General features: G+C 58.3%; 44 protein-coding genes, 1 tRNA gene and 1 pseudogene (1 of these 46 running past the window's edge). 18 read left to right on the forward strand and 28 right to left on the reverse strand.

Features of this window, described 5'->3' with window-relative positions; all coding sequences use genetic code 11:
• The 7 genes and pseudogenes from HQL98_09280 to serC all read right to left on the reverse strand — a co-directional run.
• On the reverse strand, positions 1-358 hold a 358-nt coding region (locus tag HQL98_09280), incomplete at its 3' end, for a transposase (GenBank protein MBF0272241.1).
• A gap of 209 nt (positions 359-567) precedes the next feature.
• A pseudogene (locus tag HQL98_09285) lies at positions 568-1,203 on the reverse strand (hypothetical protein).
• 529 nt (positions 1,204-1,732) lie between these two features.
• Positions 1,733-1,882 carry a hypothetical protein gene (locus HQL98_09290; GenBank protein MBF0272242.1) on the reverse strand — a complete coding sequence of 50 codons (150 nt, stop codon included), beginning with the start codon at positions 1,880-1,882 and terminating at the stop codon, positions 1,733-1,735.
• A gap of 222 nt (positions 1,883-2,104) precedes the next feature.
• Positions 2,105-3,322, reverse strand: coding sequence for a DUF790 family protein (locus HQL98_09295; GenBank protein MBF0272243.1), 1,218 nt, complete (start codon positions 3,320-3,322; stop codon positions 2,105-2,107).
• Positions 3,316-4,698: a DEAD/DEAH box helicase family protein gene (locus HQL98_09300; GenBank protein ID MBF0272244.1), complete on the reverse strand. Its 1,383-nt coding sequence runs from the start codon at positions 4,696-4,698 to the stop codon at positions 3,316-3,318. The genes HQL98_09295 and HQL98_09300 overlap by 7 nt, the downstream gene beginning before the upstream one ends.
• A gap of 10 nt (positions 4,699-4,708) precedes the next feature.
• Entirely contained in the window at positions 4,709-5,284 is a 576-nt protein-coding gene (locus HQL98_09305; GenBank protein ID MBF0272245.1) for a VanZ family protein, read from the reverse strand.
• A 130-nt stretch (positions 5,285-5,414) separates the two neighbouring features.
• Entirely contained in the window at positions 5,415-6,503 is a 1,089-nt protein-coding gene (gene serC / locus HQL98_09310) for a 3-phosphoserine/phosphohydroxythreonine transaminase (protein MBF0272246.1), read from the reverse strand.
• 234 nt (positions 6,504-6,737) lie between these two features.
• Here serC and HQL98_09315 point away from each other — a divergent pair, with 234 nt between their 5' ends.
• Positions 6,738-7,838 carry a fused response regulator/phosphatase gene (locus HQL98_09315; protein ID MBF0272247.1) on the forward strand — a complete coding sequence of 367 codons (1,101 nt, stop codon included), beginning with the start codon at positions 6,738-6,740 and terminating at the stop codon, positions 7,836-7,838.
• A 116-nt stretch (positions 7,839-7,954) separates the two neighbouring features.
• Here HQL98_09315 and HQL98_09320 read toward each other — a convergent pair whose 3' ends face one another.
• Positions 7,955-8,386, reverse strand: a complete 432-nt coding sequence (locus tag HQL98_09320) for a cyclic nucleotide-binding domain-containing protein (GenBank protein MBF0272248.1) — start codon at positions 8,384-8,386, stop codon at positions 7,955-7,957.
• A 344-nt stretch (positions 8,387-8,730) separates the two neighbouring features.
• A tRNA-Arg gene (locus HQL98_09325) sits at positions 8,731-8,808 on the reverse strand.
• Between the two features lie 135 nt (positions 8,809-8,943).
• Here HQL98_09325 and HQL98_09330 point away from each other — a divergent pair.
• Positions 8,944-11,436 (forward strand): FtsX-like permease family protein, encoded by a 2,493-nt coding sequence (locus tag HQL98_09330; GenBank protein ID MBF0272249.1) that lies wholly within the window; start codon positions 8,944-8,946, stop codon positions 11,434-11,436.
• Between the two features lie 21 nt (positions 11,437-11,457).
• Here the strand turns inward: HQL98_09330 and HQL98_09335 are convergent, their stop codons facing one another.
• Entirely contained in the window at positions 11,458-11,931 is a 474-nt protein-coding gene (locus tag HQL98_09335; GenBank protein ID MBF0272250.1) for a chemotaxis protein CheD, read from the reverse strand.
• 3 nt (positions 11,932-11,934) lie between these two features.
• Positions 11,935-12,837, reverse strand: coding sequence for a HAMP domain-containing histidine kinase (locus HQL98_09340; GenBank protein MBF0272251.1), 903 nt, complete (start codon positions 12,835-12,837; stop codon positions 11,935-11,937).
• Positions 12,838-12,985: 148 nt separating this feature from the next.
• On the opposite strand from HQL98_09340, the gene HQL98_09345 reads away from it, so the two are divergent.
• The gene (locus HQL98_09345) at positions 12,986-13,513 is read left to right on the forward strand and encodes a putative molybdenum carrier protein (GenBank protein ID MBF0272252.1); all 528 of its coding nucleotides are present in this window, start codon (positions 12,986-12,988) and stop codon (positions 13,511-13,513) included.
• Here HQL98_09345 and HQL98_09350 read toward each other — a convergent pair.
• The 7 genes from HQL98_09350 to efp all read right to left on the reverse strand — a co-directional run bounded on the left by HQL98_09350 (position 13,494) and on the right by efp (position 21,738).
• The gene (locus tag HQL98_09350) at positions 13,494-13,793 is read right to left on the reverse strand and encodes a YciI family protein (GenBank protein ID MBF0272253.1); all 300 of its coding nucleotides are present in this window, start codon (positions 13,791-13,793) and stop codon (positions 13,494-13,496) included. The two genes, HQL98_09345 and HQL98_09350, sit on opposite strands and share 20 nt — an antisense overlap.
• A gap of 47 nt (positions 13,794-13,840) precedes the next feature.
• Complete coding sequence (locus HQL98_09355; GenBank protein MBF0272254.1) at positions 13,841-14,179, reverse strand: hypothetical protein; 339 nt, start codon at positions 14,177-14,179, stop codon at positions 13,841-13,843.
• A gap of 183 nt (positions 14,180-14,362) precedes the next feature.
• The gene (locus HQL98_09360; GenBank protein MBF0272255.1) at positions 14,363-15,265 is read right to left on the reverse strand and encodes an RNA polymerase factor sigma-32; all 903 of its coding nucleotides are present in this window, start codon (positions 15,263-15,265) and stop codon (positions 14,363-14,365) included.
• A gap of 105 nt (positions 15,266-15,370) precedes the next feature.
• The gene (locus HQL98_09365) at positions 15,371-19,192 is read right to left on the reverse strand and encodes a DUF3683 domain-containing protein (protein MBF0272256.1); all 3,822 of its coding nucleotides are present in this window, start codon (positions 19,190-19,192) and stop codon (positions 15,371-15,373) included.
• 430 nt (positions 19,193-19,622) lie between these two features.
• Positions 19,623-20,174, reverse strand: coding sequence for a thioredoxin family protein (locus tag HQL98_09370; GenBank protein MBF0272257.1), 552 nt, complete (start codon positions 20,172-20,174; stop codon positions 19,623-19,625).
• Between the two features lie 69 nt (positions 20,175-20,243).
• Positions 20,244-21,197 carry an EF-P lysine aminoacylase GenX gene (genX, locus tag HQL98_09375; protein ID MBF0272258.1) on the reverse strand — a complete coding sequence of 318 codons (954 nt, stop codon included), beginning with the start codon at positions 21,195-21,197 and terminating at the stop codon, positions 20,244-20,246.
• Positions 21,175-21,738, reverse strand: coding sequence for an elongation factor P (gene efp, locus HQL98_09380; protein MBF0272259.1), 564 nt, complete (start codon positions 21,736-21,738; stop codon positions 21,175-21,177). Before efp ends, genX begins: the two co-directional genes overlap by 23 nt.
• Before the next feature lie 53 nt (positions 21,739-21,791).
• Between efp and HQL98_09385 the strand changes: the two genes are divergently transcribed.
• Complete coding sequence (locus tag HQL98_09385; GenBank protein MBF0272260.1) at positions 21,792-22,781, forward strand: KamA family radical SAM protein; 990 nt, start codon at positions 21,792-21,794, stop codon at positions 22,779-22,781.
• 4 nt (positions 22,782-22,785) lie between these two features.
• Here HQL98_09385 and HQL98_09390 read toward each other — a convergent pair whose 3' ends face one another.
• Positions 22,786-23,223, reverse strand: a complete 438-nt coding sequence (locus HQL98_09390; GenBank protein MBF0272261.1) for a helix-turn-helix transcriptional regulator — start codon at positions 23,221-23,223, stop codon at positions 22,786-22,788.
• Positions 23,224-23,366: 143 nt separating this feature from the next.
• On the opposite strand from HQL98_09390, the gene HQL98_09395 reads away from it, so the two are divergent.
• The 3 genes from HQL98_09395 to HQL98_09405 all read left to right on the forward strand — a co-directional run bounded on the left by HQL98_09395 (position 23,367) and on the right by HQL98_09405 (position 28,714).
• The gene (locus HQL98_09395) at positions 23,367-24,413 is read left to right on the forward strand and encodes a helix-turn-helix transcriptional regulator (GenBank protein MBF0272262.1); all 1,047 of its coding nucleotides are present in this window, start codon (positions 23,367-23,369) and stop codon (positions 24,411-24,413) included.
• A 187-nt stretch (positions 24,414-24,600) separates the two neighbouring features.
• Positions 24,601-27,615, forward strand: a complete 3,015-nt coding sequence (locus tag HQL98_09400; protein MBF0272263.1) for a WD40 repeat domain-containing protein — start codon at positions 24,601-24,603, stop codon at positions 27,613-27,615.
• 34 nt (positions 27,616-27,649) lie between these two features.
• Positions 27,650-28,714 (forward strand): hypothetical protein, encoded by a 1,065-nt coding sequence (locus HQL98_09405; GenBank protein MBF0272264.1) that lies wholly within the window; start codon positions 27,650-27,652, stop codon positions 28,712-28,714.
• 151 nt (positions 28,715-28,865) lie between these two features.
• Here the strand turns inward: HQL98_09405 and ccoS are convergent, their stop codons facing one another.
• Positions 28,866-29,075, reverse strand: coding sequence for a cbb3-type cytochrome oxidase assembly protein CcoS (ccoS, locus tag HQL98_09410; protein ID MBF0272265.1), 210 nt, complete (start codon positions 29,073-29,075; stop codon positions 28,866-28,868).
• The gene (locus HQL98_09415) at positions 29,072-31,534 is read right to left on the reverse strand and encodes a heavy metal translocating P-type ATPase (protein ID MBF0272266.1); all 2,463 of its coding nucleotides are present in this window, start codon (positions 31,532-31,534) and stop codon (positions 29,072-29,074) included. Before HQL98_09415 ends, ccoS begins: the two co-directional genes overlap by 4 nt.
• Positions 31,535-31,566: 32 nt before the next feature.
• Between HQL98_09415 and HQL98_09420 the strand changes: the two genes are divergently transcribed.
• Positions 31,567-32,259, forward strand: coding sequence for a sulfite exporter TauE/SafE family protein (locus HQL98_09420; GenBank protein ID MBF0272267.1), 693 nt, complete (start codon positions 31,567-31,569; stop codon positions 32,257-32,259).
• A gap of 2 nt (positions 32,260-32,261) precedes the next feature.
• Here HQL98_09420 and HQL98_09425 read toward each other — a convergent pair whose 3' ends face one another.
• Genes HQL98_09425 through HQL98_09435 form a run of 3 tightly spaced genes read right to left on the reverse strand, consistent with a single transcriptional unit; the run spans position 32,262 to position 36,499 of the window.
• The gene (locus HQL98_09425) at positions 32,262-32,978 is read right to left on the reverse strand and encodes a response regulator (GenBank protein ID MBF0272268.1); all 717 of its coding nucleotides are present in this window, start codon (positions 32,976-32,978) and stop codon (positions 32,262-32,264) included.
• Complete coding sequence (locus HQL98_09430; protein MBF0272269.1) at positions 32,975-34,573, reverse strand: DUF4118 domain-containing protein; 1,599 nt, start codon at positions 34,571-34,573, stop codon at positions 32,975-32,977. The genes HQL98_09425 and HQL98_09430 overlap by 4 nt, the downstream gene beginning before the upstream one ends.
• A 27-nt stretch (positions 34,574-34,600) precedes the next feature.
• A complete protein-coding gene (locus HQL98_09435) occupies positions 34,601-36,499 on the reverse strand; it encodes a potassium transporter Kup (protein ID MBF0272270.1) in 1,899 nt (632 codons plus the stop codon).
• Positions 36,500-36,758: 259 nt separating this feature from the next.
• Between HQL98_09435 and HQL98_09440 the strand changes: the two genes are divergently transcribed.
• From HQL98_09440 to HQL98_09460, 5 genes are all read left to right on the forward strand, one after another.
• On the forward strand, positions 36,759-37,835 hold the full coding sequence (locus HQL98_09440; protein ID MBF0272271.1) for a hypothetical protein: 1,077 nt from the start codon (positions 36,759-36,761) through the stop codon (positions 37,833-37,835).
• A gap of 46 nt (positions 37,836-37,881) precedes the next feature.
• Positions 37,882-41,769, forward strand: a complete 3,888-nt coding sequence (locus HQL98_09445) for a response regulator (protein MBF0272272.1) — start codon at positions 37,882-37,884, stop codon at positions 41,767-41,769.
• Positions 41,766-42,920 (forward strand): response regulator, encoded by a 1,155-nt coding sequence (locus HQL98_09450; GenBank protein MBF0272273.1) that lies wholly within the window; start codon positions 41,766-41,768, stop codon positions 42,918-42,920. Before HQL98_09445 ends, HQL98_09450 begins: the two co-directional genes overlap by 4 nt.
• Positions 42,921-43,473: 553 nt before the next feature.
• Complete coding sequence (locus HQL98_09455; GenBank protein ID MBF0272274.1) at positions 43,474-45,051, forward strand: methyl-accepting chemotaxis protein; 1,578 nt, start codon at positions 43,474-43,476, stop codon at positions 45,049-45,051.
• Positions 45,052-45,085: 34 nt separating this feature from the next.
• A complete protein-coding gene (locus HQL98_09460; protein ID MBF0272275.1) occupies positions 45,086-45,643 on the forward strand; it encodes a twin-arginine translocation signal domain-containing protein in 558 nt (185 codons plus the stop codon).
• Positions 45,644-45,826: 183 nt separating this feature from the next.
• Here HQL98_09460 and HQL98_09465 read toward each other — a convergent pair whose 3' ends face one another.
• The gene (locus tag HQL98_09465) at positions 45,827-47,911 is read right to left on the reverse strand and encodes a HAMP domain-containing protein (GenBank protein ID MBF0272276.1); all 2,085 of its coding nucleotides are present in this window, start codon (positions 47,909-47,911) and stop codon (positions 45,827-45,829) included.
• Between the two features lie 256 nt (positions 47,912-48,167).
• Between HQL98_09465 and HQL98_09470 the strand changes: the two genes are divergently transcribed.
• Positions 48,168-48,596, forward strand: a complete 429-nt coding sequence (locus HQL98_09470; GenBank protein MBF0272277.1) for a DNA lyase — start codon at positions 48,168-48,170, stop codon at positions 48,594-48,596.
• Between the two features lie 12 nt (positions 48,597-48,608).
• Here the strand turns inward: HQL98_09470 and gap are convergent, their stop codons facing one another.
• On the reverse strand, positions 48,609-49,610 hold the full coding sequence (gene gap, locus HQL98_09475; protein MBF0272278.1) for a type I glyceraldehyde-3-phosphate dehydrogenase: 1,002 nt from the start codon (positions 49,608-49,610) through the stop codon (positions 48,609-48,611).
• Positions 49,611-49,882: 272 nt separating this feature from the next.
• Between gap and alaC the strand changes: the two genes are divergently transcribed.
• Genes alaC through recJ form a run of 4 tightly spaced genes read left to right on the forward strand, consistent with a single transcriptional unit; the run spans position 49,883 to position 55,328 of the window.
• Positions 49,883-51,073 carry an alanine transaminase gene (gene alaC / locus HQL98_09480; protein MBF0272279.1) on the forward strand — a complete coding sequence of 397 codons (1,191 nt, stop codon included), beginning with the start codon at positions 49,883-49,885 and terminating at the stop codon, positions 51,071-51,073.
• A 20-nt stretch (positions 51,074-51,093) separates the two neighbouring features.
• Positions 51,094-52,404, forward strand: coding sequence for a homoserine dehydrogenase (locus tag HQL98_09485; protein MBF0272280.1), 1,311 nt, complete (start codon positions 51,094-51,096; stop codon positions 52,402-52,404).
• A 9-nt stretch (positions 52,405-52,413) separates the two neighbouring features.
• Complete coding sequence (locus tag HQL98_09490) at positions 52,414-53,544, forward strand: hypothetical protein (protein MBF0272281.1); 1,131 nt, start codon at positions 52,414-52,416, stop codon at positions 53,542-53,544.
• The gene (gene recJ / locus HQL98_09495) at positions 53,541-55,328 is read left to right on the forward strand and encodes a single-stranded-DNA-specific exonuclease RecJ (GenBank protein ID MBF0272282.1); all 1,788 of its coding nucleotides are present in this window, start codon (positions 53,541-53,543) and stop codon (positions 55,326-55,328) included. Before HQL98_09490 ends, recJ begins: the two co-directional genes overlap by 4 nt.
• 77 nt (positions 55,329-55,405) lie before the next feature.
• Here recJ and HQL98_09500 read toward each other — a convergent pair whose 3' ends face one another.
• Together HQL98_09500 and HQL98_09505 are read right to left on the reverse strand one after the other, a co-directional pair.
• Positions 55,406-57,025 (reverse strand): tetratricopeptide repeat protein, encoded by a 1,620-nt coding sequence (locus HQL98_09500; protein MBF0272283.1) that lies wholly within the window; start codon positions 57,023-57,025, stop codon positions 55,406-55,408.
• A 94-nt stretch (positions 57,026-57,119) separates the two neighbouring features.
• A protein-coding gene (locus tag HQL98_09505; protein ID MBF0272284.1) for a ParA family protein crosses the window boundary here: on the reverse strand, positions 57,120-57,671 show its 3' portion. The gene runs 216 nt beyond the window's last position; 552 of the gene's 768 nt are visible here — the last part of the coding sequence; the start codon falls outside the window, past its right edge; its stop codon occupies positions 57,120-57,122.

Genomic DNA, 57,671 nt, shown 5'->3' on the forward strand with positions numbered 1-57,671 from the left:
GGTTTCGGTGGATCTTCTGCAACGCCTGAACTTCTCCCATCGCAAACGGTTGCTCCAGGGTGAAGCCGGAAAAGCCACAAAAAAATTGCAGATACGGGTTCTCCTGGATCTGCAGAACCGTCTCCTCGTCGGTCCACCTCTGGCGATGTTTGATGATCACCGCACCCACCATCAACCGGGCCGGTTTGGCAGGCGTTCCCTGGTCCGCGCTCATGCCGCTGTAATAGGCGGCGGCAAACTCCTCCCAGGGAACCACCTCAGCCAGTTTGACCCACCGGTTGTTCGGGTCAAGATTTCTCTCGAATGGACTCTCAAAACCGGGCAGGCTGGGCTGCTTTTTGTCGGGCTCTCGGATCATGGGTGCAAGCCTTTTGGGCCAAAAGGGCTGAAAACCATACATCCGAATACTATCATAAATACGATTTCATGTACAGTTTCAATGTGTTGGACTTTCTGAGGATGCCCTATTTATCAGACATTAGAATCTAGAAAGATCGTTCTAAAACATAATTCTGTTCTAATCCTGCAATATCCTATTCCAATAGTTGACATATAACAATATGAATCTTATTCACCTTGTAAACTTTTCTTATCATAATATTTGAATCCTTTTTTTATCCACTCTTGATCTTCTGGATCATCTCCATGGGGAGGTGATCCATACCATTCACCCCATTCCTTTTTGGACGTCCCAGCGTGCCCCTGTGCCTATCCTGCGCCTCTGAGTAAGATCTTTTCTGGAATTCCTAATGCTTTTCCTGTGGCCCCATAATTGAAGTTACCAAAATTTTGAAATTTTCCATCTCGTTGCTTAAAGTCCCAATCCCCCTTGTTTATAACTTTCTTGTAAAACCAATGCCAATCATTTCTATGTCTTGCGGCCTCTTTAATATTATCATCAATACTGACATCTTCTGGTTCATGCTCTGGCTTTTCGGTTGTGATTTGTGTACCAGATTTTGAATAATTTCCATTGCATGTTACATATCTTATGCCAGCGTTGTTTGTCCTTGTCCAGCATTGAAAATATATAGAGTCAATTTTAGACTGAAAGATGTCAGATGTAATATTATCAAGTTCTTCTCTTTCAAGTGAAAAGTATTCGTAAATACTAAAAGGAGTCAATTCAGAAAGACGTCTCAAGTCTTCATGGGATTCACTTGTCAAGAATGCTCTGTTTGGGCTTATCGGAGTGATTTGCATGTCTGACAATATATTATTGAAACAAATTTTTTCTTGATCGGGCTTGTTGATATTTAAAAATTTGTTGTACATACGCATTCCAAGTTCAACTCTAACAATTGCTGCAATTAAAATAATCGATTTTAAATTTATATTTTTGGTAATATTAACTTCAATCAACAATCCGTAAGACGTGCTAATGCGTATTTCAAGATTACCACATGTCGATTTTTGATGCAAATGAAACATGGCAGCCTCCAAAATTTAATGACTGAAGTAGTCGATGGTGAAAGATATTAAAATTATGCCAATACTAGACAGTAAATATAATATGAAATTCTTCTCTAAATCGCACCTATCTTGGAATTCGTAGTTTTTTCGTATCGGGATCCAGGCAGCAGTCTTTCACCCAAAGCCGGTCTGCAAGTTCGTATGGAGATTGGTTGATATCGTCCTGAAATTTCGCTACACGGTCAATGAGTTTCTTGTTGGTTGTATGGCTGAAGAAATAGGTGACATCCTCGCGTAACCATCAAGTTGATGGCGTTCTTCACTTCTCCGCAGATGGCGTCCTGGATTCTTTGGAAAAAAGGGGGTGGCCACCTGTATGGCGAAACACCTGGGATTCAGGACCATGTTCATTATATCCATGAATCCAGCGCATCAGGGTCTGATAATGTCGCGAAATTCGTTTGGCCAATTGGGTGGGATAACTCCCCTGAGCCATCTCTAGAGCGCCAGCAAGCGTTCCCGAGTCCGCTGGCTCTGCATTCACAGAGCAGGTGACGCAACTCCTCCAGGGAGTGTCCCCACCGGGTATATTCTACCCTTCAGCATGTCACACCTCCGGATTAAGGAAAGTCTCATGCTGATTATGTCTTGGTTGTGATCAAGAAACTACGTATCCCGTGATCGGTGCGGTTTAGAACCATCCATCCAGAGACCGGGCCACCCGTTTGACCGGCGGAAACTGGTTGAAGGCCAGACCGTGGGCCTGGAACCAGGGGGAGTGTTCCAGCAGGGGGATCAACTCGGCCCGTTTGTTCAAGGTGCGGTCGATGCCCACTACCAGCGGGGGCGGGGTGGTGATGTGGTCGAGGCGGTTCAAGCGGCGGGGCAGTTGACTGGCGTGCCAGCGGTGAAACAGTTCCAGATGGGCCAACATCCCGCTTTGATGGCGGAAACTGAAATCCGGCACCACCAGTTCCTGACGCCCCAGATCCAGCAGGGTGGGATGGGGCAGAATTTCCCATTCCGGGATCTCTTTTTGGAACTGAGCGGCGAAGGTGACGAACTCCTCGGGGATGTAGGTGGCCACCCGACTGAAATGGGCGTGGAGACCGCTGGTTTCATCGAGTTCCAGGGAGGCGGTTTTGCCATCGATGCGGGTGGTGGCCTGGAGTTTCCAGCGGGACAGCCCGCAGACCGCCGGCAGAAAGGCGGCCAGCTTCAAGCCGTATTTGCGTTGCACGTCGAACAGGCTCAAGGGGCCGTCCAGTTCCAGGGTGAAACCGCCGACGGCGTGGGGGTCGTGGGTGACGGTGGCCAACAGTTGAAACCATTTCAGGTATTGAAAGAAAGTCCTTTGTCGTCCCGGATCCGGCTCTTGCATGCGGATGGTCAGCCGATCGGCCCAGAAAAGCGGACCCTGGGCCATGGCCATGTTGTAGCGGTGCAGCAGGGCTTCGGGTTCGATGGGGTCGAAGGCGATCAGGGGTTGACGGTCCGGGAGGTCGGCGTGGAGATCAAGGGCCAGTTGATCCGGATCCGCGCTTTGCATCGTCTGGGCCACGGCCTGACGAAAGGCTTCCAGATCGTTCATGCGGGGGGCTTTCAGATGGAGGGCCGCCGCCGCGAACGTGGCGAGACGACGCTCTTCCAGTCCCTCCAGGGATTCCCGAAAGGTGCAGCGGTCCAGCAGCAGCTTGTTCAACCCTTTGGCCACCAGCGGGGAGCGGAAGGCGTTGATGCGGGGCATGAGGGTTTCACTCAGCTCTTCCCGGCTTTGACCTTCCGCGGCGGCGTAGATCAGGGCGAGATCCCGGGCGAAGGTGCGCAGCAGTTCGTTGGTGGGATCGACAAAACGGGGCAGAATCTTGCCGCCCCGATGGTCGAAGCGCAGCAGTTCCCGATTCAACACGCTTGGTCTCCCCGTTGATAGGCCGAGTGCTGACGGCGGCGTTCGCTGGTGAAGGTTTCGGCGGTGTCTTGCGAGACCAGTTCATACAGAATGGCCTGTTTGCCCTCCCGGGGGCGGAGCAGGCGTCCCAGACGTTGCACATGTTCCCGGATTGAGCCGCTGCCCGACACGATAATGCCCACGCTCACCTCGGGCAGATCGATTCCTTCGTTGAGTACCCGTGAGTTGACCAGAAAAGGAAACTCCCCGGCCCGAAAGCCGTCGAGAAAGCGGCTGCGCTCGGAGAGTTTCGTCTTGTGGGTGATGACCGGCAGGAAAAAGGTCTCGCCGATGGCGTAGGCGGTGGCATTGTCGTCGGTGAACAGCAAAGCCCGTTCGTGGCGATGGCGGCGCATCAGGGTCCAGACCATGCGCAGCTTGGCGCGGGAGGCCCGGGCGAGTCGTTTTTGCATGCGATAGGCGGCCATGGCGGCCCGGCCCTCCTTGGAGCGGCAGCACACCATGATGAACTGGCTCCAGCCCGCCGGACGGGAGAGATTGACCCCGGTGGAACGGGCGAACTCCCGGTATTGGGCATAGGCGGCGTCGTAGGCCAGTCGCTCGTCGGGGTCGAGGGTGACGGGGATCCGTTCCAGCCGATAGGGGGCGAGAAAGGCGCCTTCCAGATCGGCAATCTCGCAGCGATAGACCAACGGGCCAAGCAGATGGAACAGTTCCTCCTCCTGGCCATCGGCCCGTTCCGGGGTGGCGGTGAGTCCCAGCCGGTAGGGTGCGACGCACATCTGGGCCGCCAGACGGGTGGTGGTGGCGGGAAGATGATGGCATTCGTCGCAGACCAGCAGGCCGAAGCGGGCGCCGATGCGCTCCATGTGGATGTAGGCCGAGTCGTAGGTGCTGACGGTGATCGGTTCCAGTTGGTACTCTCCACCTCCCAGCATGCCGATGGGCATGCCGAAGGCCTGACCGAGCTGTTCATGCCACTGTTGCACCAGATTGATGGTGGGGGCCAGAATCAGGGTATCCCGCTGGATGCGGGCGATGGCCATGCGGGCCACCAGGGTTTTGCCCGCGCCGGTGGGCAGGACCACTACCCCCTGGGAGGCGGCCTTGACCCAGGCGTCGAAGGCGGCCTGCTGGTGGGGTCGGGGCGGGTGATCGTTGTGGCTGAGGAACTGGCGGGGTTGAAAGGCCCGGGCCAGATCCTCATAGGGAACTTTCGCCCGGTGCAGGGCCAAGACGATGGGACCGTAGTGACGGGCTTCGGCCCGATGGCACTCCAGGCGGTCATCCCAGCGCAGCAGCGGGGCAGCCGGTTGCAACGCCTCGGTGGGACCGGTGACGAGCAGGGTGCCCTGATCGAAGGTGATGCGGATCATGCGGGGGGTTCTAGGGGTGGTCATCCGGGCGTCGGATCATGACCCCGAACCACAACCCGCAAGCCGCGCCGACTCCATTCATGCCCACGTCCCGCAGATCGAAATAGCGGTTGGGGAGGATCCATTGAATGGTTTCGTCGGAAAATCCCGCCATCACCACCGCCAGGTAACACCAGAGCAATCCCATGCCGCTCGGCTGTCCCATGGCCCGGAACACCAGAAATGCCAGAATGCCGTATTCCAGCAGATGGACCCGTTCCACCGGGTTGTCCATGTAGGAGGCGACCCCGAGAATGGCCATGAAGGGGAGCAGGGCCGTGAACCGTCTCGCGGCGTGGATGCGGCGGAACATGATCCAGACCACGCCGATCAGGATGCATAACAAGACGATCGAGATGATCAACCCGGTTTCCCGTTTGCCGATGAGCTTGAAGGCGGCCTGGGAGACCAGGGGAGTGAGGGGCAGGGTCAGATAGATGGTGAGCATGTAGCCCGCCACCAACGCCCAGCGGGGACCCGGATAATGGATGTGCAGATATTTGGGCAGGTCGATGAACCGGACCAGTCCGAGAAATGGATTTTTCATGGGCCATCCCCATCGATGCGGGTCGCGGGGATGGGGATGGCCGTGCGTGGCCCGCCAGGGGAGAAAACATGGGGATTGGCAATCATGGAATGCTTTCCGATCTCTCGCGGGCATTGAGGTTGATGAGGGATTAACCTTGAGTCCGTTCAAATTCCTGCATGAAGGTGATCAGGGCATCCACCCCTTCTTCCGGCATGGCGTTGTAAATGGAGGCGCGCATGCCTCCCACGGAACGATGACCTTTCAGGGTGACCAGTCCGGCGGCTTTGGCACCGGCCAGGAAGGCGTCGGTCAATTCCGGCTTGGCCAGGGTGAAGGGAACGTTCATGCGGGAACGGCTGATCGGTTCCGTGGGGCACAGATAAAACGCCGAGCTGTCGATGGCGGCGTAGAGCTTGTTGGCCTTGCGGATGTTGTGTTGTTCCATGGCCGTCACGCCGCCTTGCTCTTTGACCCATTCCAGCACCAGTCCGAGGATGTAGATGGCATAGGTGGGGGGAGTGTTGAGCATGGAGCCTTCCTTGGCCAGGGCCTGGAAATCCAGCATGCTGGGCAGATTGGCTTTGCGACCCATCAGATCCTTGCGGATGATCACCACGGTGACGCCGCTGGGACCGAGATTTTTCTGGGCGCCGGCGTAGATGATGCCGTGTTTCGAGACATCCACGGGACGGGAGAGGATGTTGGAGGAGGCATCCACCACCAGGGGGACGGAACCGGTATCCGGGAGATAGGGGTATTCGGTGCCGAAGATGGTGTTGTTGCTGGTGATGTGAACGTAGGTCGCATCGGGATTGAGGGTCAATTCCTGCTGGGTGGGGATGCGGCTGTAGTTGACGCTTTTGGTGGAGGCGGCCACTCGCACATCGGAGAAGATTTTTTTGGCTTCGGAGCAGGCTTTTTCGGACCAACTGCCGGTCATGACGTAGTCGGCGGACTGGCTGGCGGGATCGGTGATGAGGTTCATGGGGATCATGGAAAATTGCAGCGAAGCCCCCCCTTGCAAGAAGAGGACGGCATAGTCGTCTCCGATGCCCATGATTTCCCGCAGCAGGGATTCCGCCGCGGCGATGATGGCCATGTAATCCTTGGAGCGATGGCTCATTTCCATCACCGACATGCCGGAACCCCGGTAATCGATCATTTCATCTCTGGCCCGTTCCAGGACAGGCAGAGGAAGGACGGCGGGTCCGGCACTGAAATTGAAGACACGTTTCATGGGGTACAATCTCCTCGTTTGGCGGTGCAAGCCGGCATGGGGCATGGCTTGGCTGAGCCGTTTCTGATATGGTTGTTTGGACGCTGTCGGTGCCGGGTCTGCTTGGTGATACTTTTCGGCGGCAACGCGGCTTGTCTTGAGAGGGTATTCCAGCGTGCGCCAGGAGGCAAGCGGGGGAGTTGCACCGTGGGGCCTTGAGAAAAGGAAGATGGAGTCACGGGGATGGGAGAAAGAATGCGCACGGTACTGGTTGTTGACGATGACCCCCTGGCACGGTTGCATCTGGAACGCTTCCTGAAACGGGAGGGACATGCGGTCCTCATGGCCTTTGACGGTCAGCAGGGATTGGAGATGTATCGCGCCAAGTCTCCGGATCTGGTACTCATGGACGTGATGATGCCCATCATGAATGGTCACGAGGCCACGCGACGGATTCGCGCCGAATCCATGGGGGCGGATGTGCCGGTGCCGGTGATTTTTTTGACCGGCGTCGAGGACCAGGAACTGTTGGCCGAATGCCTGCGCTGTGGCGGAGATGATTTCATCTCCAAGCCCTTCAACCATGTGATCCTTCAGGCCCGTCTCAACGCCTGGTTGCGGCGTGTGGAGTTGGCGGAAAAAATCGCCATGGACCGGGAGGCCATCGAGAATGTCATTCTCAAGATGCGCAAGGATGACAGGTTTGATCCGTTTTCGATGCGTTTCATCATGACTCCTGTGGAAAAAACCACCGGAGACCTGGTGCTTTCCGCCCGTGATGAGGCGGGAGTTCAATATGTGCTGCTGGGGGATTTCACCGGACACGGTCTGGTGGCGGCGGTGTGTGGACCTTTGGTGTCGGATATTTTTCACAGCATGGTCTTGAAGGGGTGTTCTTCCCTGGAGATCTTGCAGAAAATCAACCGACAGATTCACGACCGTCTGCCGGTGGACATGTTCCTGACCGCCAGCTTCATCGCCCTGGATCGGCGGGCCGGGCGGATGATCGTCTACAATGCCGGCATGCATCCGTTGTTTTTATGTCGGAAGGGTGTCGGCCTGTCGGGTCCCCCCTCCCGATTGATGCCGTTGGGGATCATGCGTGACATCTTGATGGACGATGTGGAAGTGAGCATGCAGGTCGAGGCGGGGGATCAGATCTATTTTTATTCCGACGGTGTTTACGAGACCCAATCCCCGGATGGTCTTTTTTTCGGTGGTGAGAATCTGGATCGGGTGCTTTCCGGCATCGCCGCGTCGGGGGCGCCCCTGGAGTCGATTCACAGCGAACTGGTGCGGTTCCGGGGGGATGACGATCAGCGGGATGATATCACGTTGGTCGAATTGACGGTGTGATTTTCTGCTCGATGTGGAAACCGGCGGCAGGGATGTCTTTCCGACCTTGTCACCCCTGCCACCGGTTCAGCGTTCTACAAGGCCGCGATGGCCCTGTTTTTTCTCGGGGGTCGGTCTCAGGAAGGCTCAGGGGAAACCACTTGGTGGACGACCAGATCCAGGCGGTCCATCAGCACGGCCCCCAAGGAACGATAGAAGCGTACCGCCAGTCCAGGCATGGATTCCAGCAGGGATTGCAGATCGTGCAGGGCGATCAGTTCAAATTCGCTCTCCTCTTTGGCCACCACCGTGGCCATGATGGCGGTTCCATTCAAAAGCGAGGCAATCCCTAGCAGTTCCCCGGGTCCCAGACGGGAGATCACCACATCCTCCCCCCGCACATCCTTGACCACTTTGACCGATCCTTTGATCAACCGGTAAAGACTGTGGGCCACCACCCCTTCTTTCAGGATGATGTCGCCTTTCTTGAAGATGCGACGGGTGGATTTTTCGCTGAGTCGGGCCATGTCATCCTTGATCAGAAATCGCAACATGTCATTTTTGTTCATAAACCAAGCTCCAGAATGTAGGACGTCCGGCTCGGGACGCATCGTGTTTATCGTGTAAAAATTAAGGTCCGGGTGTGAATCGGTATCGGGTGCGTCCCGTCGGATTCCCTGTGCCGCCCGCGGTTGCATGGATACTCAGCAATAATGAAACCATAATGGTCAACAGATTGAATTTGAATAAGAAATACCGTTTTTTATGCGGGTGCAGGACTGGGAATGCCTAAGAATTAATCGATATGGAGGCGTATTGTGAGGAGGGTGATGAATAAAAAGGCGATCTTGGGTGCCCCAAAAACAAAAAGAGCCACCTGTGTGTGGGTGGCTCTTTTGGTATGCGATTCCAATGGCGCGCTCGGAAGGATTCGAACCTCCGGCCTACTGGTTCGTAGCCAGTTGCTCTATCCGGGCTGAGCTACGAGCGCATGATGCGGAATGGGGGGATTTATAATCCGTGACGTGGGAAAGGTCAAGCCGCAAAATGCAAAAAAATGGGCAATCCGGGGAAAAGATCGTGGAAAGGATGGATTGCCCGCAATCGGAAAGCGGGTGGAATGGACATGAAAGCGATTTGGATCATAGCGTTGCGTGGCATTGCCGGGGCCAGACGGGATTTTTTGCTGTTTGCCTGGGCGATTTTTTTGTCTGTGGCCATGGCCACCGGCATGGCCGCCACTGCCAAAACCCTCCAGGATGGACTGGATCGGGAAACCAGGACCATGCTGGCGGCGGATCTGCGCATCGAATCCGCCACGGCGTTTCCGGCGTTCATCCAGGCCCATTTGCGTCGGCCCGGCTGGCAGGTGGCGGAAAATTTGGAGTTCACCGCCATGGTGCGGATTCCCGGTTCCGAGCGGACCGTACTGGTGGAGGTGTTGGCCGCTGCCGATCTTCATCCTTTGCGGGGGGCGGTGGCGTTGCGTTCCGGGCTTCCCCTTCACGAGGCGATGCGGGACCAGGGAGCGGTGGTGGAACCGGCGTTGTTCGAGCGGCTCGGGCTGGAGCCTGGCGCCACCTTTGAACTGGGGGAGGCCCGTTTCCGACTGGCGGATGTGCTGCTGCGGGAACCGGATCGGGTGATGCGTTTTTTTCGTTGGGGTCCGAGATTGGTGATTCCCAAAGAGCGGGCGGTCGCCACCGGATTGTTGGGGTTCGGCAGTCGGGTGCAGCATGTCGCTTTGGTCCGGGTGCCCGATGGGGAGGATCTGGCCCGGATTGCCCGTCAGTTGGGGGAGGTGGCCGCGGGAACGGGGCTGCGGGTGATGACTCCGGCGGACAGTCAACCCGCCGCGCGCCGCTTTATTGAGCGTTTCACGCTGTTTTTGCATCTGATGACCCTCCTGACTCTCCTGACCTCCGGCAATGCCATGGCCGGGGCCATGGCGGCTCATGCGCGGGAAAATCGTGCCCAGATTGCCATTCTCAAGTCCCTGGGAGCCGGACATGCCACGGTAGTGGCCATTTTTCTGGTGCGGTTGCTGCTGATGGCCGTTCCGGCGGCGTTGGCGGGCGCAGCCCTGGGGAGTGGATTTCCGTGGCTGCTCTCCGGCTGGGGAGGGGAGGGGGGGGAGATTGTCTTCTCCGGGACGATTTTTGGGATCGGAGCCGGGGCCGGCATGGCTCTGGGGGTGATTTTTTCCCTGGGAGCGCTTTGGAGTACCCGTTTGGTCTCTCCGGCGGGTCTGTTCCGGGCGGTGGAGTGGGGGGGCGGAACCGATCTGCTCCACTGGAAATGGCGGTGGGGGGTGCCGGTGGGTATGACCTTGATGGCCGCTTTGGTTTTGGGGGGGCAGGGAGGGTGGAAAAACGGGGTGATGTTCGCCGTCGGGCTGGGGTTTTCGTTGGGGCTGCTCTGGCTGGTGGCCAGAGGCGGGATCCTGCTGTTGCGACGCCTTCGGCCCTCCCGTCTGGTCTGGCGATTGGCGGTGCGGGGACTGGTGGCCCAGGGGGCCGGTACCACGGGGGCGATTCTTTCCGTGGGACTCGGTGTGGGGGCGTTGTGCGCGATTTTCTTCCTGGAACAGAATCTTGACCGGCAGATGGTGGAGCGTTTGCCCGAACGGGTGCCGGGTTTTTTCCTGATCGACCTGCAACCCGACCAGGAGCCGGGATTGCGCCAGTTGGCCAATCGGTTCATGGGGGAGCCGGAGGGCTTGCGGGTCACGCCGGTGGTGCGGGGGCGCATTCAGGCCCTGAAAGGGGAGAAGGTCACCCCGGAGTGGGTGAAAAGTCATTCCCAGGCGTGGCGTTTCCAGCGGGATTATGTGTTGACCTGGGCGGAGAGGCTGCCTGCCGGCAACCGTTTGACCGAAGGGCGTTGGTGGCAGGATCCGGGGGCCATGGAGGCGAGTGTGGAACGGGAAATGGCCCGCGCCTTGAACCTGCGCATCGGCGATACCATCGCCTTCGACATTCTGGGGGAGGTGGTGTCGGCTGCCATCACCAGCATTCGGGAGGTGCGCTGGTCGGACATGGGGCTTAATTTTTTTGTGATCTTCTCACCGGCGGTGATGGAGGGGGCGCCGTATTCCTATCTGGCGAGCGTCATGATCGAGCCGGGTCGGGAAGAGGCCTTCCGTACCGCTGTGGTGCAGCAGTTTCACAATGTGTCGGTGATCGCGTCGCGGGAGGTGATGGAGCGGGCCAGGGAGGTATTGGAACGGTTGATCGCTTCGGTGCGACTGGCCGGGGGTATGGCGGCGGCTTCGGGTCTGACCGGGTTGGCGGTGAGCGTGACGCTGATCCGGCGGCGACGGGCGCGGGAGGCGGCTATCCGGCGACTGCTGGGGGCCACGCAACGGGATCTGGCCATCGGCGCTTTGGTGGAATATCTGTTGTTGGGGGTGATCGCCACGGTGGCGGGTGTGGTGGTGGGGCAGGGGATCACCCTGGGGGTGATGGTGATGTTGTTCAACGACGTGTGGGACTGGTTGCCGATGGCCACGTTTTTAGCCTTGGCCATCGGTTCCGCCACGGTGACCGCCACCGGCTACGCCGCCACGCGCCGGGATCTGGACAGGCCGGTCATGGAGGCGTTGCGCGGGCATGCCTGAAGGCGGAGCCGCTGTCGCGGATCAACTGGGGGAGGCTTTTTTCATCATGATGGCCCCTGATTCGGTATCGAAAATGATTTTGCGGCTGTAATCGCCTCCCATGTCGGAGGCGATGATGGGGATGTTTTCCCGCGCCAGAAGGTCCACCGCCACTTCGATGTTGCGCTCCCCCACGTTGAGCAGTCCGGAGGTGCTTTTGATCACCGCGCCACCACCAAAGACCTTGGCCACGATGTTGCGACGCAGGCAACCCATCTCGTCCATGCGTTCGATGAGTTTGGCGATGGCGATGTTGCCGTACTTGGGGGAGGGGAGACCGTCACCGTTCCACAAGGGCAATTTGTAGTGATTCATGCCCCCTTCCTTGCGCATGCGGTCCCACAGGCAGACCGCAATGCAGGAACCAAGGACAGTGGTGATGACATAGGCCCCGTTTTGCGCAAACAGGGCGCCGGGCATCAGAAAGGGTTTGCTGGGATCGCCGCCGGTGGTCATGGGTCAGAACGCCTCGACTCCGTCATCGTCGCCAAACAGGAATTCGTTGCCATCCACCGAGAAGGCATCCGCCTCGGCGTCCGAGGGGAGTTCCGGGACCGAAATGGTGAAGGTGGCTCCCTGCCGGTCCGGAGAGTGGACCGAGACGGTTCCTTGCATCAGGTCCAGCACCGCCTGGGTGATGGAGAGTCCCAGACCGTGCCCCTTGTGGCTTTTGCGCATCCCCGACTCTCCTTGCACAAAGCGGTCGAAGAGGCGATGCAACTGGGACATGTCGATACCGATGCCGGTATCGGCCACGGTCAGGGTGAGGTTTTCGTCCAGAACCTGGGCTTGGATGGTGATCTGGCCGTCATCCTGGTTAAACTCGATGGCGTTGGAGAGCAGATTGGAAAAAACCAGCCGCAGTCGTTCCGCGTCGGTTTTGAAGAGTAGACGTTCTTTTTCATCTCCTTGCGGCGTGAAGTTGACGCTCAGCCGTTTGTCCTGGATCAGATGCTGGAACGATTCGGTGGTGCTGGTGATCAGGTGGTTGATGTCCACCATGGACACTTGCAGCGAGGTGTCGCCGGACTCCAGTTCCGCAGCCGCGAAGATGTTGCGCAGTTGGAAATCCAGGCTGAACGCTTCGTTGTGGATCAGGGACGCCGCGCTGGAGACCATTTCCGGGTCCATGGCGGAAGAAATTAATTGCTGTGACAATCCGAGAATGCATGATAAAGGATTATTGATTTCATTCTTCATATGGGAAACAAAGTTGCTTTTAACCTGTTCCGACAACTGAAGTTTATGATTGACATCCTCAAGCTTCTTGCTGATCATCTTGACATCGTACAGCGCCTGTTTGGTCTGGTCGAACCGTTTTTTCAGTTCGATGATGAGTTCGTCGTCACTCAGAATGTCCATGATTTAGGTCTCCGGCAAGTTTTTTTTACGCAGAAAAGACCAGATATGATACAGCAGAAAATCGCCAAGAGCCAGCACTGACGGACTTGAAAAAAGTTTGGGGTTGATCTATTATATGGAGAATTTTTTCAGCCCATGTGAGGAAGCAATGTTTATCAAAATCATTTCAGGTGGTCAAACCGGGGTGGATCGGGCAGCATTGGATTTTGCCATGTCCAAAGGTATCGCACTCGGCGGGTGGTGTCCCAAGGGGCGCAAGGCCGATGACGGCCCCATCGGGGTCCAGTATCCGCTACGGGAGACCCCGAAGTCCGATTATCGGCAGCGGACCTTCTGGAATATGCGGGATTGTGACGGGGCGTTGATTTTTTATCGGGGCGAGTTGACCGGAGGCACGCTGTTGACGGTTCAACTCGCCCGATCCATGCCGAAATTGCATCGGCTGATCCACCTGAACCGCAATGTGGACCTGGATGAGATACGCGAATGGTTGCGCGGTCATCGGATTCGGGTTTTGAATGTGGCGGGACCGCGGGAACGGGGCAATCGGGGCATTCACGCCCAGACTCTGGCCTTCCTGGAGGCGTTGCACAACGACCACCTGTCGGTCTGGCCCCCCCTGGAGCGGTGCCTGATCGCCGGGATGGAATACGCCTTCAGGGCAGAACCCGTTTGAACGGCTTGACCGTCACCCGGGTGTAAACTCCCGCCGCAACATAGGGATCTCCCTCGGCCCAGGCCTGAGCGTCCGCCAGGGAGTCGAATTCGGCCACGATCAGGCTGCCCGTGAAGCCTGGATTCTCCCCCGTCTGCGTTGCGGAATCCGGAAACGGTCCCGCCAGCAACAGACGGTTCTCCGCCTTCAGGGTTTCGAGTCGGGCCAGATGGGCCGGTCGAACGGCCAAGCGCAACGGCAGGGATTCCAGGACATCTTCACCGATGATGGCGTAGTACATGGGGGGAATCTCCAAGGGATGGGGCGTGGTCGTGGGGGCGGTCCGGGTCATGGGGGCGCGGTGGGGAGAGTGGAGGCGACCAGTTGGGGAGATTGATTGATCTCTTCCCGGATCTGTTGGGCGATTTCCCGCAGCAAGGTGCCGTACTCATTCGGCGCCGCCTCCCGCAGGGCGTGGAGCGCCTTGCGGTACTCCTCCTGTTGGGCATCGTATTCGGCCTGTAGACGAAACAGCATGGACTGTGAGGTCGTATCCAGCCAGGAGCCGTCACGAATGGCGGTGATGCGCGCCTCGGAGTGTTTGCGGAACGCCAAATGGGCCTGAATCCCAAGCCGGATGGCCTGTTCCATCTGCCCATTGAGGTTTGTTTTCTGCTGGTGATCCATTCCCACCCAATGTCCATGCTGGATGAATATCATCCAATCTAGCTTACAGGTTCGCCCCTTGCGCGGCAAGGTGTGGAAACCTGGTGAAACGGGGCGTCATGGCATCGGGATGATGGTTTTTCCAATCATTATCGAAAGCTGTCAGAGGACAGGAGTGATCGGCTTTTTTTTCGGGAATCCCCCTCAGGCCGGATACGCGCTGCCCACAGCCAGTTCCCGACCATCGGGAATGGTTTCAAAGAAGGTTTTGAGTTTCTCCAGGGCGCGTTTTTCGATTTGTCGGACCCGTTCCCGGCTGATGGAAAGCGTGTGGGCCAGGGTATCCAGGGTTTGCTGCCGGTCGGTCAGAAAACGCTGGGTGATGATCATCTGTTCCCGGGGGTTCAGATGGTTCAACCCTTGGCGAATCATCTCCCGGGTGCGGGAGTGGTGTTCCTGGGCCATGGCCGCGTGTTCCTGGTTGGGGCGATGGTCCGGGATCAAGTCGATGATTTCCCCCTCTTCTTCCAGGATGGTCTGGTTGAGGGAGGTGTCGGCGCCGCTCATGCGACCGTCCATTTCGAGGATGGTGGCCGCGTCGGTGCCAAATTTTTTCGCCAGCTCTTCGGCCTCTTCCCAGTTGAGGGGCAGAGAGGAATCCTTGGCCTGACGCAGCTTGAAAAACAATTGTCGCTTGAGTTGGGTGGTGGCGATTTTCACCATGCGCCAGGAGTTGAGAATGAATTCATGAATCGAGGCGCGAATCCACCACACCGCGTAAGACGACAGCCGGTTGCCCAGGGCCGGATCGAATTTTTTGACCGCGTGCATCAAACCGACGGTCCCTTCCTGGACCAGATCGGGCAGATTCAGATGATAGTTGCCATACTCTCGGGCGATTTTCAGCACCAACCGCAGGTAGGCGTTGACGAGTTTGTGGGCCGCTTCCAGATCGTTATGCTGCCGGTAGCGGTTGGACAACTCCCGCTCCTCGTCGGCGGACAGGATCGGCACCTGATAGGCGTGCAGGACAAATTGACGGAAGCCCGCTCCGTTGTCGGTGCTGGACAGATCGAAAGAACGGTGCAACGTCACGGGATGGTTCATCGTCATCGCATGCCCTCCAATCGTTGGAAAATGAAATCCGGCTCCTCAGACCTCTTGGATATATCAATGCCCCGTTCGGTTTCAAGAGGGGCGCGAAAAAAAATTTCAAAGCAACACCCGTTCCAGTCCACCCCGCTCCATGCGTTGCAAAAAAGTCTCCCGCCATGACTCTCCCAGCAGGCCGCGGGTCAACTCCACCACCAGAAAGTCGGAGGTGGTGTTTTCCAGCCGGGAAAGCCCCTGATAACAGGAGGGACAGGCGGTGAGAATGCGTGCTGGTTGCGTGGGCGGGCGGGTACGGTCCAGCTCTTTTTCCTTGCGGTAGCGCACCTGGGCGGAAATGTCGGGACGGGAGACCGAAAAAGTTCCCGCTTCGCCGCAACAGCGATCCGTCAGCACCGCCGGACGACCGGTCAGGGTCGCGGCCACCATCAGGGGAGGATGGACCTTCATGGGGGAGTGGCACGGGTCGTGGAACAGCACCGGTTCCCGGTTGGACGACTGCATGCGTACCCCTTTTTCCATCAGGTATTCATGGACATCCAGCAGACGGCAGCCGGGAAAGATGGTCTCGAAGTGATATTTTTCCAACTGGTCCAGACAGGTGCCGCAGGAGACCACCACGGTTTGGATTTCCATGTGGCTCAGAGCGTGGGCCACCCGGTGAAACAGCACCCGGTTGCGCATGGTGATTTGACGCCCCAGACTTTCGAGTCCCGACGCGCTTTGGGGAAAACCGCAGCAGATGGCCCCCGGTGGCAGCACCACTTGCGCGCCCACATGCAGCATCATGGCGATGGAGGCCAGGGAGATGTCGGAAAACAGCCGTTCGCATCCGCAGCCGGGAAAATAGAATACGCTTTCGAGTTTCGGTTCCCAGCGGTCCGGATCCCGCAGCACCGGAATGATGCCGGGATCTTCGATATTCAGAAAACCTCGCGCCGAACGGTTGGGCAATCCGGAGGGCAGAGGGCGTTCCAGCAGGGGTACCACCTGTTCCACCAGATTGGGCGCCCGGCCCGCGGCGGCTTTGGGAGGCTCTTCCGGGTGGCGATGGCCGCGGCTGAGTTGTTTCCAGAGTCGATGGGCCCAGCGTTGCGCCGCGTATCCCCCGAGAATGAAAAACTGGCGGGCGAGCCGGATGGCTCTCGGGTCCGTGGCCGACAAAAAGGCCAGGGCCAGCCGATGGCCGATCCGTCCCGAACGCCGGGTGCGACTCTTGAGCAGCTCCCGCATGCGCATGGTGACCGCGGCGAAGTCGATATTCACCGGACACGGGGTGGCGCAACGCCGACAGATGGTGCAATGGTCGGCCAGATCGGTCAGGGCGTTGAAATGGCTCAAGGAGACCTTGCGACGGGCCTGTTCTTCGTACAGGAACGCCTCGATGATCATGCCGGTGGCCAGAATCTTGTCCCGTGGAGAGTAGAGCAGATTGGCCCGGGGCACCTGGGTCGAGCAGACCTGTTTGCATTTGCCGCAGCGCAGGCAGTTGCGCACGTCGTCGTTCAACGAACCCATGGCGCTTTCCCGCAGGATCAGCGCCTCTTGCTGCACCAGACGCAAGGAAGGGGTGTAGGCGCTGTAGTCCATGGATTTCGGCAACAGCTTGTCCGGATTGAAGCGTCCGTCGGGGTCGGCGATTTGTTTGTAGCGGGCGAAGGCTTCGACGATTTCCGGATCCAGATAGCGGAATTTGGTCAGGCCGATGCCGTGTTCCCCGGAGACGCAGCCGTCCAGGGAGACGGCCAGCGCCATGATCTGATCCACGATCCGCTCCGCCTCTTGCAACATTTCGTAGTCGTTGGAGTTGACCGGAATATTGGTGTGGACGTTGCCGTCTCCGGCGTGCATGTGCAAGGCGACAAAAAGACGCCGGGTGCGCACCGTATGGTGGATCTCCTCCAGCTCTTTCCGGACCCCTTCCCACAGCTCGCCGCCAAAGGCGTTGTTCAAGGAGCGTTGCACCTCCTGACGGAAGGAGATGCGCAACTCCCGGCGCAGCAGCAGGTCGCTCAACAGCAGGCCGGGTCGGGCCTGTTCCGGGCCGTCGAGCAGTGCGGGATGGTCGGTGGCCGGGGCGTCGAAATGGGAGAGAATCGCCGTCCAGCGGTGGCGCACCCGGTTGAGCAGGGACAGTCCTGCCTCCCGTTTGGCGGCCACCGAGGCCAGACTTTCGGCGCTGTTGGGATAACCCGAGGGGAGACTGCGGGCAAAGGATTCTCCTCCCAGATAGGCTTCCATGGCATCGAGCATGCGGATCTTATTGCGGATCGACTGGATGATGTTGATGCGTTCGATGCCGGTGTTGTATTCCGCGAGCCGTTCCAGGGGGATGACCACGTCTTCGTTGATCTTGAAGGCGTTGGTGTGGGCGGCGATGGCCGCCGTGCGGGAGCGGTCGGCCCAGTAGCGCGCCCGCTCCTCCGGACTGACGGCGATGAAACCTTCTCCATCCCGCACCCGGGCCAGCTCGGTGACGTGACGGGCCGCCTGATCCACCAACGCCTCGTCATCGCCGATGATATCCGCCAGGATGGCCATTTTGGGGTGTTCGCCCCGGGAAGCCTTGACGTTGTAGCCCACCGCCCGCAAATAGCGTTCGTCCAGATGTTCCAGTCCGGCGCAGGCCACCCCGGGGGTGGCTTCCAGGTAATTCTTGGTCTCGACGATGGCGGGCACGGCCTTGGAAAGATCCGCTCCGAAGAACTCCAGACAGACCGTCCGGGTGTGGCGGGGTTTGGGATGCAGCACGAATACCGCGCTGGTGATCAGGCCGTCGCAGCCTTCTTTCTGAATGGCGGGCAGACCGGCCAGAGCCTTGTTGGTGACATCTTTGCCCAGTCCGAATTTGCGGAACTGCTCCGTGGGAATGACCAGCAGGGTGGGATCTCCCACCGGGATCTGACCATCCGTGCCGTAGCGGGTGACACGGAAACGGGCCTCCGGCAGCACATGGATCTTGCCCAGGTTGTGATCGAGCCGTTCCACCTCCAGCCAGCCCCCGTCCGGGGTGACCATGCGCCAGGAGAGCAGATTGTCCAGGGTGGTGCCCCACAGCACCGCTTTTTTGCCACCGGCGTTCATGGCGATGTTGCCGCCGATGGTCGAGGCGTTCTTCGAGGTGGGATCCACCGCGAATACCACGCCGGCGGCGGAGGCGGCCTCTTCGACCCGGGCGGTGACCGCTCCGGCTCCCACCCGGATGGCGGAGACCGGATGAGTCAATCCCGGCGGGGTGACGGTTTCCACCGGACCGATGGTGTCGAGTTTTTCGGTGTTGATGATCACCGTATCCGGGTGCAACGCCACCCCCGAGCCGGTATAACCGGTGCCGCCCCCCCGGGGAATGATGGGCAGTCCCAGTTCTCCGCACACCGCCACCAGGGCGGCCACTTCCGCTTCGTGATCGGGTTTGAGTACCAGGGCCGGACATTCCACCCGCCAGTCCGTGGCATCGGTGATGTGGGCCACCCGCGCCATGGGGGTGAAATCGATGTTTTCCTCCCGGGTGACCCGTTCAAAGGCGTGACGGGCTTTGCGTCGCATGGCCTCGCGCCGGGGAAACCAGTCGCCGAAGTCGTGGACCGCTTCCCGGAGCTTTTCCACCAGTTGGAATACCAGAGGGTTGCCTTTGGCCCGGTCCACGATCAATTGGATCCGTTGGGTCATGCTTTCCAGCAGCGAGGCGAGACGTTTGGGATGGTCCAGCAGATCCTCTTGTAAGAAAGGGTTGCGTGTGACCACCCACAAATCCCCGAGAATCTCGAAGAGCATGCGGGCCGAACGTCCGGTTTCCCGTTTGCCCCGCAGGGTTTCCAGGGTTTCCCACATCGGGGCGCCGAGAAAGCGGATCACGATCTCCCGGTCGGAAAACGAGGTGTAATTGTATGGAATTTCCCTGATTTTGGCTGTCTGGTGTGCCACGGCGTTTCATCCCTTGTGTGCGAACGGTCTCCTGCCGGTCGGTGTGGCACGGGGCCATGCATGGGGATCCGACTGACACGGGGCACGCTGCTGAAGTGGTGAGAAAACTGTCAGAAGGATATATCAACTCGGGCGTCATTCCAATGGATTCCGGAGCGACGGGGCGACCCGATCCCGGTCTCGTTTCGGGTTGAAGACCGGCGCCAACCACGGGGCCCAACCGGGGAGACGGCGGAAATGGGGGCTTTGAGGTCGGGAGGGGGAGGGTGCGCAACGGCAGGATGGAACAATTGTGACCCCGGTGCCCCCGTGAAGCCGGGCACCGGGTACTATTCTATTATGGAAAGATCTGTGCATCTTTGTAGAGAGTGGCGGACAAGCTTCCCTCCGGCGGGGATTCAGCCGGGCCAAGGGCGGGGGGTGGGCGGCGTCACTCTTTCCATTTGATGCTGCACCCCATGGTGGTGTTTTGGTGGGTGGCTACCGGGCGGCCTTCCAACAGGGCCAGGATCGCCTCCTTCAACTCTTCTTTGCGCACGGCGGCGGGATTGCGGGGACTGTCGTCCAGGCGGCCCCGGTAGCGGAGTTTGCGTTCCTGGTCGTAGACGAAGAAATCCGGGGTGCAGACCGCGCCATAATCCTTGGCGGTCTGTTGGGTGGCATCATAGAGATAATCGAATGGATAGCCTTTCTTTTTCGCCTTGGCCTGCATGTTGGCAAAGCTGTCTTCCGGATAGTTGGTGGGATCGTTGCTGCTAATGCCCACAAAACTCACCTTTTTGGTGGCCAGTGTGCGCCCCAGGGTGATGAGGCGATCTTCGATGGCTTGCACATAAGGACAATGGTTGCAGATGAACATCACCACCAGTACGGGGCTGTCCCGGTATTCGTCCAGGGTGTGGGTCTTGCCGTCCACGCCGGGAAGCGCGAAGTCCGGAGCCGAGGCGCCCAATTCACCGGGGGGTGAGTGCAAAAGAACCATGAATGTATCTCCCAAGAAAATGGCTGGATTATGGAATGGTGATGCCAATCGGTTGGGGAAATGCAATTTTCATGCACGATCCGCAGGGAAGGCGAGAACATCGGCGATCCGGTCGGTTCCCAGCACAAGCATCACCAGCCTGTCCACCCCCAACGCCGCACCGGCTGTGCGGGGGAATCCGCTGCGCAAGGCGGCCAGGAAATGTTCATCCAGCGGCAGGGGAGGCAGGTTCATCGCGGCGCGTTTCCGGTTGGCCTGATGCAGACGGGTCGCCTGTTCGTCCCCGTCGGTGAGTTCCTGATAACCGTTGACCAGTTCCATGCCCTGGACATACAGCTCGAAACGCAAGGCCGTGGCGGGAGGGGCGGGATCGATTTCGGCCATGGCGGCCCGTTCGGCGGGGAAATGGGTCAGAAAGATCAACCCTCCCGCCTCCTGGAAAGCCGGTTCCACCCGTTCGGTCAGCAACAGATCCAGCAATCCCATGCGGTCCAGGTGTTCCGGAGGGGGAAAGGGCAGGGCGCGGATCAACGCCTCGTCCGGATCCGAAAAGGGATCGACGCCGGCAAAGCGTTTCATCGCCGCGGCAAAGGTCCACTCCTGGACCGGCATGGCCCCCAGAACCGCCTGCAGCAGTTGGGCGCTTTCGGTCATCAGTTCCCGCCAACTCCAGCCGGGTCGGTACCACTCCAGCATGGTGAATTCCGGATTGTGCCGGTGACCCGCCTCTCCGGCGCGAAAGGCCTTGGCGATTTGATAGATGGGTCCGGAACCGGCGGCCAGCAACCGTTTCATGGCGGTTTCCGGGGAGGTGGACAGATACCACCCGGCGCATCCGATGGGTTCGATGGCATCGTCCGGGACCGCGCCGGGACTCAACAGCGGGGTTTCCACCTCCAGAACTTGGCGGGCGTCGAAGAAGGTCCGCAGACGTTTCAGGGTCGCGGCGCGGGCGGCCAGTCCCGCCGGATTGGCCGCCGGTCGCCAGAGTTCCGCAGGGTCACTCTTTGGCACGTTCCACATACTGTCCGGTACGGGTATCCACGCGGATTTTCTCCCCTTCGTTGACGAACAGGGGAACCTTGACCTCGGCGCCGGTCTCCAGGGTGGCGGGCTTGGTGGCGCCGGAAACCGTGTCGCCCTTGATGCCCGGATCACACTTGGTGATGGTCAGAATCACAAACGACGGGGGCATGACGGCAATGGCGCGATTTTTCCAAAGCGTGACCACATAGGTCTCCTGCTCCTTGAGCCAGGAACGGGAATCCCCCACCTGTTTTTCGTCCAGGACGGACTGCTCGTAGCTGGCCGGATCCATGAAATTCCAGAAGCCGGCGTCGTGATACAGAAATTGCATATCCTTGTCCATGACATCGGCTTTGATGACACTTTCGCTGGATTTGAAGGTCCGTTCGATCACGCGGCCATCGATCAGGTTCTTGATTTTGATCTTGGTGAAGGCCTGTCCCTTGCCGGGCTTGACGAACTGGGCATCCACGATGATCCAGGGAGCGTCGTCGATTTCCACGCGGACGCCTTGACGCAGTTGGTTATGGTTGAGCATGTCACTCATTTTGAATACAATTTCCTTGGCGGTTGGTTCATGAAAGGTCAACGATGACACCCTCCTTCCAGTATACCCCCAAAGCCGCGTCAGATCACCCCGTTGTGAACTCCCTGGAGCAACGATTGCGGAATTTGTCCCCCGAGGCCCGGGAAGCGGCCCGTCAATTTCCCCTGTTGGTGCCCGAGGCCCTGGCCAGTCGCATCGACTGGGGGCGGGACGGACCCTTGACGCGGTCCTATCTCCCGGCCGCCGAGGAGTTGACGCGGATGGCCGGGGATTCGACCGATCCTCTGGACGAGGCCGCAGCCCGGATCGTGCCGGGTTTGATCGTCAAGTATCCGGGACGTGCTTTGTTGAAGGTGACGGCAGGGTGTGCCGTTCATTGTCGTTTTTGTTTCCGGCGTCACGCCCGCCACGACGTTTTGCCCAGAAAACGCCGGAAGTGGCAATCGGCTTTGACGGCCATCGGCGCGGATGGCTCCTTGCGGGAGGTGATTCTTTCCGGGGGTGACCCCCTGACCCTGTCGGACCGTCGTCTGGCCCGCTTGACCAGACGTTTGGCCGCCATTCCCCATCTGACCCGGTTGCGAATTCATACCCGCATGCCGGTGGTCTCCCCGGAGCGGGTTACCCCCGGTTTGATTCGATGGCTGAAAGGCACCCGACTGACACCGTTTGTGGTGGTGCATGTCAACCACGCCGACGAGTTGGATTCAAGGGCGGGGCAGGCTTTGGGATTTCTGGTGGATGCGGGTATTCCGGTGTTGAATCAATCGGTTTTGCTGAAAGGTGTCAACGATGATCCGGAAATCCTGGCCGCCTTGTGCGAGACCTTGATCGGTATGCGAGTTATCCCTTATTATCTTCACATGCTGGATCCCGTGGCGGGCGCGTCCCATTTTGGCGTCAGCGAAGAGCGGGCGTTGGCCGTGATGGCCGGAGCGAGCGCCCGTTTGCCCGGCTATGCGTTGCCCCGTCTGGTGCGGGAGTTGCCCGGCGGGCCGGGCAAACGATGGTTGCCGTTCCACGCACCTTTATAAAACGTCACGTTTCCGGAATCTCTTCCCCAATCGATCGGGTGCGCACCCGTTTGCGGTTGCGCAGACGACGGAGCCGATTGCGCATCTGGTAAAGGGCTTGAATCGTCAATTCCAACTCTTTTTCCATGGCGCCCAATTGGGCGAACATGCCGCTGCCGGTCATGTCGTGGGGCAGGATCTCCTCTTCCACCGGTTTTCGACTCTCATGGAGGGTCATGTCACCCTCACCGGTCGCCAGCCATACCGGGTTGACCTCGCAGGCCATGGCAATGTCCACGGTCTTGCGGGAACTCTTGAAGTGGCCGGATTCCAGTTTGTGAATCGCGGCTTGGCTGATCCCGACCTTTACGGCCAGTGCGTGCTGGGTCAGATTGGCATGCAGACGGGCTGCCCGGAAGCGATAGGCGAAGTCGTATTTGGTGGGATTGTTGACGATGCTCATGAGGATGGCCTGGAAAATCGGGGTTGGAGGAAATTCTGACTGTGATAACATAAACAACTTGCTGAATCAACTGAAATGGTGTATCTTGACACGAAGTAATAAATTGAGGACGTTAGCCACAATATTTTAGAAAAAATAAAGCAATGATGCAAAAATCCACAAACAGTGTCAGTTTGCGCTTGAGATCGATTCGCAAGGAATTGGACCTGACCCAGCAAGGTTTGTCGGATCGGATCGGTGTCAGTCGCGCCTACATCGCCGATGTGGAAGCAGGCCGGAAAGACCCCTCCAGAAATTTTATCGTCAAGCTCACCGACCGGATGCACATCTCCGGGGATTGGCTGCTGTCCGGCGTCGGAGAGATGTTCATGGATGGGGCGCGGGGTACGATCCGCGACCGTCTGGTGCGCCTGCTGGCCGCCACGGAGCGGGATGTGGATGGCTGGCTGTCCGGCATGGGGATTGATCCAAAAACAAGTAATCTTTTTTGTGAATCCCGGGGCTCCTGGAACAAGGCCCTGCTGACCCGGGTTCGTCGCCTGGAAGGGGTGCGGGAAGAGTGGCTGCTTGCGGGGGAGGGGACTCCTTTTCCGGGTGGGCGCCACCGCAGCGATGCCGATGCCGTGGCCCGTCTGGAGTTGGTGCTTTCCGGCGCGGGGGGGTGGCATCTGTATCTGGTAACGGATCGGGAGCTGTTTTGCGTGGTGCTGATCGCCCCGTCCTGGTCGGATCCCGGGGATGAGACCTCTTACGAATATACGGTCATGGAGGTGATCGGTGGGGCTGTGGGTCGGCGGACGCTGGCGACGGTGCGCAATCAATTGGGACGCTATGCGGTTTATGTGGTGGTGGTCTCCGCAGATGCCTTGCGTCGGTTGGTGAACGGTTGGATGGGTATACGCGAATTCGTGGGACGGGAACGGGCAAACGGTCTGCTGGATGGAGCGGTCCGGATCGAGCAAGGCGCCCAGATGGACGAGTTCATCCCCGAACCCCTGGCCCGCATCGACGCCGCCGAACTGGAAAAAATCTGCGGCCAAGCCGCCGAGGATCCCCGTTCCGCCCGCATGCTCTATTGGCTCTCCGGCTGGCTCCCCCGCGCCACCTCGGAGGAACGGATCTATCTGGAAGGATTGCTGAAACGCAATTTCCCCGAGTTTGCGGATACGTCGTGGGAGGGGGAAGTGTGAGGGGGAGGTGTGAGGGGGGTGAAACGGTACTCATTTTGGGATTCAAGGAATTTAGAGTGTTTTTTTGGATCGGCTTCGTGTGTGATTAAAGATCTGCGTATTTCGTAATATGTGCGGTTGTTTTGTTAAACTGTCTCTAGTGGTTGACCAATCTATTCATTCGGCACAATCTTTCAGGAGAAAAATAATGGACGTATTTGGTGTGGATACGAATTGCAGCATAAATAACTGGTTGAATGAATTGAAAAAGGAATGTGCGGAAATCTGGCGTGTGCCTTATATGCCATGGTATACAGATCATGATATGATTCACTCTGAAAGTATACTGAGGCATATTGAAAGCCTTGTCTATGATTATAATGATGAAGATCATTTTAATAAATTGAGTCATGATGAAAGGATTGTATTGATTGCTGCCGCCTATGTTCATGATGTTGGTATGCAATATTTTAAGCACATTGGTAAAGTTGTTGATGAAATGGGTGCGCGTGAATACAATGCTGTCCGTGATCGACATACTCAAACTGCTTATGAGTTGGTTATGCGACAGTACCGGTCGAAATCGCCCGCAGGCATCATGGGTAATCCAGAGGGATTGTGTACGGCAATTCCAGGTTGTTTTCAAGAATCTGTTGCTGAAGTCGCCAGAGCGCACTCTGCAATAGCATTTGAATCTATCCATGATTCTTTTTATTGTCAGTCAACAATACGTATTAAATTGCTTGGTGCTTTATTACTTATCGGTGATGAGTTGGATTTGGATAATGGTCGCATCAGAGGGTTGGATGCTCTTAGGAAATACTGCCATATTGGTCATGAGAGTCTGGTGCATTATTATAAACATTATTATGTTAGCAAAGTTTCAATACATAAAGGGATGATTGAAATAGAAATATCTTATCCAGAAGGAATGGCGAGAGATATTAGTGTGTTGCAAAGACACGTCCAGAAGAAGCTTAATGAACGCTTTGGTCTTGTTAAACAGGTGTTTAGAAAGGTCGGACTGGAATTCGAATTGAATTTTGTCATGAGAGTCAATCCATCAAGAAATGAGAGAATGGAGCCTGTATTCCTGGATATGCTGTATCAAGAGACCTTGATTGGCAAGTATGGTTCACTTTCCATCACTACCAAAGAAGACAATTCAGAATCGTCTTCTGTTTGTCCAGCGTTATTGAATAATTCTAATAATCGGTGTGATGGTCATGTCGGTTGGGTTTCTGCATGCGTAAAATTAAGCAAGAATAGTTATATTTCAACATCTTTTGATCGAACAGTAAAGTTGTGGGTGTGTAACAGTGGAGGACACCAAGGGATGCGTATCAACCCTGTTGATACCTATGATAAAGATTGTACCTCTGCAATCGAGACATGTGTAAGACTGTCCGATAAAGAATTTGTGATATCATACGATAAAAATGTTAAGTTCTTGGAAGTTGATAATAACGAAATCAGAGAATCTGGTGTATCGATCGTATGGGGTGATTGTGAGCCTGCTGGGAATGTCAAGATTTTTACTGTCCATGCTTTAGATTCTAGTCCGCATCGCCTTATTTGTTCTGGCAGTTCTTCGTCTTGCTCTATGTTGTTATTGTTTGAAAGAAAATGTCAGAATTATACATTGGTTAAATTCAGGAGTTTTCCAACAGATAAGGTTGTGACTGCCTGTGTTTCATATCCGGATCGATTGATCATCGGTTTCCATGATGGTGAGATCAGACTTTTGCATAGTGAAAGCCTGGAGGATGTTGCGTTGGTACCTGTCACAGGTCACAAAGCTCCCATTACAGGTTGTTCGTATTTGAACAATAAGATCATTTCTGTCTGCAAGGGTGGGCGTATTGTATACTGGAAGCTCGTATTGGATAGCAATGGATCTCGACTGGTGATTGAGAAAACAATCAATCGTTATATTGCGCATAATGGTCGAATCAATGGCTGCATTACAGTTGGAAATCATCTCATTACAGCGGGAAATGATCAGAATTGCCATGTGTGGGACTCGAATGGCAACTATTCGGGAAGTCTGATTGGTGATTCGGGAGAAATCTGGTGCATATCGGATGCCGGTGAAGGCAGAATTCTGCTAGGGTCGGAGCATAAAATGCTCTGGATTTGGGATTCTGTACTGATGAGAAAATTGCCTGAAGGCGCGCAGCCTCTAATACCAGCAAACCCAGAGTGTCTGACATCAAAGAACGTCATGCAGTATCCGACATCCAAGAACGTCATTTTTGACCGGTCAGATCGGGGTGCCCAGGATTGTGCCATCATCGAGAATGTTGTATTTGGTATTCATGAGAATGGCGTATTGAGAATTTGGATTGACCAGAAAATGTTGGGTGAGTTTGATACTGGAATGGGTTGGTGTTGGGGGTGTGATGCCTTTAAGGTTGGGAATCAGCAGTATCTGGTCGCTGTTGGTTCGGGCAACCATTCTTACAGGGTTTATTTTGTAGAGATTGTAGGAAATAAAATTGAAATTAAAAATGATAAGAATCCAACTTATGAAGGTCATCACAAGAAGGCTGTTTGGCAAATCAATTTCTTTCCTGAGTCAGGTGACGGTTGTATACGTCTGATGTCATGTTCTGAAGATGGATGGGCGCATCTTATACCATTACATCAGAATGGGATGTTAGACGTTTCAAAAGAAATTGTTAAAATAGAACACGGAGAAGGAATTTGTGATGGTACCGTTTCAAACAATCGCCCAGTCACTGCGTCTTATGATTGTAGTGCTGCAATCTGGGAAACTGATTATACATCCCGTAGAATTCTGGAGCATGGCGATCAGGTGTGGTGCTGCGAAGCTTTTGAGAATGGTTGGATTTTGACAGGTACCAAAAATGGAGAGATTTGTCTTTGGGATAAGAACGGGCATAAGCAATGGTCTTATCTCGGGCACAACGGGTGTGTGCATGGATGCTCGGTGTCTCGTGTTGTTCAAGATGATGTGTTTGTATTTGCAACCGTATCCGTGGATCGGTCTCTTGTGGTATGGAAAATAAATATGAATATAAAATCCAACAATAATAAATGCAAGATTGAAAAAGAATGCAGAACGACAACTGGTGCGCCTCTGAATTTCTGTAGCATTAATGAAAGTTCTAAGCTGTGTGTGGTCGCTGGAGGACATGGAATCAAATTCTTCACATTTGATTTTTCCAGTGAAAATATCTGTAATATTGAATCAGTTTAGTCAATATCGGTTTTTTATCGTGGAGTGTTCGGAGATGAGCGTTAGAATTACAGATCGGTTGTCTTTGGATCTGATCTCAGAAAAATTGCGCAATAGAGATGATTTTGATCCGGTTGGTGCGCTCGCCAATCATGATCTGCGTCTGGAGGTGATTTCGCCTCTCCAACCACAACAAAATGCCAGGAAATTGCACGAGGTGATCGATCCGTTCGTTCAGGTTCTGCGGAATGGAGGCAGCATGGATCCTGGAGAAATCAAATCCACTGAGGATTTTGTGAGCGAGTTTTTGGACCACCATGAATCGAGAATTGCGATCATTGTTTCAGCAATCGGCATGGATGTGGATGGTAAGGCGTTGCCACCTGTCTGTGTGACTGGCGCCATTGGTGCAACTCTCGCGGGTCGGACCGATCAACGCGCCTGGGCCTGCAATCTGCTTGAATATTGCGGAACGGCTTTGCATGTCGTGGGTAGCGGTACTGGTTTGGGCACACTGGCTGTCAACCTTTATCTCCACGAAGCCAGAAAAGTGGCCGACAGCATGCAACGGGAATTTATTGGGTTGCTGATCGAAAGTGTGGAGTCCGCAACTGGATTCTGGAACGCCATTGGATCCCGAGCGTTTTGTCGTCGTGTCGAGCGTGAAGGGAATGAGATTCTGGAAGCGCTCTCCTACGCCATGCCTACTCTGCCAGGTGAAGATGGCGTGCAACCGGATACCGGTTTGCCGCGTGCCGACGGACAGCATTTCTTCAGAGAATTGATCACCCTTCTTCCGGATCAACCCAAAGAGAATCATTTTTCAGGGCAGATGTATAAACAGATGATTGGTGCCCTGTATGACTCCTCATACCGTCCGAAAAGAGCCTATTTCCTGGATGATGCGGCTTATGAAACGGCTGTCCGTTTTTGTGAGCGGACATTGCACGAAGTGTGTATCGATCATGTGTCTGATCAGGATACGATCTATTTTTATTCCGATGAGGATGTGCGCGCTTCAGGATTATCCGCGTACAAGTGGAAATCAAAAGAGTTTCAGCATCGATTTCTCATGGATCGCCCAGGGTGTACTGGAGAATACAGAGCTTGGTTTGATTGATCATGCGCCTTACATCAAGCCGGTCTCCAGGTTCCGTAATGGAGATTATGCGTCAGGATGACTGGTACATTCTGAATGGTTGTCTCGTGGTCAATGGATCCCTGGGTGTTTGTCTGGCGGAAAGAAATCGTCTTGCATGATGGGGTACGGGTTAAAAGTGCGAATCTCGGGACGGGTCTGCCTTGGGTGTCTCTTCCACCTTCTTCCCCGGAATCATCTCCTGATCATCCTCAAAGAGAATACGATGGGCCGGGCCTTCCATGTCGTCGAATTGACCCCGGCGGATCGACCAGATCAGCATGCCCAGTCCGACCAGACTCAACAGTACCGCCAGCGGCAGCAGAATATAGATGGTGTTCATGCGTCTTTCCCCTTCACGGTGTGGGAGGTGGTCGGTTCGGGGTGGTGGCGCAGGCGCAGCGCGTTGCCCACGACCACCAGACTCGACAAGGGCATGGAGATGGCCGCGACAATGGGGGAAACCAGTCCGGACATGGCCAGGGGAATGGCCAGCAGGTTGTAAAACAGGGAGAAACCGTAATTCTGGCGAATGGTTCCCAGGGTGCGGCGCGCCAGGGTGAATACCCGGGTCACCGTCTCCAGATCCCGGTTCAATAAAATCACATCCGCCGAGGCCACCGCCAGATCGGTGGCATTGGCCACCACCAGGGCTACATCCGCCCGGGCCAGGGCCGGGGCGTCGTTGACCCCGTCTCCCACCATGGCTGTTACCGCGCCGTTGCGTTGCAGATCGGCGATGATCCGCTCTTTGTCTTCGGGCAGCAGATCGCTTTCCGCCCGCTCCACTCCGGTGAGACGCGCCACCTGATCCACCACCGCCCGCCGATCCCCGGAAAGCACCGTGACCGGCAGTCCCATGGCCCGCAAGGCCGCAACCACCTCCCGGGCTTTGGGTTTCAGGGTGTCGCCCAATCCGATCCAGCCCAGCAACACCCCGTCCTGACCACAGGCGCTCCAGGTGACGGCGTGATCCCGATCCTCCGGGGGGCGGGAGGCGTCATGTTCCGGATCTCCCCCTGCCAGCACAAACCCTGAGCGTCCCACACGGGTCAGTCGACCGCTCACCCATGCCTCCATGCCCAGTCCGGGCACGTTGCGGGCCTCTTGCGCGTCTTCGACCTGTCCCCATCCCCGGGATTGAAACTCCCGGAAAATGGCCCGTCCCACCGGATGCTCCGAATGTCGCTCCACGGTCGCGGCCAGGGTCAACAAGGTGCGTTCGTCCATTCCGGAGACCGGTACAATCCGTTCCACCCGGGGGGTGCCCAGGGTCAATACCCCGGTTTTGTCCATCACGACTTGGGTTACTCGCTCCAGCCGTTCGATGGTCTCGCCGCTTTTCAGCAGAATACCCATGCGGGCCGCCGCCCCCATGGCCACCAGCATGGCCGCCGGTGCCCCCAGTCCCAGAGCGCAGGGACAGGTGATGATCAAAACCGCGACACTGTTTTCCAAAGCCTGTGAGGGGTCGCGCCACAGCCAGAAACCCAGGGTCGCGGCGGCCAGCACCAGCACCATGCCCACAAAACGGGCCGCCACCCGGTCCGCCACCCCCTGAATCGGGGGGCGTTCCGCCTGTGCGGTCTCCACCAGCCGCAGAATCCGCGCCAGGGCGGTCTCTTCCCCCACCCGTTCGACGATCAACACCACGCTACCTTCCAGGTTCAGAGTGCCGCCGACCAGGATTTCTCCGGGTCCACGGGTCACGGGCAGCCCTTCTCCGGTCAACATGGACTCGTCCACACTGGTCATGCCGGATTCGATGATGCCATCCACCGGCACCCGCTCTCCGGGCTTGACCAGGACCCGTTCCCCCACCCGCACCTCCCGCACCGGCACGCTGACCGGTTCCCCATCCCGCAGCACCAGGGCGTGTCGTGGCTCCAGATTGAGCAATCGTTCCATGGAGCCCGCCGCCTTGCCACGGGCAATCGATTCCAGAAACCGTCCGGTCAGCAGCACGAACAAAAACATGGTCACGGAATCGAAATAGATCTCCCCGCTGCCCCGCACCGTGACCACCACGCTGTAGCCGTAAGTGACCCAGGCTCCGAGGGCGATGGGCAGATCCATGTTCAGGTGTCCCAGGCGCAACCCGTTCCAGGCGCCCCGCACGAACACCCCACCGCTGTACAGAATCACCGGTGTGGCCAGCACCAGAGAGACCCAGTGGAAGAAATTTTTGGCTTCCGCGTCCATGCCCTGGAAATAACCGGCATACAAGGCGATGGCGATGAACATGACATTGGCCGCCCCGAATCCCGCCACGCCCATGCGGGAGAGCAGTTCCCGATCCCGTCGCGCCCGGTTTTGTTCTCCCAGGGCTGGATCATAGGGTTCGGCCCGGTAGCCGATGCCCCGCACCGTGCCGATGATCTCGGAAAGTCGGAGTTGTTCCGGATTCCATCGCACCCGCGCCCGATGCGTGGCAAAATTGATCCAGACTTCCGAAACCCCGGGAAGACGGCGCAACATCTGTTCGTTCAACCACACGCAGGCGGCGCAATGAATGCCATCCAGCAACAGGCACACTTCTCGTCCGCCTTCGACCTCGGAGACCAGACGGGATTGGTATTCCGGATCGTCGAAGGGTTCCAGAGCCTGCCGGTCGGTTTCGCCGGGGCGGGTGCCGAGGATGCCCCCATCCCGGCGTTGATAATAGTCTTCCAGCCCCATGCCCCGGATCACGCGCCATGCCCCCAGACAGCCGGAACAGCAGAACTTTCGCCCTTCGTCCAGGATCAAAGCTTCGGGTGGAATCTCCAGACCACAATGATAACAGCCCATACCGTTCACCAACCCCGTTCATCCATTTCGTGGGAGCCTGACGCATGCCTTCTTCTTTGATCGAGCCTTGGCTCACTTTTTTGGCCGCCCTGCTGGGCAGTGGCCATTGCATCGGCATGTGCGGCGGCCTGGCGGTCTCCACCCAACTCGGCGCGGGAATCGCCACGGATCGTCCCTTTTGGCACTGGGAACGGATCCGGCTTCCTCTTCTTTATACTCTGGGAAGGGTGGGCACATACATGGTTCTTGGAGCGGTGAGTGGCTGGCTTGGTTCCATGGCGCTGTTCCTCGCCCGTCCGACGGCTCTCAACGGTCTGCCCCATCTGGCGGTGGGGGTGGTGATGATCCTGATGGGCATCGATACCATCGGTCTGGTCTCCATGACCCGGGGTGGTCCGGAAGTCGGGGCGTTTTTTACCCGTTGGACCCAGACCATCACCGGATCACGTCCGGCGTTGCGCCCTCTGGGCATGGGCATCTTGACTGGATTGTTACCCTGCGCCATGCATTGGGCCTTTCAGGCCAAAGCGTTCGCCACCGGATCGCCGCTTCAGGGGGTGGTGATTCTGCTGGCCTTTGGACTGGGCACGTTGCCCGCCATGTGGGGATTCGCCCTGCTGTCCACTTGGCTCGACCGCAAGGCCAGACGTGTGGTGATGCAACTGGCCGGGGTGTTGATCGTGTTTATGGGGGCCATGAGCCTGAAACGGGGCGTGATGATGCTGATGATGGGGTAGGCTTATTCTTTCGGGTCGTCATCCCGCAGCCGGTACCCGACGCCCATTTCGGTCATCAGCAGTTGGGGATGGGCGGGATCGGGTTCCAGTTTGCGGCGCAGTTGGGCCATGAAAACCCGCAGGGTGTGGGTCTGGTGGGTATAGTGGGGGCCCCACACCTCCTTGAGAATCTGTTGATGGGTCAGAACCCGTCCGGCGTTTTTGGCCAAGTGCCATAACAATCGGTATTCGATGGGGGTCAGGGTGACGGGTTGATCGTGAATGCGGGTTTCCCGGCGTTCCGGATCCAGATGCAAGGGACCGATTTTCAGGATGGTTTCCCGGGTGGTACCGGAGTTGGTCTGGGAGGAGTGGCGCAAGGCCACGCGGATTCTGGCCAGCAGCTCGTTGACACCGAAAGGCTTGGTCAGATAGTCGTCCGCGCCCGCGTCCAGGGCGGATACCTTGTCGTCCTCCCGTCCCCGGGCCGACAGCACGATGATCGGTATCAGGCTCCAGGTACGCACCTCCCGGGTGAAATCGATGCCGTCTCCATCCGGAAGCCCCAGATCCAGCAGGACAATCTCCGGAGGATGGGCGGTGACCGCCAGTCTGGCCTCCCGCACGTTGACCGCTTCGATCACCTCAAACTGTCGGGCGGCCAGGGCGGTGCGCAGGAAGCGGCGCATTTGCAGTTCGTCTTCCACCAGCAGGATTCGGGTTCCGGCGAGTTGGGTCATGATGGGTGCGTCTCCTGGTGCAACGTTTCTTCCAGTTCCGGTGAGAAAAGATCCGGGGGCAGGGGGGGTTGAGGGAGTTCGATGCGGAATTCGGCTCCTCCTCTGGCCCGGTTCAACGCCCGGATCGTCCCCTGATGGGCCTGGATCACCCCCCGACAAATCGCCAGTCCCAGTCCGGAACCGGGAATTCCGCTGGACTCCCCCCGGATGAATTTTTCGAAAATCCGTTCCTCCTGACCCGGTGGAATCCCCGGTCCCCGATCCCCGATGCGCAGGATCACCCGGTCTCCATCCTTGTGGACTTTCCAGGTGATGTCCAGGTTCGAAGGGGCATGCTTGAGGGCGTTGTCCAACAGATTGATCAATACCTGCTCGAACAAGACCGCGTCTACGTACAACATGGAGACCCCTTCTTCCACATCCAGGGTGATGCGCCGACCCCGGGACCGTTTTTCCAGTCGCACCAGGGTGGAACCGATCAACTCCTCGAAGGGGATCCATTCCAGACGCAGGGTGCAACTCCCGGATTCCAGTCGGACCATATCCAGCAGATTGGCGATCAGCCGTTCCATGCGTTCGGCTTCGGTGCAGATGGTTTCCAGCAGTTCGGTCTGTTGGGCGGCTTCCAGATGGGAATCGTCGTCCCGCAGGGTGGTGCCGGCCCCGGTGATCGCCGCCAGCGGGGTGCGCAGATCGTGGGAGGCCATGCTCAACAAGGTGGCCCGCATCTCTTCGGCCTGGACCCGCACGGCGGCGGTTCTGGCCTCTTCTCCCAGTCTGGCCCGATCGATGGCCAGACTGGCCTGTCGGGCGAAGGCGGACAGTAAGGTTTGGCGTTCCGTCCGCAAGAGCGCCCGATTGCCGATCCGGATGGCCAGGGCGCCATAGAGTTGTCCGGTGGCGATGGGCAGTACGGTGAAGGCTTCATCCGGAAAGACGGGGGTTCCCTGTCCCGCGGATTGCCCATGCTCGCAACACCAGCGAATCACCGTCATGGCCTGCCCGGACAGATGAAAATAGGCTGGACAGACCGCTGCCAGGGTCAATCCGCCGCAGCCGTCTTCCAGCCAGATGCCCGCTTCGCCCCGGAAGAGTCGGGCGGCGTGACGGGTGATGATGCCCGCCATCTCCTGGTCATCGAGAGTGGAGAGTACATCCCGGCTCAGATGGTACAAGGCTTCGGTTTGCTGTTCCCGTTCCTTGGCGTCTTGTTCCTGTCCCCGGATGCGGGTCATGAGACTGCTGATGACCAGTCCGATCACGAACAGAATGATCACGGTCAGGATGGACTGGGAGTCCGAAACCGACAGGGTGAAATAGGGGTGGATGAAAAAAAAGTCGTAGGCTGCCACCGAAAGGGCGGAAGTGGCCAGGGATGGCCCCTGACCAAACCGATAGGCCACCGCCATGATGGGCAGCAGATACAGCATCACCAGATCCGGAGCGGTCAGCCACGCCCGTCCCCAATAGGCCAGACTGGTGGTGATCAGCACCGAAACCAGACCGATGGCATATCCCGCCCAGGAAGAGTCGGATGCGGTCGGGTGCGGGAGATGATCCTGTTGCCGGTATGGCTTTTTTTCCGCGTCGGACATCCCCCGCAAGCTCCTTAGGTGGTGGGATTACAAGGCGATGCGTCCTCCCATTTCCACCACCCGGTGGGGCGGCAGTTGAAACCAGGAAGCCGCGCTGCTGGCATGACGCTGCATGGCCAGGAAAAGCCGGATGCGCCACAACGGAAACCCTTTGCGTCCGGTTCCGGCGGAAAAGACGGAGCGGCCCAGGAAAAAGGAGGTTTCATCCGGGTTCGACCAGTCCTGGAACAAGGTTCCGTGTACCAGGGCGCGGGGGATGTCGGGAGTTTCCGCGAAGCCGAAGCGGATCGTCATCCGATGGAAGCCGTTGCCCAGATCCTCTTCGATCACCCGGTCGCCCTTGACCAGATAAGGAGTATCCACGAACTCCGTTGTGAGGATAATCACGGTTTCGTGGATGATCCAGTGGTGTTGAAGATTTTGCACCAGGGGACGGGGTGCGGTGAAGGCGTGGGTGGTCATGTAGACCCCGATTCCCTGGGAGCGGGGGACCGGATTGGCGGAGAATTGACGCAGGAACGGTTCCAGGGGAATCTCTTCTTTGCGCATGGCTTCCCGGGCCAATTCCAGTCCCATTTTCCAGGTGGACATCAATAGGAAGATCACCGCCCCCAGCAGGAGGGGGAACCATCCCCCTTCCGGGATTTTAAGGGCATTGGCGGCGAAGAAAATCAGGTCGAACACCAAAAAGAAAACCGTCGTCACCAAAGTCACCATCGCCCCCCAACCCAGCATGCCCCGCAACACCAGTCCGAAGGCCAAGGTGGTGTCGATGGCCATGGCTCCGGTGACGGCGATGCCATAGGCCGAGGCCAGATTGCTGCTGCTTTTGAATCCCAGCACCAGCAGCAGGACCGCGCCGAGCAGGATCCAGTTGATGGTGGGGACATAGATCTGACCTTCTTCTTGTTCCGAGGTGTGGATCACCTCCATGCGGGGCAGGAAACCCAGTTGCATGGCCTGACGGGCCGCGGAGAAGGCGCCGGAGATCACCGCCTGGGAGGCGATCACCGTGGCGGCGGTGGCCAGTCCCACCAGGGGATAGAGTCCCCATTCCGGGGCGAGCAGATAGAAGGGATTGCGCACGGTTTCCGGGTTTTCGAGGATCAATCCCCCCTGGCCGAAATAGTTGAGTACCAAGGAGGGAAAGACCACGACCATCCAGGCCAGACGGATGGGACGGCGGCCAAAGTGGCCCATGTCGGCGTAGAGGGCCTCGGCGCCGGTCACGGAGAGAAAAACCGCCCCCAGCACGATGAAGGCCTGTCCTTTGTGCAACATGAAGAAGTGCCAGGCATGGCTTGGGTCCAAAGCGGCCAGCACCTGGGGATTTTTCAGGATGCCATGGATGCCCAGGGCGCCGAGGACAAAAAACCATACCATCACCACCGGGCCAAAGAGGGCGCCGACTCCTTCGGTTCCTTGGCGTTGGAACATGAACAGGCCGACCAGGATGCACAAGGTGAAAGGCACCACCACCGGCTTGAGTACCGGTGTGGCCAGTTCCAGTCCTTCCACGGCGGAGAGTACCGAGATGGCCGGCGTGATCACCCCGTCGCCGAAAAACAGGGCCAGTCCGCAGATGCCCAGGAAATGAATCATGATGCGCCACCGGGGGGTGGCGAACGGGGAACGCAGGGCCAGAGCGGTCAAGGCCATGATGCCCCCTTCGCCCTTGTTGTCGGCCCGCATGATGAACAGGACGTATTTGATGGTGATCACCACCACCAGGGACCAAAAGATCATGGACAATACCCCCAGCACATCGGCCTGGGTGGGCATGCCCCCATGTCCGGCCGAGGCGGCCAGGGACTCCTTGATGGCATACAAGGGACTGGTGCCGATATCCCCGAAGACCACGCCCAGGGCGCCGATCATCAGAGTGGACAACCGATTGCTTCCCGAATCCTCCTGGTGTGCCGACATGCTTGACTGCTCCGTGTCTGTGATTGAGGTTGCCACCTGATGGTGTTTGCGGATCCTGGTCACAGAATAAACGGGGCCGTATCAGCATGGGGTCAAATCCGTGGCGAAAGGCATCAGGATTTTATCAAGACGATGTGAGGATTGGATCGGAATTGGATACCAATTGTATTGCCATGGCGCGGCATCATGCTATCATGATTTCAGCCTTGCCAATATGGGTTCACTATCATGAACCATGGAAAAGGAGCGCCTTTTTCCGATGACAAGGATGACTCTGTTCCTTTCCCGCCACGCCATTGCCAGGAGTCGCGCCATGCCTACCTATCCCTGGATTTATTTGTTGGTGGCTTTGCTGTTTTTGATGCCCGTCATGGCCCAGGCCGGGCAGTCGGATCTTGATTTTGCCCTTCAGGGACCCTCTTTCGAGCCGGGAAAACCCAATCCCAAACTGGTGACTCCGGAGTGGATCCAAAAAGGCATCACCCATCCGACCGGGGGGGAGCCCTTCGACCTGCAAATCGAAATGGACCAGAATCTCTACGAAGCCCTGACCCCTTTGGTGGAACAGTATGCCGCCGGGAGAGGGTTGAAGGTGCGGATCAATCGGGGCACCTGTGGCACCAGTTCCGGGCCGTTGGCCAAAAAGGAGGCGGACATGGCGGGATTTTGTTGTCCGCCCGCCTCCTACGACCGTTTGCCGGGGATTGTCTTTCACACCATCGGCATTGTGCCCACGGTGTTCATCACCCATCCGGGCAATCCCGTCACCCGGATCACCTTCGGCGAAGTGCAGAAGATTTACAGCGGCGACCTGCGTGAATGGCGTGAGCTGTCGGATCCGGCGGCCAGGGAGATGACGGGTACGATCCAACCGGTGGCGCGTCTGCATTGCGAAACCCGTCCGGGCCACTGGCGGGAGATCCTCGATAATAAAAGTCTGTTCTTTCAGTATGCTCTGTTTGTCAGTTCGATCCCCGACATGGTGGATACCGTGGCCTCCAATCCCAATGCCTTTGGTTGGATTTCCCGCTGGGTGGTGGAAAAACCCACCAACAAGGGCAGGGTCCGCTGGCTGAAACTCAACGGCGTCGACCCGGATGACACCCAGGCCGTATCCGAAGGGAAATATCCGTATTTCAAGGTGATGAACATGACTACCTGGGAAGGTGCGGGGGCCAGTCCCCTGGCCGATCGGCTCATTGATCATCTGCTCAACCGTTCCGATCCGGCACAGAACGCCGCGTTCATTGTCCCTGCCAGCGCGCTGCGGCGTCATGGGTGGCGGTTCGACGGCAACGAACTGATTGGCACCCCGAACCATCAAACCAGCCCATGATATCTCGGGGGGGCGGTTTGCCCCCCGGGTCATCCCCGCCAACTCCATGAAACGCCTGTTCTCCAAACTGACCCTGGGTGTCAAGACCGTCCTGATCGGCTTGTTGATCAGTCTGGTGGCGAGCGTGGTGCTGGATCAGTTTCACTCCCGTTTTTTCATGAGTCAGAGTTCCAGCGCCCTCAACGCCGAACTGGCACGGGAGATCCGTACCGTGCGTCACCGGCTGAAACAGTTCAAAAACCAGATTCCGGACACCATGACCCTGTTGGCGGATAACCGCAGGCTGCTGGATTATCTGGCCAGTCCGTCCGCCCCGAGAGAGCGGATTGTTTACAAGAAATCACCCCCCTGGCTGCCTCCTGCGAGCAGTTGGCACCACCTGCACGCCGAGTTGATGCTGCTGCTGGGGGCGGAAGGGGAAATTCGGGAATATTTCCTGCTGGATAAAAGAAAAAAAGAGTTGCCATCCTGGCTGGAGGCGTCCCTGCCTTTGTCGCTGGCCAAGAGTCTGGGTCAGATCCTGGTGATCGAACAGGATCGCCGGCTTTATCTGCTGAGCGCGGTGCGGGTGCGTCAATCCGGAAAGGGGGAGGTGGTGGCCCATCTCCTGATGGTCAGTGCCCTTGACGATGCGTTGCTGGAGAGCATTTATCCCTACATGGGTCAGGATGATCTCGGCGTGGCGATTCTGCTGGGTTCTCCGGCCCGGGTGGTGGCGGATAACATTCCGGGGCCTTCACAGCCGGGTCTGGATGCCGACTCCGACGACCCCCACCAGATCCTGAGCGGCAGTGGGGAGTATTTGATGCTCGGCAAGGAGTACGACGACGACGGCGATACCGAGGCCCGCATCAACCTGTCGGTATTCGTCAAGAAACAGCGCACCACCTTGTTCAGCGCGCAATTGCTGGTGGTGGAACGGCAGATGCAGTTGGCCATGGGTGTGATCCTGGTGATGGCCTTTTTGTGGCTGGCCCTGCGGGAGGTGCGGCGCATTCGCGGCTTGATTCAGCGCATGGCGCTGGTGTCCCGGAAGGAGTTGGATTTTCATCTGTCCATCACCTCCAGCGGGGATGAACTGACCCTGTTGGAGGATGTCTTCACCCGGTTGTGGGAAAAAAACCGTTTGACCCACACCTACCGGACCAATATCAATCGGATTTTGCACTCCGGTCTGGAGACCCGTTCTCTCCACGAGGAGTTGCGACAGGATATCATCCTGGCGTTGAACGGTTGTGATCATTTCAGTTTCGGCAGTGGCGCTATTTTCCTCGCCCAGGGGGAGCCGTTGGTATTGCGTTTGGTGGCTGATGTCGGATTGTCGTCCGGGTCGCAGACGCTGTGTGACGGGATTTCCATGGATGCCTCCTGTCCATGTGGACGCGCCTTGAAAAGTGGCATGGCCATGTTTGATGGCTGTGATCACTGCCGTCCTGTCGCCGCCGTCGCGGAATCGGTGCCCTCTGGGCTGTATTGCCTGCCGATCCAGGGGCAGGGGCAGACTTTGGGGGTGCTGGCCATTCCCATGCGTCGGGATCATCTTCAGGGATCCGACGAGGTGGACTATCTGTGGACCGTGACCCACACCTTGGCCGGAATCATCGAACGGTATCGCAAGGAGGAGGAGTTGGCCAAGGCCAAGGAGCTGGCGGAAACGGCCAACCGGTTCAAAAGCGACTTTCTGGCCAACATGAGCCACGAAATCCGTACCCCCATGAACGCCATCATCGGCATGGGCCATCTGCTGGCGAAAACCGATCTCAATGCCCGGCAGATGGATTATGTCGGCAAGATCACCACCGCGTGTCGCACCTTGTTGGGGATCATCAACGATATTCTGGATTTTTCCAAGATCGAGGCCAACAAGCTCCATCTGGATCCCATCCCCTTCGAGCTGGAAACCGTGTTGCGGGATGTGGCGGATCTGATCGTGGGCAAGGCCGAGGAGAAAGGGATTGAGTTTTTGCTGCATATCGCCCCTTCGACGCCGCCTTTGCTGATCGGGGATCCCTTGCGTCTGGGGCAGATTCTGATCAACCTCGCCAGCAACGCGGTGAAGTTCACCCATGAGGGGGAGGTGGTCATCTCCGTGAGTCCGGAGCATCTCAGTTCGACTTTCGTCTGGTTGCGTTTTTCCGTGCGGGATACGGGCATCGGACTGGCTCCGGAACAACTGGAACGGCTTTTTCAAGCCTTTGGACAGGCGGAGAGTTCCATCACCCGTCAGTACGGGGGGACGGGATTGGGGTTGGCCATCAGCAAGCGGCTGGTGACCATGATGGGGGGAGACATCGTGGTGAAAAGCACTCCCGGGATGGGGAGTGATTTCAGTTTCCGGGCCGGTTTTGCCGTCCAGGAGCGGGAACCGGAGCGCATGCCCATGACCTTGAACCATTTTCGGGAATCCAAAGCCCTGATCGTGGACGATAATGGGCCTTTTTGCATGATTTTTCAGGATCTGCTGGCGCCCATCGTTCGGGAGGTGGTGGCCGTGCCTTCCGGAAAGGCGGCGTTGCTGGAATTGCGTCATGCCAGCGAAAGCCGGTCGGCTTATGATCTGGTTTTCATGGACTGGAACATGCCGGAGATGGATGGCATCGAGACCATTCGCCGCATGCGCGAGGAGTTGGATCTGCCCCAACTGCCGGCCACGATCCTGGTGACCGCCCATGCCCGGGAAGACATCCTCCATCAGGTGGACCGGATCCATGTGGACGGGTTGATTTTCAAGCCTGTCAGTCAATCCCAACTGGTCAACGCCCTGATGGAACTGCGGGCGGGCAGGTCGTTGCGCACCTGTCGCAACGGGGATTCTCTGGCCACCATCGAGGCCAGATTGCGGGAGACCATCGGTGGCGCCCGGGTGGTGGTGGTGGATGACAGTCCCATCAATCAACAGGTGGCGCGGGAGATTCTGGAGGATTGTGGTCTGACGGTCACCCTGGCGGGGAATGGTCGGGAGCTGGTGGCGTTGATGAACAAGGCCGCGCCCGGTGAGGTGGAACTGGTTTTCATGGATCTTCAGATGCCCGTCATGGATGGTTTCACCGCCACCCGGGCGCTTCGGGAGATGTCTTGTTATCGGGATCTTCCCATTGTGGCCATGACCGCCAACGCCATGGTCGGAGACCGGGAGCGTTCTTTGGCCGCGGGCATGAACGATCATGTGGCCAAACCGATCGATCTGGTGGAGCTGCATGCCACCCTGGAACGCTGGTTGCCTCCCCGTTGCCGGATTCCGACCCCTGGGGCCGCAGAGGATGGGGAGTCGTTCGGATCCGACGGGGAGGCGGGTTTGCTGCCAGCCCGGCTTCCGGGATTGGATTTGCGCGAGGCTTTGGCCCGGGTCAAGGGCAACGAACGGTTGCTGGGGGAGTTGCTGGTGGCTTTCTGTCAGGAACATGGCGCCTCGGCGCAACGGATCCGGGGGTTGCTGGCGGTCGGGGAACGGCGATCCGCCGCCCATCTGGCCCACGCGGTCAAGGGGCCGGCGGGCAATCTGGGCGCCCGGGAGCTTTGGGAGGCGGCCCGGGAGCTGGAACAACTGATCCTGGACGACGGGGATGACGGGGAGCTGAACTTCGCCTTGAACCGTTACGACAGCCGTTGGCCCGCCTTGCTGCATTCCGCCGCTCTTGTGGAAAAGAGCCTGTCGAGGAATGGTCGAAAAATGGCGGATTACGGGCCGGCGCTCCAGGCCGGGGAGGTGTTTGTGCTGTTGCGTCGTTTGCGGGGATTGCTGGCCAGTCATGACATGGAGGCCCGCACCCTGGCGGAACTGCTGCGGGGATTGCCTGTGGATGAGGTCCGTACTCCCCTCATCGAGGCTTTTTTTGCCGCCATGGATCATTTGGATTATCGATCCGCTGGCCATCTGTTGGAACAACTCGCCTCAACCCTGTCCATCGATCTGGACGAGGAGCCTGCCGCATGACGACTTTTCCCGAGCCGCCGACGCTGTTGATCATCGACGATCAACCGGCCAACATCAAGGTTCTCAACGAACTGCTCCGGGCTGAGTATCGCATTCTGTTTGCCATCGAGAGTCGTGCCGGTCTGGAGATCGCCCGGGAGCGGTTGCCGGATCTGGTGTTGCTGGATGTGATCATGCCGGAAATGGATGGTCATGAGGTGTGCCGGCGTCTGAAACAGGATGAGAAAACCCGCAACATTCCGGTGATTTTCATTACCTCCTTGCAGTTGAAGGAGTTCGAGACCGCCGGATTGCTGCTTGGGGCGGTGGATCATGTCACCAAGCCGTTTCATCCCGAGATCGTCAAGTTGCGCATTCAGAATCAACTGGAGCTGAAACGCCATCGGGATCATCTGGAACAGATCGTGGCCCAGCAAACCGCGCAACTGCGTCTGGCCAAGGAGGCCGCCGAGGCCGGGGAACGGGCCAAACGGGATCTGCTGATGCTGTTCAGCCATGAACTGCGCACTCCGTTGCACGGCATCATCGGTTTTACCGATCTGCTGCTGACCTCGGGGCTGACGGATGAACAACAGGAGTATCTCGCCGTGGTGAGCCGCTCCTCCCATGTGTTGGCGGATATGGTGGAAGGGATCCTGGAATTGATGCAGATCGAACTCGACGAACGCCAGACCCTTCCGGAACCCTTCGACCTGAAGGCCACCTTGCACGGGGTGCTGGAGCGGCACGAACGGGCGGCCCGGGACAAGGGGTTGACCCTGGAGTTGCGGGGGGCGTTCGACTCCCTGCCCGATGTGGCGGGAAGTCAGCGGCACTTTGGACGGATCGTCGATCATCTGGTGCGCAACGCGGTCAAATTTACCGCCCGGGGGGGGATTGTCCTTGGGGTGGAGACCCTGGAGGATCGGCCCGGGTATTTGCATGTCTTCGTGTCGGACACCGGAATCGGGATCGAGGAGGGGCACCGGGAGTTCATTTTGCAATACTTCACTCAGGTTGAGCGGGTGATGACCCGGCATCAGGGGGGATTGGGGCTGGGTCTGGCCTATTGCCGCAAGGCCCTGGCCCGTTATTTCGAGGGACGGCTCTGGCTGGAGAGCGTGCCCAACCAGGGCAGTACCTTTCATTTTGATGCGCGTTTGTGTGGGTAGATCTTTACGAAAAGATTGATCCGTTCCGGGGTCCGTGTTACCGTGCTGCTCAAGATTGCTAATGGAACCCATGAATAAAGGAGGGTATATGAAACTGAATCTGATGGCCAAGGTGGTGATCGCTTTTGCTTCGGTCCTGTTGATTACCCTTGCGATTGCGGCAAATGGCTGGGTAAGCCTGGATGGGGTCAACAAACGGGTTCACAATACAACCCGTATGGTCAAGATCCAGGCGGAAGCGACCAATATTCTGCGGGCCGAGCGGAATTTTATCGAGAATCGGGATCCCGCCCATCTGAACACCGCCCTGCAGGCCGGGGAGTCGATCAAGAGCAAGGCCACCGAGGCGCGGGAGGTCTTCAAGGATCCGGAGGACAAGGAGCGGATGCATCATATCATTCAGGTGACCGACGCGTATGGGCGGCTTTTCACCAAACTGGTGGAAGGGGACAAGAAAATCACCCATGATATCGAGGCGATGCGCCATACCTCTCAGACTGTGATCGAGGCGGTGCATGTGCTGGAAAAGGGGCAGTCGGAAAAATTGCGTGGCATGGGTGAGCATCTCAACACGTTTCAGTGCATGAAAGATCTGCAGGGCAGTCTGGATAGCCGCATCCAGAAGATCAACAGCAGCAGTGAAATGGGGTTGCTGTTTCTCGATGCCCGGCTGGGGGAAAAAGAGGTGATCCTGTCGGGAGGCAAGGATACCAAACAGATCGAGCGAACCCGCACCGGTCTGGACAAAGGCAAAAAGCTCGCCATCGAAATGACCGCCTCTTTCACCGATTCCAAGGATCAGGAGATTGGCAAACAGGTCGAGACGGCGTTTGGAACATATATCCAGGAGTTCGATGCCCTGTTGGCCCTGTTGCAAGAGCAGGAGAAGGCGGAACACGACATGGTGACGGGCCGTCGTGAACTCAACAAGGTGATTGACGAGGTGGTCGAAGGGCAGCAGCAGAAACTGGATGGTGAGGTGGTGCGGGCGGAATCCTTCATTCTGGTCGGCAGTCTGATCGCGATCATCGTGGGTACCCTGATCGCCTTGATTTTTTCCCGGAGTCTGGTCAAGGCGGTCACCGGATGCATTGGCAACATGGCCAGCATGGCGGAGGGCAATCTGGCGATTCGTTGCGTCACCACCCGTGCCGACGAATTGGGCAGCATGTCGAAGGCCATTGATTCGGTGGCGGTGAAGTTGCGCGAGGTGGTCGATGAAGTAACTCAATCGGTGGCCAACGTCACCTCCGGTTCCATGCAGCTCTCCTCGTCGGCCCAGACCCTTTCCGAGGGGGCCACCTCCCAGGCGGCCAGTATCGAGGAAACCTCGTCGGCCATGGAGCAGATGACCAGCACCATCTCCAAGAACATGGATAACGCCATGACCACCGAAAAGATCGCCCTCACGGCCTCCCAGGATGCCGCCGAAGGGGGAGAGGCGGTGTCGCAGGCGGTGTCCGCCATGAAGGAGATCGCCGGCAAGATTTCGATCATCGAGGAGATTGCCCGTCAGACCAATCTGCTGGCTTTGAATGCCGCCATTGAGGCGGCTCGGGCTGGCGAACACGGCAAAGGATTCGCCGTGGTGGCTGCTGAGGTGCGTAAATTGGCGGAACGCAGCCAGTCCGCGGCGGGTGAGATCAGTCAGTTGTCCTCCACCAGCGTGGGGGTGGCCGAACGGGCCGGAGAGATCATCAACAAACTGGTGCCGGATATCCAGCGCACTGCCGAGTTGGTGCAGGAGATTTCCTCATCCAGCCGGGAACAGAGTCAGGGGGCGGTGCAGATCAACCAAGCCATCCAACAACTGGACCGGGTGATCCAGCAGAACGCCGGTGCCTCCGAAGAGATGGCCGCCACCGCCGAGGAGCTGAATTCCCAGGCCGAACAACTCAGGCAGTCCATCAGTTTCTTCCGGACCGGAGCCAATCCCGCCGCCATTCCAACCCGGTCGGCAAAGTCAGCCATGGTTTTGGGCTCGGGTGGGGTTTCTCTGGCTTTGATGGATCGAACCCGCAAAACCGCCAAACCGGCGATTCAAAAAACAGTTGTTTTGCCGGCTCCGGGTCAATCCGGCGGTCGCACCTCCCATTCCGGGAACCTGGATGACGAATTCGAACGCATGTGACCCCACGATTTTTTGCCTGGAAAGGAGAACCATCATGACCCATCCGAACGGATGTTTCCCCGGGGATCACCATCCGGTTGCCTTGACCATCAGCCGTCGCCGTTTCTTGCGTCTGACCGCTGCCGCCGCCAGTGGTGTGGCGCTATACTCTTCCCTGGTTCCCGGCGTACTGCACGCCGGGGGACATACCGAGGCGATGCTGCTCAGTTGCATGGACTATCGCCTGATCAACCAGATCGAGCATTACATGTTCAAGCGTTGCATGCGCACCAAGTATGACCATGTGATCCTGGCCGGGGCCTCCCTGGGCGCCTTGAACGACAAGTTCCCGGCCTGGGGTCAGACCTTCTGGGATCATCTGGATGTGGCCAAGAAGCTCCACGACATCCGTTCGGTGATCATCATGGATCATCGGGACTGCGGCGCCTACAAGGTGATCCTGGGGGAAGATCTTGCCAAGGACGCCCAGAAGGAGACCGCGGTTCACAAGGCCCAATTGGAAAAACTGGCGGCTGCGGTCAAGAAGAAATATCCCGAACTGGGTATCGAACTGCTGCTCATGGGGCTGGATGGAGAGGTGGAGACCCTGTGATGTCGTGTGATGTCGTGTGATGGAATGGGTCATCCCCGGTCCCTGCCCGGATGCATCGGCGCGGGATCGGGGATGGCGGTCGTCAGGGAGGAGTTGTTTTGTCCCTGTTCGGCGTTTGAACCGGGACCTGTCCGAATGTCGGGCAGGTCCCGGTTTGGTTTCTGCGGTGCGCAGGCCGGGGGGTCAGAAGGTCTCGAAGGCGTCGTCCGAGGTGTCGGAGGCATGATGGCCCGCCGATTTGGACGGGGAGTGGTGGACCAGGGCCAGGTTGTTACCCGGTCTGGATTTGCCGGCTGGGCCGGAAAGATGGGCCAGCGCCTTGGATGAGGAGGTGTGGCTGACTCCCCGTCCCGAACCGTGTCGGGATGACCCTCCCACCACCACCGGGGCGTCGCCGATGTTGAAAAAGGCGATGCTGGATTGCAGCAGTTCGGCCTGGGCGTTGAGTTCTTCGGAGGTGGCCGCCATCTCTTCGGAAGCGCCGGCATTCTGCTGGATCACGTGGTCCAGCTGCTGAATGGCCTTGTTGATCTGTTCGGCACCGCTGTTTTGTTCCTGGCTGGAGGCGGCGATCTCCTGGACCAGTTCCGCATTCTTTTGAATATCCGGCACCAGCTTGATGATGATCTGTCCGGCCCGTTCCGCAACCGAGACGCTCGACGCGGAAAGACGGCTGATCTCGGCGGCTGCGGTTTGGCTGCGTTCCGCCAGTTTGCGGACCTCCGCCGCCACTACGGCAAACCCCTTGCCGTGTTCCCCGGCCCGGGCCGCCTCGATGGCGGCATTGAGGGCCAACAGGTTGGTCTGACGGGCGATCTCTTCGATGATGGAGATTTTGGAGGCGATTTCCTTCATGGCGCTCACCGCCTCGGTGACGGATTTGCCCCCCATTTCCGCGTCGGTGGAGGCCTGACGGGCGATCCGTTCGGTTTGCTGGGAGTTGTCGGTGTTTTGCTGGATGTTGGCGGCCATCTGTTCCATGGCCGAAGAGGTCTCTTCCACGGAGGCGGCCTGTTCGGTGGATCCCTGGGAGATGCGCTGGGAGGTGGAGGAGAGTTCCTGACTGCCACTGGCCACGCTGTTGGCGGCGTTGCGCACTTCGCTGAGGACGCTGCGCAGTTTGTCGGCCATGTCGTTCAAGGATTTTGCCAGGGTGCCGATTTCGTCCTTCTGGTCGATGTCCAGACGGGTGGTCAGGTCGCCCCGGGCCATGGTTTGGGCGAAGGTCACACCTTGCACGATGGGTTTGGTGATCAGGGCCGCCAGGAACAAGGCGATCAGGATCCCGAGAATCACGGCGGCCACGATGGTGCCCACGATGATGGTATTGGCTTCACCCGTCAATTTCTCCGCCTGCTCCCGGGCTGCGGCCAGTTGTTGATAGCCCGCTCCTTCCGCGTCCATGGCCTGTTTGATCACGTCGGCTCCCAGTCGTCCCATCTCGGCGAGGATGGTTTTCAAGGCGTCATCGTTCTTGATCCAGTTCTGGGCCGCTTCGGTATATTCCTTGGTGGCTTTGCGGGCCTCTTCGATGAGCTTGAGTTGGGCGGGTTCGGTGGTGATTTTTTGCAAGGAGTTATACAGTTCCATCAACTCTGGAAGCAGTTGATTCATCTGTTTCCAGGATTCCCGGGTTTTGTAATTCACCTCATCTTTTTCCGCACGCATGATGCTTAAGGCATGCACGTAGATATTGGTGGTGATGATGTAACGTTGCACATAGGGATCCAGGGCGGCGGAGTCGGCTTTGCCTTGCATGGCAGCGGTATAGGCATCGACCTGCATCTTGAGGAAGGTGGAGGCGGCGTTTTCGACGATTTTGCCTTTTTCGATCATCTGGGCCACCGCGGCCTTGTTGGCTTGCAGGGCTTTGACCCCGGCACGATACTGGTCCGCATAGACGGCGGTGCCGGTCCGGGCGAGTTTGGATTGTTCCAGCAGCTTGGTATTGTTGTATTTTTTGGCCAGTTCGTCCACCTTGTCGAGGAATTGATTCAACTCCTTGACATTTTTTTCCGCTTTTTGATGAATTTCATCTTTTTCGTACAGCAGATAGTTTTTCTCTTCCATGATGGTGGCCAGGGCCATACGCTCCACGCCGGTTGCGAATTCAACCGCCTTGGCATTATTGTCCGTGATTCCGAACAAGGCCCCCGACACTTTGCCTATGTAAAGATTCGCTAGCCCTCCGAAGATAACGGTAATGGCAACCAGGAGGAGCGCTCCTCCAAGGATTTTGGTTTTTACGCTGAGATCGTTGATGTTCATAGAACGAAAACTCCGTGATGTTCTTGAATAAGGGGGCCAGGTTGTTTTTATCAGGCATTCCAAAGAAATATCTGTGATTCAATAAATCGATTTTTACCAATCGTATCAGGATCCAATGTTTGCGTCAATCCGGTTTTGCAAGCTTTTTGCTCAATCTTTTAAAGACGGTTTTTTTGTGCGTTCGAGTTGCGTGTGTGTTTTGGAGTATTGTATGTGAGTTTTCGCTATCTATATCTTGGTGTGGGAGATCAACCCGATGAGACTGTGGAGCCTGCATCCAGGTTATCTGGATTCGGCGGGGCTGGTGGCGGTGTGGCGCGAGGGATTGCTGGCGCAAAAGGTATTGCGCGGCATGACCCGTGGTTATCGTCACCATCCCCAGTTGATCCGTTTTCGGCAGACCGATGATCCGGTGGGCGCGGTGGTGGCCTATCTGCGGGTGGTGGAACAAGAGGCGGTGCGGCGGGGATACCGTTTCGATCCGACCCGTCTGGGTCCGGAAGCGTGGTCGGGCACGCTGGAAGAGACCATCGGTCAGCTTGATTTTGAATGGCGCCATCTGTTGGCCAAGGTGGCGATTCGTTCTCCGGTCCATTACGCCGCAATTGCGGGAATGGGGCGGCCCGATCCCCATCCGTTGTTCACGGTGATCGACGGGGCGAAACGGGGCTGGGAAAAAGGGTGAGGGGGGCGGGTCTCACAGCTCCATGGTTCGCATGTGGCGGATCAGATCCAGCACCCGGTGGGCGTAGCTCCATTCGTTGTTGTACCAGCTCAACACCTTGACCGTGCTTTCGATGACCCGGGTGGAGAGGCCATCCACGATCGAGGAACGGGGATCCTCCCGGTAGTCGCTGGAGACCAAAGGATCCGTGGAAAAACCCATGTAACGGCTTTGGGAGGCGCGCAACGCCTCGTTGACCGCGTCGGTGTTGGAGGGGCGTTCCACTTCCATCACCATGTCCACCAAAGAGACATTGGCCACGGGAACCCGTACCGACAGACCGTCGAAACGTCCGGAAAGCTCCGGAATCACCAGTCCGATGGCCGCGGCGGCCCCGGTGGTGGTGGGAATCAGGGAGGTGGCCGCGGAACGGGCGCGGCGCAGATCGTTGTGGGGGGCGTCCAGCAGTCGTTGATCGGCGGTATAGGAATGGATGGTGGTGAGCAGACCCCGCCGCACGCCGAAATGGTCCAGAATCACCCGTACCACCGGAGCCAGACAGTTGGTGGTACACGAGGCGTTGGAGACCACCCGATCCTGATCCGGATCGTATTCGTCTTCGTTGATGCCCATCACCAGCGTCTTGACTTCCCCCTTGGCGGGGGCGGAGATCACCACCCGGCGCGCTCCCCCTTTCAGATGGGCGGAGGCGGCGGCCAGATTGGCGAACCGTCCGGTGGACTCGATCACGTAGTCCGCCCCGTGACGATGCCAGGGAATGGCGCCGGGTTCGGGTTCGGCCATCAGGGTGGTCTGGCGTCCGTCCACGGTCAGGGTGGTGCCGGATACGTTCACCTGTCCTTTCCAAGGGCCCATGAAGGAGTCGTACTGGAACAGATGGGTCAGAATCTCCGGTGTGGACAGATCGTTGACTGCCACGATCCGCAGATCGTCGAACAGAGGATCGCTCATGGCGGCCCGGAAAATGGCCCGGCCAATGCGACCGAACCCATTGATGCCAATGCGAATGGTCATGTATTCGTCCCCTGTGGGGTCTGGATGCTGTGCCCTTGGGAAAAACGCCATCGCCTTTAACTTGGCAAACGCGCGGTTTCACATGTTGCCAGAGGTGGTATCCGGTGTTCAAGGCGTCATGATCGGGAGACAACACAGAAGAGGAGAGCGGGACTTGGGTGGCATGGGAGACGATTTTCACTTTTGCCGCGCCGGACGATGGGGTATGCTCGAAGCCGTGGAATTATCGATTCCTAAGATGCCCCTCAACCCCCCTTCGTCGATATCCGGCCATGGAAGAATTTCAACGAATCAAAAGACTTCCCCCTTACGTCTTCGCGGCGGTCAATGATCTCAAGTACGCCGCCCGGCAAAGGGGCGAGGATATCATCGACTTCGGCATGGGCAATCCCGATCAGCCCACCCCCAAGCACATTGTGGATCGTTTGTGCGAGGCGGCCCAGGAGGGCCGCAACCATCGCTATTCGGTCTCCAAGGGGATCCATGGGTTGAGAAAGGCGATTTGCTCCTATTATCAACGCCGTTTCCAGGTGGAACTGGATCCCAACACCGAAGCCATCGTCACCATCGGATCCAAAGAAGGCATCTCCCATCTCGCCCTGGCCATGACCAATCCAGGGGATACGGTGCTGGTGCCCAATCCCACCTATCCGATTCACGTCTACGCCTTTGTGCTGGCGGGAGCCGATGTGCGTCATGTGCCGTTGCTGCCCAATTCCGACTTTTTCGCGGAATTGACCCAGGCGATGCGCACCTCGTGGCCCAAACCCAAGACGCTGGTGATCAACTTTCCGTCCAATCCGACCGCCCAGGTGGTGGATCTGGACTTTTACTACAAGGTCAACGAGTTCGCCCGGGAACACGATCTGTTCGTCATCTCCGACATCGCCTATGCGGACATCTGCTACGACGGCTATCAGGCCCCGAGCATGTTGCAGGTTCCGGGGGCCAAGGATCGCTGCATCGAGTTTCACTCCCTGTCCAAAACCTACAACATGCCCGGCTGGCGGGTGGGATTCGGCGTGGGGTGTCCCCAATTGGTCTATGCCCTGGCACGCATCAAGTCCTATCTGGACTATGGCATGTTCCAACCCATCCAGATCGCCGCTGCCGTGGCCCTGAACGGACCTCAGGAGTGCATCCAGGAACACTGCGAAACCTACCGGATCCGTCGCGATCTGCTGGTGGACGGCCTGAGCCGTTCCGGATGGCGGGTGGACAAGCCCAAGGCCTCGATGTTCGTGTGGGCGGAAATTCCCCAGGAGTTCAAACATCTGGGATCTCTGGAGTTCTCCAAGCTGCTGCTCAAGGAGGCCAAGGTGGCGGTTAGTCCCGGAGTTGGTTTTGGTCAGTACGGGGATGATTATGTGCGTCTCGCCCTGATCGAGAACGAACATCGGACCCGGCAGGCGGTGCGGGGCATCCGCCGGTTCATGAATCTCGGTGGCGATATCGCCTCTTGATGGTCCTGGGAGGATCGACTTTGGAAGCACTGCGCATTGGAATGTTGGGATTCGGCACCGTGGGACGGGGGGTGGCGGATCTGCTGTTGAACCATCAGGAATTGCTTTCCCAACGGGCCGGCATGCCGTTGCGTCTGGTTCGCATCGCCACCCGCACTCCGGAACGGGATCGGGGATTGTCTTTGGGTGGGGTGGAACTCACCGGAGATGTCAACCGGGTGGTGAATGCCCAGGATCTGGATGTGGTGGTGGAGTTGATCGGCGGGTTCATACCGGCCCGGGATCTGGTTCACCGCTCCCTGGAGAGTGGCAAACACGTGATCACCGCCAATAAGGCCCTGATCGCCGAATACGGTTCGGAACTCTTCGCCTTGGCCCAATCCAAAGGGGTGCAACTGGGTTTCGAGGCCTCGGTCGCCGGGGCGGTTCCGGTGATCAAGGCGCTGCGGGAGAGTCTGGCGGGCAACCGGGTGGATCTGGTGTATGGCATTCTCAACGGCACCTGCAACTACATCCTGACCGAAATGCGGGAAAAAGGCTTGCCTTTCGCCCAGGTGCTGGCCGATGCCCAGGACAAGGGCTTTGCCGAGGCGGATCCGTCGTTTGACGTGGATGGCATCGACGCGGCCCACAAGCTGGCGATTCTGGCGGCCATCGCCTTTGGCACCCACCTGGACTTCGCCCGCATCGTCAAGGAGGGGATCCGCCATGTCTCCGACACCGACATCGCCTGGGCCAAGGAGATGGGCTATCGCATCAAGCTGTTGGCCATGGCCCGCCTGAAAGAAGGATTGCTGGAACTGGCGGTGCGTCCGGTCATGGTGCCGGAAAGCTCCATGGTGGCGGCGGTGGAAGGGGTCTCCAACGCGGTGTTCATGCATGGGGACTACGCGGGCACCACCATGTATCACGGACGGGGCGCGGGGGAACGTCCCACCGCCAGCGCCGTGGTGGCGGATCTGATGGATCTGGCCCGCGAGCTGCGTTCCGGGGCCATGGGACGGGTACCGGCTTTGTCGGTGCCGGTTCACCATCTGCGCACGCTGCCGATTCAGACCGCGGCCCAGCGTCATGGCACCTTTTATCTGCGGCTGGCCGTCACCGATCGGCCCGGCGTTCTGGCGGAGATCACCGCGATTCTCGCCCGGCACGCCATCTCTTTGGATGCCATTCACCAGAAAGGCCGCTCCCCGGTGGAGGCGGTGCCCCTGGTGATGGTCACCCACGAAACCACGGAAGAGCGCATCGCCATGGCCCTGGTGGAAATCGAGCAGTTGGACTCGGTGCGGGAATCCCCCCGGGCGATTCGCATCGAATCCGGTCTGGCCTGACTTCCGTTTGTGGCCCTCTCCTCGTTACTGATCCTGATCGAAGGGTTGACCGTGCCGGGAGATCCACCCCTCGGGGTGGGATCTCCCACCCTGGCCCGGTTGTCCGCGGTCGGCTCCACCGGAACGGTTGTCGCCCCTCAGGGGGTGCGGGGGCTGTCGTGGGATCTGCTGGCCCCGGATCAACCGGGGGGTGGGGGATTGCCTTTGGGTTATCTCGCCGCCCTTGGGGCGGGCCTCGATCCGGATCCGGATCGTCTGTGGGCCTTGCTGGATTTTATCCATTTGCGTCAGATTCGGGACCGGTTGATTTTTTCCGCCTCCGGTCGCGCCATGCCGTCGCCTCCGGAGCGGGCCGCGCTGCTCCAGGCCATGGAGGGTGTCCTGGCCGAGGCCGGATGGCGGGTCCATCCCGTCTGTGAAACGGCGGATGGTCCCGTTCTGCTCTCCACATCCCATCCCATGGCTGTCCACACCGTCTCTTTGGACGGGCTGGATGGCGCCTCGTTTCTGGATCATCAGCCCAGTGGACCCGATGGACTCACCCTGCTGGCCCTGCTCACCCACGGGCAGATGATACTCGCCCGCCATCCCCTCAACCAGCGGCGCGGTCGGGATCGGGAACCGGCCCTCAACACCCCCTGGATCTGGGGAATCGGCACCGGTCGGGCGTGGCCATCGCCAGCGCATCCTGCGGTCCCCCATGGACTGTGCGTGAGTTCCCGCCCCGAATGGGCCGGTGTGGCCCGTGGTGCCGGTTTTTCGGTCCAGATTGCCTCCCCGGTGCCGGATGAGGCTTTTTTCCTGGATTTCTTGACGCGGGTGGAGCAGTCCGAAGCCATGCCCGGAGTGCTGTATCTGCACACCCCGATCCATTGGCTTCGGGCTGGCGGAGTGGAGCGGCGGTTGGATTGGCTGAAGAGTCTGGATACCCATCTGCTGGTTCCTCTGGCCGCCTTGTTGGCCTCCAGGGGAGCGCGTCTGCTGGTGGTGGGAGATGGGGTCGCCGAGGCTCCGCAAGTGGTCTGGGTGCAGGCCCAGGGGCGGAAACTGGTGGCCCGACCCTGGTTTTGGTCACGTCGTGTTTTGGGGCAAGGGAAGAGCATTGACTGTCATGGATTGCGGAGCAAGTGGTTGACATGAACGATCACCAGGGGGAGCAGGGTTGTTCGTTCAGCGGCAAGATGTGGCGTTTGCGGGCATTGACCACGGACCATCACCGTCAATTGGCGCGGGAGTCGGGTCTGCATGGATTGTTCGCCGCCATTCTGGCGGACCGGGGGTTGGAGAGTGTCTTGGAGGTGGAGCGGTATCTGCGCCCCTTGTTGAGCCATCTGGTGGATCCGATGGGCCTGCGGGATATGGACAAGGCGGTGGCGCGGTTGGTCCGCATGGTGGAACAGGGGGAGCCTTGCGCCATTTTTGGTGACTATGACGTGGATGGGGTCACCTCTTGCGCCCTGCTGTACCGCTATTTCGCCGCGTTGGGACAGGCGCCCCGCATCTACATTCCGGATCGCATGAGCGAGGGTTACGGTCCCAACGAGCCGGCCTTGCGCACCTTGCACGCCGAAGGGATCCAGGTGGTGATCACCGTCGATTGCGGCATCACCGCCTTCGAGCCCATGCAGGCGGCGGCCAAAATCGGGTTGGATGTGATCGTGACCGATCACCATCAGGCCCGGGAAATCCTGCCCGACGCGGTGGCGGTGATCAATCCCAATCGGCTGGATGATCCGTTTCCCCACAAGGAGTTGGCCGGGGTGGGGGTGGCTTTTTATCTGGTTCTGGCCCTGAACCGGGCCTTGCGGGAACGGGGCTGGTTTCAGTCGCCCCGAGTGGAACCGGATCTCAAGAGCGTGCTGGATCTGGTGGCGGTGGGCACCATCGCCGATGTGGCCAGTCTCACGGGGCTGAATCGTCCTTTGACCGCCGTGGGTTTGCGGGTCGCTTCGGCAGATACCCGGCAGGGGTTGGTGGCCTTGATGGCGGTGGCCCGGCTGCGCGGCAGCCTGAGCGCCGGCCAAGTGGGGTTTCAGATCGGTCCCCGCATCAACGCCGGGGGGCGTCTGGGTCAGGGGGCGCTGGGGGCGGAGTTGCTGATCACCGACGACGCGACCCGCGCCGAGGAGATTGCCCAGACCCTGGAGCAGTACAATCACGAGCGTCAGCAGTTGGAAAAAAAGATTCTCCAGGAATCCATCGCCCAGGTGGAGTCCCAGGGCTTGGCGGAACGGCGACTCGGGTTGGTGGTGGCGGGTCAGGGGTGGCATCAAGGGGTGGTGGGCATTGTGGCCTCCCGGCTGGTGGAACGATATCACCGGCCTGTGGTGGTGATGGCCATGGACGCGGACGGGGGCGGCAAGGGATCGGGCCGTTCCATTCCCGGCGTGGATCTGCTGGCGGCGGTGACCCGGTGCGAGCCGTTGTTGCGGGGATTTGGCGGTCATCGGGCCGCGGCGGGGTTGACCTTGATCCCCGGCGAGCTGGATGCCTTGATCGAATGCTTTGACCGGGCCGTGCGGGAGGGGAATCCGCCCGAGCTGTTTCAGCCGGTGTTGCGGGTGGATGGAGAGTGTCCCCTGGGGGATGTGGATCTGGAGTTGGTGGGGCGTCTGGAGCGGTTGCAGCCCTTTGGCCGGGGCAATCCCGAGCCGGTGTGGGTGGCCCGCAATGTCCGGGTGCTGGATCCCCGGGTGTTGAACGAGCGGCATGTCCGTTGCCAGTTGGCGGATACCCGGGATGCGGTGGTGGATGCCATTGCGTTCGGGGTGCTGCCTGGACCCTTGGGGCAGGGCATGCTGCACGCGACGGCGCGGGTGGATGTGGCCGGAACCCTGTCCATCAACCGCTACAACCATCGGGAACGGGTGCAGTTCATCATCAAGGATGTGCGCCCCGCCAGTCTGGAGCCTTTGGGGGTGTGAAGACGGTATGAGATCCTGTGCCCTCCTCGGTTTTCCCGGCGCCCTGTTTCGGGGCTGGCCGGGAAACGAGGGCAGGTTCAGGCTGCGGCGGTTTGGTTCCAGACTGGAAAGCGTTCCAGAATTTCCGGAGAGTGGCCTCCGCTGATCACGTCGGCCAGGGCGGTCAGCAGCGCGGATTCCGGGTGGCGATCCTGGATGGCCCGTTGACAGTTGCAGCGCAGATCCCATCCCGGAGAGCGGGTACCGGTCCGGATCAGGCTTTTGACGCGGCCCAGGGCGGCATCGAAGCGTTTGGGGTCGTGGGCCAGCACATAAAACCACAGCTCAAGAGCCAAGACCGGATTGGTGGCGCCCTGCAAGGTGATCGCTCTGTCCAGCAGCGGCAGACCTTCGGTGCTGCGCCCTTGACATAACAAAAGTTGTACAAAGTTGGCCAGACGGCTGGCGTTGTTGGGTTCCATTTGCAAGGAACGGCGGTACAGATCCTCGGCGGCGGCGTGGTTGTGGCGCAGATCGTTCATGAACAGGGCCAGATTGCCCAGATTGTTGGGATCCGTGGGATCGGCCTTCAGGGCGCGGTGATAATAGTCTTCGGCCTTGTCCGGGTCGCGGCGGACGTTCTTCAAGAACAAGGCGTAGTTCCCCAGGTGGGCGGAGTGGTTGGGATCCACCTCCAGGGCTTGGAGAAAGCGTTTTTCGGCGGCGTCGTGATCCTGGCGGACGTTTTTCAGGAACAACGCGTAGTTGCCCAGACAGTTGGCGTCCCGATCATCCAGGGTCACGGCCCGTTGGTAGAGGTCTTCCGCCAGATCGTCGTCCCGGCGGGTGTCGTGGAGATACAGCGCGAAATTGCTCAACAAGATGGCGTCGTGATCCCCGTTTCCGGTGGCGATGGCGCGACGGTACAGGGTTTCCGCCTGGTCATCGTCGCCACGCACCTCGTGCAGGAACAAGGCGTAGTTGCCCAGATGGGTGGCACATTCCGGTTCCAGTTCCAGGGCGCGGCGGTAATGGGTTTCGGCGGCGTCGTGGTCCTTGCGGACTTCGTGCAGGAAGATTGCGAAATTGTCGAGATTGACCCCATGATCGGGATGGATCCGCAAGGCGTGTTGGTAGAGGGTTTCGGCCTGATCCGGATCGTGACGGACTTCGTGCAGGAACAAGGCGAAAGTGCCCAGCAGATCCGGATTTTCCGGTTCCAAGTCGAGGGCCTGACGAAACAGTCGTTCCGCCAGATCGTAATTCCGGATCACCTTTTCGGCCACGAACCGTTTGGCCAGCAGTTCGTTGATGGGGGAGGATTCCGGTTGATCCAGGCCCGGCACCCAGCGGATTTGGTCCGAGGCGAGAATGGGACCGAGCTTGTCGAGCAGTACGGTCATGCCTTGGGCCAGACGGGCGCTGTCGTCGCTGTTGGGATGGGTTCGGTCCGATTCGTGGGCGCAGGGACGGAACTCCAGAGTCGAGATTTCTTCGCTTTGGGGTTGCCAGGTTTCCAGGGCCTGAGGATCGGAGGGAACACCGGGTCCGGCGATGTGGACCTCGAAGCCGTGGGTGCGCAAAAAGACCCATTGGTTCCATTGTTCCGTTTTGTTGCGTGTGGCGTCCCGTCGGGTCAGAAAGGAGGTCAGCCCCTTGAGCAGACCTTTGGGGGGGGCGGAGTGGGGCGCATGGGCCGGTTGGAATTGGGTATTCATGGCTTCAAGACCCTTTGGAAGTGCCACGCGATCAACACGAACGCTGCGGTGTTTGATGAAACCGGATTGGCCTTATTTTTCGATTTATTTTCAGTTATTTGGCGGACGTTTGAGGCCGACGCACATCCCGTTGTTTGATTTCGTTCCACAGATTGCGATAGGCGGCGGCTTCCTGGCTTTCCCGGGCATAGGAGAAGATCGGAGAACGTTTCACCCCCATGGCCTCGATGATGTTGGATTCGGGAATGATGGATTGCAGGAAGATCGGATGTTTGCCGAAGACGTTGCGGGTCACCACCCGGTGGATCGGTTTGTGGTCGTTGATCATGTTGAAGAAGGGCATGACCTGGAGCCGGTTGGCGCGGCGCTTGACCAGGAACTGGACCAGACTGTTGTAGGCCCGCAGCGAAAGCGGCGTGGGGATGAGGGGGACCAGCAGCACATCCGACATGTGAAAGACATTCTCCGCCACCACACCGATACCCGGGGGGCAGTCCACGAAGACGTGATCGAAATGTTTTTGCAGAGGTTTCAGGATTCGTTGCAGGGCCACCAGGGGTTTGGACTGCTGATCGATCTGGGATTCCATGTGACGGTAGGTGATGTCGGCGGGCAGCAGGTCCAGATTGGGGAATCCGGTCATGCG

It is taken from the genome of Magnetococcales bacterium, from assembly GCA_015231755.1.
In the GTDB taxonomy this organism is placed as follows: Bacteria; Pseudomonadota; Magnetococcia; order Magnetococcales; family Magnetaquicoccaceae; genus Magnetaquiglobus.

Bases quoted from the DNA above. Each gene is read 5' to 3' on its own strand.
- HQL98_09300 (MBF0272244.1), bottom strand. From the start codon at position 4,698: ATGATCCGCATCACCTTCGATCAGGGCACCCTGCTCGTCACCGGTCCC.
- HQL98_09305 (MBF0272245.1), bottom strand. From the start codon at position 5,284: ATGAAAAATCCATTTCTCGGACTGGTCCGGTTCATCGACCTGCCCAAA.
- serC (MBF0272246.1), bottom strand. From the start codon at position 6,503: ATGAAACGTGTCTTCAATTTCAGTGCCGGACCCGCCGTCCTTCCTCTG.
- HQL98_09315 (MBF0272247.1), top strand. From the start codon at position 6,738: ATGCGCACGGTACTGGTTGTTGACGATGACCCCCTGGCACGGTTGCAT.
- HQL98_09320 (MBF0272248.1), bottom strand. From the start codon at position 8,386: ATGAACAAAAATGACATGTTGCGATTTCTGATCAAGGATGACATGGCC.
- HQL98_09330 (MBF0272249.1), top strand. From the start codon at position 8,944: ATGAAAGCGATTTGGATCATAGCGTTGCGTGGCATTGCCGGGGCCAGA.
- HQL98_09335 (MBF0272250.1), bottom strand. From the start codon at position 11,931: ATGACCACCGGCGGCGATCCCAGCAAACCCTTTCTGATGCCCGGCGCC.
- HQL98_09340 (MBF0272251.1), bottom strand. From the start codon at position 12,837: ATGGACATTCTGAGTGACGACGAACTCATCATCGAACTGAAAAAACGG.
- HQL98_09345 (MBF0272252.1), top strand. From the start codon at position 12,986: ATGTTTATCAAAATCATTTCAGGTGGTCAAACCGGGGTGGATCGGGCA.
- HQL98_09350 (MBF0272253.1), bottom strand. From the start codon at position 13,793: ATGTACTACGCCATCATCGGTGAAGATGTCCTGGAATCCCTGCCGTTG.
- HQL98_09355 (MBF0272254.1), bottom strand. From the start codon at position 14,179: ATGGATCACCAGCAGAAAACAAACCTCAATGGGCAGATGGAACAGGCC.
- HQL98_09360 (MBF0272255.1), bottom strand. From the start codon at position 15,265: ATGAACCATCCCGTGACGTTGCACCGTTCTTTCGATCTGTCCAGCACC.
- HQL98_09370 (MBF0272257.1), bottom strand. From the start codon at position 20,174: ATGGTTCTTTTGCACTCACCCCCCGGTGAATTGGGCGCCTCGGCTCCG.
- genX (MBF0272258.1), bottom strand. From the start codon at position 21,197: ATGTGGAACGTGCCAAAGAGTGACCCTGCGGAACTCTGGCGACCGGCG.
- efp (MBF0272259.1), bottom strand. From the start codon at position 21,738: ATGCTCAACCATAACCAACTGCGTCAAGGCGTCCGCGTGGAAATCGAC.
- HQL98_09385 (MBF0272260.1), top strand. From the start codon at position 21,792: ATGACACCCTCCTTCCAGTATACCCCCAAAGCCGCGTCAGATCACCCC.
- HQL98_09390 (MBF0272261.1), bottom strand. From the start codon at position 23,223: ATGAGCATCGTCAACAATCCCACCAAATACGACTTCGCCTATCGCTTC.
- HQL98_09395 (MBF0272262.1), top strand. From the start codon at position 23,367: ATGATGCAAAAATCCACAAACAGTGTCAGTTTGCGCTTGAGATCGATT.
- HQL98_09400 (MBF0272263.1), top strand. From the start codon at position 24,601: ATGGACGTATTTGGTGTGGATACGAATTGCAGCATAAATAACTGGTTG.
- HQL98_09405 (MBF0272264.1), top strand. From the start codon at position 27,650: ATGAGCGTTAGAATTACAGATCGGTTGTCTTTGGATCTGATCTCAGAA.
- ccoS (MBF0272265.1), bottom strand. From the start codon at position 29,075: ATGAACACCATCTATATTCTGCTGCCGCTGGCGGTACTGTTGAGTCTG.
- HQL98_09420 (MBF0272267.1), top strand. From the start codon at position 31,567: ATGCCTTCTTCTTTGATCGAGCCTTGGCTCACTTTTTTGGCCGCCCTG.
- HQL98_09425 (MBF0272268.1), bottom strand. From the start codon at position 32,978: ATGACCCAACTCGCCGGAACCCGAATCCTGCTGGTGGAAGACGAACTG.
- HQL98_09430 (MBF0272269.1), bottom strand. From the start codon at position 34,573: ATGTCCGACGCGGAAAAAAAGCCATACCGGCAACAGGATCATCTCCCG.
- HQL98_09435 (MBF0272270.1), bottom strand. From the start codon at position 36,499: ATGTCGGCACACCAGGAGGATTCGGGAAGCAATCGGTTGTCCACTCTG.
- HQL98_09440 (MBF0272271.1), top strand. From the start codon at position 36,759: ATGACAAGGATGACTCTGTTCCTTTCCCGCCACGCCATTGCCAGGAGT.
- HQL98_09445 (MBF0272272.1), top strand. From the start codon at position 37,882: ATGAAACGCCTGTTCTCCAAACTGACCCTGGGTGTCAAGACCGTCCTG.
- HQL98_09450 (MBF0272273.1), top strand. From the start codon at position 41,766: ATGACGACTTTTCCCGAGCCGCCGACGCTGTTGATCATCGACGATCAA.
- HQL98_09455 (MBF0272274.1), top strand. From the start codon at position 43,474: ATGGGTGAGCATCTCAACACGTTTCAGTGCATGAAAGATCTGCAGGGC.
- HQL98_09460 (MBF0272275.1), top strand. From the start codon at position 45,086: ATGACCCATCCGAACGGATGTTTCCCCGGGGATCACCATCCGGTTGCC.
- HQL98_09465 (MBF0272276.1), bottom strand. From the start codon at position 47,911: ATGAACATCAACGATCTCAGCGTAAAAACCAAAATCCTTGGAGGAGCG.
- HQL98_09470 (MBF0272277.1), top strand. From the start codon at position 48,168: ATGAGACTGTGGAGCCTGCATCCAGGTTATCTGGATTCGGCGGGGCTG.
- gap (MBF0272278.1), bottom strand. From the start codon at position 49,610: ATGACCATTCGCATTGGCATCAATGGGTTCGGTCGCATTGGCCGGGCC.
- alaC (MBF0272279.1), top strand. From the start codon at position 49,883: ATGGAAGAATTTCAACGAATCAAAAGACTTCCCCCTTACGTCTTCGCG.
- recJ (MBF0272282.1), top strand. From the start codon at position 53,541: ATGAACGATCACCAGGGGGAGCAGGGTTGTTCGTTCAGCGGCAAGATG.
- HQL98_09500 (MBF0272283.1), bottom strand. From the start codon at position 57,025: ATGAATACCCAATTCCAACCGGCCCATGCGCCCCACTCCGCCCCCCCC.